This is a genomic window from Sphingomonas sp., assembly GCF_050725575.1.
Classification (GTDB): Bacteria; Pseudomonadota; Alphaproteobacteria; order Sphingomonadales; family Sphingomonadaceae; genus Sphingomonas.
This window is the reverse complement of sequence record NZ_JBOHHW010000007.1, coordinates 1-56709: the sequence shown is the minus strand read 5'-3', so window position 1 is coordinate 56709 and position 56709 is coordinate 1. Positions and strand designations below refer to the sequence as shown.

General features: G+C 65.2%; 51 protein-coding genes and 1 tRNA gene (1 of these 52 only partly in view). 23 read left to right on the top strand and 29 right to left on the bottom strand.

The features are described 5' to 3' along the window. The 4 genes in view from ACRECS_RS07125 to ACRECS_RS07110 are tightly spaced (at most 2 nt apart) and all read right to left on the bottom strand, a layout consistent with a single transcriptional unit that may run on beyond the window. A protein-coding gene (locus ACRECS_RS07125) for a pirin family protein (RefSeq protein WP_431582271.1) crosses the window boundary here: on the bottom strand, positions 1-622 show its 5' portion. It extends 281 nt beyond the left edge of the window; only the first 622 of its 903 coding nucleotides appear in the window; the start codon lies at positions 620-622; its stop codon lies off the left edge, out of view. Next, a complete protein-coding gene (locus ACRECS_RS07120; RefSeq protein ID WP_431582270.1) occupies positions 615-1055 on the bottom strand; it encodes an NUDIX hydrolase in 441 nt (146 codons plus the stop codon). The genes ACRECS_RS07125 and ACRECS_RS07120 overlap by 8 nt, the downstream gene beginning before the upstream one ends. Then, positions 1052-1762 carry a glutathione S-transferase gene (locus tag ACRECS_RS07115; protein ID WP_431582269.1) on the bottom strand — a complete coding sequence of 237 codons (711 nt, stop codon included), beginning with the start codon at positions 1760-1762 and terminating at the stop codon, positions 1052-1054. Before ACRECS_RS07115 ends, ACRECS_RS07120 begins: the two co-directional genes overlap by 4 nt. Before the next feature lie 2 nt (positions 1763-1764). Next, positions 1765-2049: a BolA family protein gene (locus ACRECS_RS07110; protein WP_431582268.1), complete on the bottom strand. Its 285-nt coding sequence runs from the start codon at positions 2047-2049 to the stop codon at positions 1765-1767. Positions 2050-2096: 47 nt separating this feature from the next. Here ACRECS_RS07110 and ACRECS_RS07105 point away from each other — a divergent pair, with 47 nt between their 5' ends. Continuing rightward, the gene (locus tag ACRECS_RS07105) at positions 2097-2714 is read left to right on the top strand and encodes a J domain-containing protein (protein WP_431582267.1); all 618 of its coding nucleotides are present in this window, start codon (positions 2097-2099) and stop codon (positions 2712-2714) included. 36 nt (positions 2715-2750) lie between these two features. On the opposite strand, the gene ACRECS_RS07100 is transcribed toward ACRECS_RS07105, so the two are convergent. The 7 genes from ACRECS_RS07100 to ACRECS_RS07070 form a co-directional block, all read right to left on the bottom strand. After that, positions 2751-3413 (bottom strand): dihydrofolate reductase family protein, encoded by a 663-nt coding sequence (locus ACRECS_RS07100; RefSeq protein WP_431582266.1) that lies wholly within the window; start codon positions 3411-3413, stop codon positions 2751-2753. A gap of 103 nt (positions 3414-3516) precedes the next feature. Then, positions 3517-4005, bottom strand: a complete 489-nt coding sequence (locus tag ACRECS_RS07095; RefSeq protein ID WP_431582265.1) for a VOC family protein — start codon at positions 4003-4005, stop codon at positions 3517-3519. A 26-nt stretch (positions 4006-4031) separates the two neighbouring features. Next, positions 4032-4817: a VOC family protein gene (locus ACRECS_RS07090; protein WP_431582264.1), complete on the bottom strand. Its 786-nt coding sequence runs from the start codon at positions 4815-4817 to the stop codon at positions 4032-4034. 48 nt (positions 4818-4865) lie between these two features. Continuing rightward, positions 4866-5585 (bottom strand): DUF1428 domain-containing protein, encoded by a 720-nt coding sequence (locus ACRECS_RS07085; protein ID WP_431582263.1) that lies wholly within the window; start codon positions 5583-5585, stop codon positions 4866-4868. 35 nt (positions 5586-5620) lie between these two features. Next, positions 5621-6280 (bottom strand): glutathione S-transferase family protein, encoded by a 660-nt coding sequence (locus ACRECS_RS07080; RefSeq protein ID WP_431582262.1) that lies wholly within the window; start codon positions 6278-6280, stop codon positions 5621-5623. A 43-nt stretch (positions 6281-6323) separates the two neighbouring features. Beyond that, positions 6324-6722 carry a DoxX family protein gene (locus ACRECS_RS07075; protein ID WP_431582261.1) on the bottom strand — a complete coding sequence of 133 codons (399 nt, stop codon included), beginning with the start codon at positions 6720-6722 and terminating at the stop codon, positions 6324-6326. Between the two features lie 149 nt (positions 6723-6871). Then, positions 6872-7321, bottom strand: a complete 450-nt coding sequence (locus ACRECS_RS07070) for a VOC family protein (RefSeq protein ID WP_431582260.1) — start codon at positions 7319-7321, stop codon at positions 6872-6874. A gap of 79 nt (positions 7322-7400) precedes the next feature. On the opposite strand from ACRECS_RS07070, the gene ACRECS_RS07065 reads away from it, so the two are divergent. From ACRECS_RS07065 to ACRECS_RS07025, 9 genes are all read left to right on the top strand, one after another. Continuing rightward, positions 7401-8105, top strand: coding sequence for a winged helix-turn-helix transcriptional regulator (locus tag ACRECS_RS07065; RefSeq protein WP_431582259.1), 705 nt, complete (start codon positions 7401-7403; stop codon positions 8103-8105). 5 nt (positions 8106-8110) lie between these two features. Next, positions 8111-8413, top strand: coding sequence for a DUF6958 family protein (locus ACRECS_RS07060; protein WP_431582258.1), 303 nt, complete (start codon positions 8111-8113; stop codon positions 8411-8413). A 346-nt stretch (positions 8414-8759) separates the two neighbouring features. Next, positions 8760-9764, top strand: coding sequence for a cobaltochelatase subunit CobS (cobS, locus tag ACRECS_RS07055; RefSeq protein WP_431582257.1), 1005 nt, complete (start codon positions 8760-8762; stop codon positions 9762-9764). A 34-nt stretch (positions 9765-9798) separates the two neighbouring features. After that, positions 9799-10614 (top strand): hypothetical protein, encoded by an 816-nt coding sequence (locus ACRECS_RS07050; RefSeq protein WP_431582256.1) that lies wholly within the window; start codon positions 9799-9801, stop codon positions 10612-10614. Further along, positions 10611-12440, top strand: a complete 1830-nt coding sequence (gene cobT / locus ACRECS_RS07045) for a cobaltochelatase subunit CobT (RefSeq protein ID WP_431582255.1) — start codon at positions 10611-10613, stop codon at positions 12438-12440. Before ACRECS_RS07050 ends, cobT begins: the two co-directional genes overlap by 4 nt. A 160-nt stretch (positions 12441-12600) precedes the next feature. After that, positions 12601-12858, top strand: coding sequence for a ribbon-helix-helix domain-containing protein (locus ACRECS_RS07040; RefSeq protein ID WP_431582254.1), 258 nt, complete (start codon positions 12601-12603; stop codon positions 12856-12858). A gap of 60 nt (positions 12859-12918) precedes the next feature. Beyond that, positions 12919-15447: a TonB-dependent receptor gene (locus ACRECS_RS07035; protein ID WP_431582253.1), complete on the top strand. Its 2529-nt coding sequence runs from the start codon at positions 12919-12921 to the stop codon at positions 15445-15447. A gap of 62 nt (positions 15448-15509) precedes the next feature. Beyond that, positions 15510-16247: a tetratricopeptide repeat protein gene (locus ACRECS_RS07030; RefSeq protein ID WP_431582252.1), complete on the top strand. Its 738-nt coding sequence runs from the start codon at positions 15510-15512 to the stop codon at positions 16245-16247. Then, the gene (locus ACRECS_RS07025) at positions 16244-16927 is read left to right on the top strand and encodes a Fe2+-dependent dioxygenase (protein WP_431582251.1); all 684 of its coding nucleotides are present in this window, start codon (positions 16244-16246) and stop codon (positions 16925-16927) included. The genes ACRECS_RS07030 and ACRECS_RS07025 overlap by 4 nt, the downstream gene beginning before the upstream one ends. 333 nt (positions 16928-17260) lie before the next feature. Here ACRECS_RS07025 and ACRECS_RS07020 read toward each other — a convergent pair whose 3' ends face one another. From ACRECS_RS07020 to ACRECS_RS06995, 6 genes are all read right to left on the bottom strand, one after another. Beyond that, positions 17261-18250 (bottom strand): FAD:protein FMN transferase, encoded by a 990-nt coding sequence (locus ACRECS_RS07020; protein ID WP_431582250.1) that lies wholly within the window; start codon positions 18248-18250, stop codon positions 17261-17263. Positions 18251-18252: 2 nt separating this feature from the next. Further along, positions 18253-19065, bottom strand: coding sequence for a DUF4198 domain-containing protein (locus tag ACRECS_RS07015; protein ID WP_431582249.1), 813 nt, complete (start codon positions 19063-19065; stop codon positions 18253-18255). A gap of 17 nt (positions 19066-19082) precedes the next feature. Beyond that, positions 19083-19601, bottom strand: a complete 519-nt coding sequence (locus tag ACRECS_RS07010; protein WP_431582248.1) for a DUF2271 domain-containing protein — start codon at positions 19599-19601, stop codon at positions 19083-19085. A gap of 12 nt (positions 19602-19613) precedes the next feature. Beyond that, positions 19614-20249 (bottom strand): PepSY-associated TM helix domain-containing protein, encoded by a 636-nt coding sequence (locus ACRECS_RS07005; RefSeq protein ID WP_431582247.1) that lies wholly within the window; start codon positions 20247-20249, stop codon positions 19614-19616. A 285-nt stretch (positions 20250-20534) separates the two neighbouring features. Continuing rightward, on the bottom strand, positions 20535-25178 hold the full coding sequence (locus tag ACRECS_RS07000) for an NAD-glutamate dehydrogenase (RefSeq protein ID WP_431582246.1): 4644 nt from the start codon (positions 25176-25178) through the stop codon (positions 20535-20537). Positions 25179-25296: 118 nt separating this feature from the next. Further along, positions 25297-26586: a PAS domain-containing protein gene (locus ACRECS_RS06995; protein ID WP_431582245.1), complete on the bottom strand. Its 1290-nt coding sequence runs from the start codon at positions 26584-26586 to the stop codon at positions 25297-25299. A gap of 219 nt (positions 26587-26805) precedes the next feature. Here ACRECS_RS06995 and ACRECS_RS06990 point away from each other — a divergent pair. Both ACRECS_RS06990 and ACRECS_RS06985 read left to right on the top strand, forming a co-directional pair. After that, positions 26806-26881 (top strand) — tRNA-Thr (locus ACRECS_RS06990). Between the two features lie 153 nt (positions 26882-27034). Further along, positions 27035-28252, top strand: coding sequence for a tyrosine-type recombinase/integrase (locus tag ACRECS_RS06985; RefSeq protein ID WP_431582244.1), 1218 nt, complete (start codon positions 27035-27037; stop codon positions 28250-28252). Between the two features lie 392 nt (positions 28253-28644). On the opposite strand, the gene ACRECS_RS06980 is transcribed toward ACRECS_RS06985, so the two are convergent. The 3 genes from ACRECS_RS06980 to ACRECS_RS06970 form a co-directional block, all read right to left on the bottom strand. Continuing rightward, on the bottom strand, positions 28645-32103 hold the full coding sequence (locus ACRECS_RS06980) for an AAA family ATPase (protein WP_431582243.1): 3459 nt from the start codon (positions 32101-32103) through the stop codon (positions 28645-28647). Further along, positions 32104-33351 (bottom strand): metallophosphoesterase family protein, encoded by a 1248-nt coding sequence (locus ACRECS_RS06975; protein ID WP_431582351.1) that lies wholly within the window; start codon positions 33349-33351, stop codon positions 32104-32106. 228 nt (positions 33352-33579) lie between these two features. Then, positions 33580-35877, bottom strand: a complete 2298-nt coding sequence (locus ACRECS_RS06970) for an AAA family ATPase (RefSeq protein ID WP_431582242.1) — start codon at positions 35875-35877, stop codon at positions 33580-33582. A 549-nt stretch (positions 35878-36426) separates the two neighbouring features. Between ACRECS_RS06970 and ACRECS_RS06965 the strand changes: the two genes are divergently transcribed. Beyond that, entirely contained in the window at positions 36427-37038 is a 612-nt protein-coding gene (locus ACRECS_RS06965) for a BRCT domain-containing protein (protein WP_431582241.1), read from the top strand. Positions 37039-37314: 276 nt separating this feature from the next. Then, positions 37315-42081 carry a DUF3320 domain-containing protein gene (locus ACRECS_RS06960; RefSeq protein WP_431582240.1) on the top strand — a complete coding sequence of 1589 codons (4767 nt, stop codon included), beginning with the start codon at positions 37315-37317 and terminating at the stop codon, positions 42079-42081. A 29-nt stretch (positions 42082-42110) separates the two neighbouring features. On the opposite strand, the gene ACRECS_RS06955 is transcribed toward ACRECS_RS06960, so the two are convergent. After that, positions 42111-42320, bottom strand: a complete 210-nt coding sequence (locus tag ACRECS_RS06955) for a helix-turn-helix transcriptional regulator (protein WP_431582239.1) — start codon at positions 42318-42320, stop codon at positions 42111-42113. A gap of 741 nt (positions 42321-43061) precedes the next feature. Here ACRECS_RS06955 and ACRECS_RS06950 point away from each other — a divergent pair. The 3 genes from ACRECS_RS06950 to ACRECS_RS06940 all read left to right on the top strand — a co-directional run bounded on the left by ACRECS_RS06950 (position 43062) and on the right by ACRECS_RS06940 (position 46087). Beyond that, positions 43062-44798: a ParB/RepB/Spo0J family partition protein gene (locus ACRECS_RS06950; protein WP_431582238.1), complete on the top strand. Its 1737-nt coding sequence runs from the start codon at positions 43062-43064 to the stop codon at positions 44796-44798. Between the two features lie 56 nt (positions 44799-44854). Then, the gene (locus tag ACRECS_RS06945; RefSeq protein ID WP_431582237.1) at positions 44855-45091 is read left to right on the top strand and encodes a sigma factor-like helix-turn-helix DNA-binding protein; all 237 of its coding nucleotides are present in this window, start codon (positions 44855-44857) and stop codon (positions 45089-45091) included. 72 nt (positions 45092-45163) lie between these two features. Next, positions 45164-46087, top strand: coding sequence for a HEPN domain-containing protein (locus tag ACRECS_RS06940; RefSeq protein WP_431582236.1), 924 nt, complete (start codon positions 45164-45166; stop codon positions 46085-46087). A gap of 3 nt (positions 46088-46090) precedes the next feature. On the opposite strand, the gene ACRECS_RS06935 is transcribed toward ACRECS_RS06940, so the two are convergent. From ACRECS_RS06935 to ACRECS_RS06925, 3 genes are read right to left on the bottom strand one after another with little or no spacing between them, the layout of a single operon-like run. After that, the gene (locus ACRECS_RS06935; RefSeq protein ID WP_431582235.1) at positions 46091-46252 is read right to left on the bottom strand and encodes a hypothetical protein; all 162 of its coding nucleotides are present in this window, start codon (positions 46250-46252) and stop codon (positions 46091-46093) included. 7 nt (positions 46253-46259) lie between these two features. Continuing rightward, the gene (locus ACRECS_RS06930) at positions 46260-46484 is read right to left on the bottom strand and encodes a conjugal transfer protein TraD (protein ID WP_431582234.1); all 225 of its coding nucleotides are present in this window, start codon (positions 46482-46484) and stop codon (positions 46260-46262) included. 19 nt (positions 46485-46503) lie between these two features. Further along, positions 46504-46824, bottom strand: coding sequence for a conjugal transfer protein TraD (locus ACRECS_RS06925; protein ID WP_431582233.1), 321 nt, complete (start codon positions 46822-46824; stop codon positions 46504-46506). Between the two features lie 171 nt (positions 46825-46995). Here ACRECS_RS06925 and traA point away from each other — a divergent pair, with 171 nt between their 5' ends. Next, the gene (traA, locus tag ACRECS_RS06920) at positions 46996-49902 is read left to right on the top strand and encodes a Ti-type conjugative transfer relaxase TraA (RefSeq protein ID WP_431582232.1); all 2907 of its coding nucleotides are present in this window, start codon (positions 46996-46998) and stop codon (positions 49900-49902) included. Between the two features lie 10 nt (positions 49903-49912). Continuing rightward, on the top strand, positions 49913-50533 hold the full coding sequence (locus ACRECS_RS06915) for a DUF6118 family protein (RefSeq protein WP_431582231.1): 621 nt from the start codon (positions 49913-49915) through the stop codon (positions 50531-50533). A gap of 87 nt (positions 50534-50620) precedes the next feature. Here the strand turns inward: ACRECS_RS06915 and ACRECS_RS06910 are convergent, their stop codons facing one another. From ACRECS_RS06910 to ACRECS_RS06895, 4 genes are all read right to left on the bottom strand, one after another. Next, positions 50621-50830 carry a hypothetical protein gene (locus tag ACRECS_RS06910; protein WP_431582230.1) on the bottom strand — a complete coding sequence of 70 codons (210 nt, stop codon included), beginning with the start codon at positions 50828-50830 and terminating at the stop codon, positions 50621-50623. Between the two features lie 174 nt (positions 50831-51004). Continuing rightward, positions 51005-51178, bottom strand: coding sequence for a hypothetical protein (locus tag ACRECS_RS06905; protein ID WP_431582229.1), 174 nt, complete (start codon positions 51176-51178; stop codon positions 51005-51007). A 70-nt stretch (positions 51179-51248) separates the two neighbouring features. Further along, positions 51249-51701, bottom strand: a complete 453-nt coding sequence (locus ACRECS_RS06900) for an ImmA/IrrE family metallo-endopeptidase (RefSeq protein ID WP_431582228.1) — start codon at positions 51699-51701, stop codon at positions 51249-51251. A gap of 73 nt (positions 51702-51774) precedes the next feature. Further along, on the bottom strand, positions 51775-52104 hold the full coding sequence (locus ACRECS_RS06895) for a helix-turn-helix domain-containing protein (RefSeq protein ID WP_431582227.1): 330 nt from the start codon (positions 52102-52104) through the stop codon (positions 51775-51777). Positions 52105-52391: 287 nt separating this feature from the next. On the opposite strand from ACRECS_RS06895, the gene ACRECS_RS06890 reads away from it, so the two are divergent. From ACRECS_RS06890 to ACRECS_RS06880, 3 genes are read left to right on the top strand one after another with little or no spacing between them, the layout of a single operon-like run. Beyond that, on the top strand, positions 52392-52580 hold the full coding sequence (locus ACRECS_RS06890; protein ID WP_431582226.1) for a hypothetical protein: 189 nt from the start codon (positions 52392-52394) through the stop codon (positions 52578-52580). A 1-nt stretch (position 52581) separates the two neighbouring features. Beyond that, on the top strand, positions 52582-54033 hold the full coding sequence (locus tag ACRECS_RS06885; protein ID WP_431582225.1) for an SIR2 family protein: 1452 nt from the start codon (positions 52582-52584) through the stop codon (positions 54031-54033). Between the two features lie 27 nt (positions 54034-54060). Next, positions 54061-54540 carry a TIR domain-containing protein gene (locus ACRECS_RS06880; protein ID WP_230483949.1) on the top strand — a complete coding sequence of 160 codons (480 nt, stop codon included), beginning with the start codon at positions 54061-54063 and terminating at the stop codon, positions 54538-54540. Between the two features lie 30 nt (positions 54541-54570). Here the strand turns inward: ACRECS_RS06880 and ACRECS_RS06875 are convergent, their stop codons facing one another. Continuing rightward, positions 54571-55953 carry an exonuclease domain-containing protein gene (locus ACRECS_RS06875; protein WP_431582350.1) on the bottom strand — a complete coding sequence of 461 codons (1383 nt, stop codon included), beginning with the start codon at positions 55951-55953 and terminating at the stop codon, positions 54571-54573. 534 nt (positions 55954-56487) lie between these two features. On the opposite strand from ACRECS_RS06875, the gene ACRECS_RS06870 reads away from it, so the two are divergent. Continuing rightward, the coding region (locus tag ACRECS_RS06870; RefSeq protein WP_431582224.1) for an Arm DNA-binding domain-containing protein at positions 56488-56709 on the top strand (222 nt) is incomplete at its 3' end.

Below are 56709 nucleotides of genomic sequence, written 5' to 3'. Positions count from 1 at the left end.
CCTCGCCCAGCGCGACATAGAGTGCGCGTTCGTCGGCCCCGGCGTCGATCGGCACGCTGCCGCCCGCATCGAGCACGATATCGGCATAGATGGTCTCGGCATAGGTTGTGGTCGGCGCCGCTGCGCCCCACAGGTTGCCCATGATGATCCGCGCGCGGGCACCTGACGCCTCGACCACCGGCAAGGCGGCCTTGCCGACATGCTCGAACGCCGGATCCATCTCCTCATCCTTTTCGGGCAGCGCGATCCAGGTCTGGATGCCAGACAGTTCCGGCCCGATCGCGCGCTCGGCGCTGGGCGAGCGTTCGGAATGGACGATGCCGTGGCCCGCGGTCATCAGATTGACCGCGCCGGGCTCGATCGTCGCGACGCTGCCGATCGAATCGCGGTGGTCGATCGCGCCGCCGAACAGATAGGTTACGGTGGCAAGGTTGATATGCGGGTGCGGGCGCACGTCGATGCCCTGGCCGACACTGAGATGCGCCGGGCCCATCTGGTCGAAGAACAGGAACGGTCCGACCATGGTGCGCGGCCGGGAGGGCAAAGTGCGATGAACCTTGAACCCGCCCAGGTCGTGCGTGACCGGGGTAATGATCTGCAGGATCAGATCGTCATTAGTCATCGCTATGCTCCAGGATCGCGCTCAGATCCTCGGGGAAGATCGTTTCGGGCCAACCGGCCAGTTCGTCGCGGGCGAACCAGCGATGCTCCTGCATGACGCGGCGTTCGAGCTCGGTATGGCCGGCGGTGTCGATCGCACAGGCGCCGGCGGAGACGCGGAAATAGCACTCCTCGGCAATCACCGGCACATCCTCCAGCGTGGTGAAAGTGACGGTGCGGCGATGCACTTCCGGTCCGCAGTCAAGGTCAAGACCGGTTTCCTCGCGCAACTCGCGCCGCGCCGCCGCGGCAAAGCTCTCGCCCGGATCGATCGCCCCGCCCGGCGTCGCCCAGAAGGGGGGCCGGTCGCCAGCGTCGAAGCGGAACAGCAGCACGCGGTCCTGGTCATCAGTCAGCAGGATGCGTGCGGCGGGGCGTTTGGCGAGTGCGGTCATTCGCCATCCAGTTCGGGATAATGACGGAAAATGCCTTCCCGGTTGAAGGCGAGGCGCCGGTCGCTTTTCAGATAGGCCTGGATGCCGGGCAGTTGCGCGACCTGGTCGTGGAGGCGGATCAGGCGGAGATAATCGCCTTCGATCGCAGCCATGCGCCGGGGAAACATGTAGCGCAGGCCCTCGACGATCTGGAACAGCGAGGTGTCGGCGCAGGTCCAGCGATCGTCGATCAGCCAGTCGCCCGGATTGGCGGTCAGCGCCTCTTCGAACCAGCCGAGGAATTTGGGCATGCGGCCGTCGCGGAACTGCTTCGCCGCGCGCGCCGCTTCGGGCTTCTGGTCGTGATAATAGGCCCGCATATCGACCGGGTGATGCACATTATGCACTTCCGCGACGAGGTCGGTGACGGTCAGCTGGATTTGATGGATCCAGTAGCGATCGGCAGCGGCGCTCGGCACAAGGTCGTGACGGTCGCCAAGATAGAGCAGGATGTCGGCGACCTGCGCGATGACGAGGCCATCGGTCTCGAGATAGGGCGGTGCGAACGGTGCGCGGCCCTTGCGCGCCTCCATATCCGCGATCAGGCGCTCTTCGCCATCCTCGCCGCGCGCGCAATCCTCATACTCGATCCCGGCGGCCTCGAGCGCGAGACGCACGAATTCGCCGCGTCCCTGGATCGTCGGCCAGTACCAGAGCTTGTACGCCATCATCACTCTCCCGGCGCGCGTGCCTTGATCGCCAGCGCATGGATGCTGGTCTGCAGCAGATCGGACAGCGCGGTGTTGATCAGCCGCTGCCGCTGAACGCGCGACAGGCCGACAAAGGCCGGGCTTTCGACGATCACGGTGAAATGCGATTCGCCGCTGCCGTCATCGCCCATATGGCCGGCATGGTGCGCACTGTCGTTGATCACATCGAGATGCGACGGGGCGAGGTCCGCGGTCAGTCGGGCGGCGATGGCGGCGGCAACAGGGCCGGTGGCAGGGTTGGTCATCGTCACTATATAAGCCGCTTTTGGGTTTCGGGGAGCCGCGTGTCGCTGTGAGTGAGAAGAAGGCGGACGAAAGTGAAAAAAGGGACCGGCCAGGCGCACGCTTTCACGGCCGGGTCGAGGGAACGGGCCGGGAATGCGCCGAGCCGGGCTGCCACGAGCCTGGCGAATTCCGCGCGCCGGCGCTCGACGGGCCGAATGGCGGCGACGGACCGCGCCCGTATCGCTGGTTCTGTCTCGACCACGTCCGCGCGTTCAATGCACGCTACAATTTCTTCAACGGCATGAGTGCCGACGAAATCCACGAGGCGCAGCGTCCCTTTGCCGGCTGGGAACGCGAGACGCGTGCCTTTGCCCATTCCGGTGCCGATCGCCCGCCGACCTGGGCCGATTTCCGCGACCCGCTCGATGCCATCGGCGCGCGGTTCAAGCGCGCGACCGAAGCGCCCCGCGCCGATGGCCGTATGCTGTCGGAGGGCGACCGGCGCGCGTTGAAAGTGCTGGGTCTGGCGACCGATGTCGATCGCCGCGGCCTCAGAACGCGCTATGCCGAGCTGGTGCGGAAATATCATCCCGACCGCAACGGCGGCGACCGCAGTTATGAGAAAGCGCTGCAGGAAGTCATTGCGGCGTACACCCAACTGAAGAGCGCAGCAGCGTTCGCGTGACGTAATCATTCCCCCGCTTCGCGAGGAAGGATATGATCACCCCTCGCGCTTCATCCGTTCCTGCCGCGCGCGCTCGAGTTCATTCGGCTCGGGCATCTGGAACGAGCCGATCGGCACCGGCCCGGCGGGTTCATAGGTCGCGATGATCACGCCGGTGGTCGACACCTTGTGATCGATCAGTTTCAGCGCGCCGGGCGTGACGCCCTCAGCGAACAGGCGCTTGCCGCCGCCCACCACCACCGGAAAGGTCATCACGAACAACCGGTCGATCAGGCCTGCCTTGAGTAGTGCGGGGTAGAGCTTGGTGCTGCCCTGGATCAGCAGGTCGGGCCCGTCGCTCGCCTTGAGCGCGGCGATGCTGGCCGCTGCGTCGCCGTTGATCGCATGCGAATTGTTCCAGCCAAGCGGTTCGGTCGAGGACGTGACGACATATTTGGCGATCCTGTCGAATTTCTCGCCGATCGGGTCGTCGGTCATGAACGGCCAGTGCGCGGCGAAGATCTCATAGGTCTTGCGGCCGAGCAGCAGGTCGTATTCGCCGCCGATCACGCCGCCCATATGTTCGCCCATCACCTCGTCCCAATAGGTGAAGGACCAGCCGCCAAGGGTGAAGCCGCCGGTGGGATCCTCGCTTGGCCCGCCCGGGGCCTGCATGACGCCGTCGAGCGACTGGAAGGCGCCGGCAATGATCTTTCGCATGGGAATACCTTTTCTAAAGGATGTTGAGGGACGCGTCGGCCCTGCCTTCCCCGCGCTTACGGGGGAGGGGGACGGCGCGGCGGGACGCTATCGTCCGATATATTTATGCGACCGCTTCTCCGGCGATTGCGCGTTCGACCGCCGCGATGTCGATCTTCCTCATCGTCATCATCACATCCATCGCGCGCTTGGCGGCGGCCCGGTCCGGACTGCTTATCGCCTCCATCAGCGCGCGCGGCGTGATCTGCCAGGACAGGCCGAACCGATCCCTGCACCATCCACAGGCGCTCTCCTCGCCGCCGCCATCGACGATCGCATTCCAGTAGCGGTCGGTTTCTTCCTGGTTGTCGGTGTGGACCTGGAACGACACGGCCTCGTCGAACTTGAACGCGTCGCCGCCATTCAGGCCGAGGAACTTCATGCCGAGCACGGTGAACTCGACCGTCAGCACGCTGCCCTCCTTGCTGGAAGGGTTATCGCCCGGCGCGAGAGTAATGGCGCCGACGCTCGAATCAGGGAAGGTTGCGGCATAGAATTCCGCCGCCTCTTCGGCATTGTGGTTGAACCACAGACATGGTGCGATCTTGTGCATTGTCTCTCTCCTGACTGATCCCGCTCTTAGTTTCCCGGCCCGACCACGCCGAACATTACGCCGTGTGGGTCGCTCGCCACGATGATGCGGTCACCGCCGGGGACTTCCATCGGGCCCATATGGACGGTGCCGCCATTGTCCTTCACCTTCTGCGCCGCGACTTCAATATCGGGGGCGCGGAAATAGAATTGCCAGGCCGGCGGCGGGCTGTCGGGCTGTCGGTTCATGGTCGCGCCGATGATCTGCTCGCCGACCGCGACGAAGACGTAATCGCCAGAGCCCGGCATCGCCATCTTGTCGGGATAGGTCCAGCCGAACACCGTCGCGTAAAAGACGTTCGCTGCGTCCTGGTCAGTCGTGGCGAGTTCGTTCCAGTTACATTTGCCCATGCCCATCCGGTCATAGGCAGTGCTGTCCTCGCTGCTCGTGCCGCGCATCACATAGAAGGGGATGCCCTGCGGATCGGCGACCATCGCGATGCGGCCGATATCGGGAATGTCCCAGGCGGGCATCAGCACGCTGCCGCCGGCCGCCTTGATCTTCTCGACCGTGGCATCGACATCATTGACGCCGATATAGAAGAGCCAGGTCGGCCTGGCGCCGCCCGCGATCATTTCAGGCGTCAGGCGCAATACGCCGCCGACCTGGCCGCCACCCGAGTCCGGGCTGACGTTGATCATGCAGTAATCCTGGCCGCCCGGCGGCGGGTCGCCCACCGACCAGCCGATCACAGTGTCGTAGAATGCCTTTGACGCATCGGGGTCGGCGGTCATCAGTTCGTACCAGATCGGCGTACCTTCAGGATTGGTCATCGTCTCGCTCCTATGGGTGTTGATGTTCTGGTTGGTTGGTCGGCCGCGTCACTTGTCGAGGATAGGGGCGAAGCCACCATAGACCATGCGCTTGCCGTCGAACGGCATCTCGGAGCTGGCGTCCGGCTTCATGCGCGGGTCCTCCATGACCTTGGCCATGCCGGCGTCGCGTGCATCCTTCGAGGGCCATTCCACCCAGGAGAAGACGACATGCTCGTCGCCCGACGCCTGCACCGCGCGCTTGTAATCGGTGACTGTGCCGTCGGGCACGTCGTCGCCCCACGCCTCGACCACGCGCGTCGCGCCATGATCGCGGAACACGGTCGATGCCTTGCTCGCCAGGCCGCGATAGGCATCCTTGTTGTCGCCCTGGACCGGCACGAGATAGCCGTCGACATAGCCGACCGATCCACCCGGGCCGTCGTCGAGCAGCGGCTCGAACCCGCCATAGATCATGCGCTGGCCGTCGAACGGACACTCGCCCATCTCGGCCATGCGCGGATCTTCCATCATTCGCGCGATGCCGTCCTGATAGACCTGCCGGGATGGCCATTCGAGCCAGCTGAACAGGACGGTTTCATCGTCCTTCGCCTGCACCGCGCGCTTGAAATCGGTGACCGTCCCGTCGGGGACTTCGTCGCCCCAATTCTCGACCATGCGGGTCATGCCATAATCGCGGAACAGCGCGATCGATTTGCTCGCATGGTCGATATAGGCCTGCTTGTTCGCCGCGGGCACCGCGAGCACGAAACCTTGAATATAGCTCATCATCGCTCTCCTTGTTTTATAAATGCTCGAATGGCTCAGGCCGCTTCGCGGTCGTCGAAATCGGCCAATTGCTCGGCCAGCGCCTGCTGGAACGCGGGCCGCGCCTCGCACCGTGCGAGATAAGCGGTGAGATTGGCATGTTCGGCGACCAGGTCGGTGTGGCGCAGATTGCGCAACACCGTGGCCATGATCAGGTCACCCGCGGTGAAGCGACCCTGGAGATATTCCTGCTCGCCGAGCCAGTCCGACAGACGCGACAGACGCTCGCGCACCTTCTGCTCCGCCTCGGGCCGGCGCAGCGCCGCCCATTGCTCGCCGGCATTGAAGATATCGATATTGACCAGCTCGAAGATCATCGGCTCGATGCTGTTGAGCGCCGCGATCAGCCAGCAGGTGGCGCGTGCCCGCTCCCCCGCGTCGGTGGGGAGCAGTGCTTCGCTGCGCGCGCCGACATGCAGCACGATCGCGCCGCTTTCGAACAGGCCGAGATCGCCTTCGACGAACACCGGCACCTGGCCGAAGGGCTGTTCGTGAAAATAATCCGCCGGACGCTGCGTGGTCGCATCGAGGAGGCGGACCCGATAGGGCAGGCCGGCCTCGGCCAGCGCCCAGCGCACCCGGATGTCGCGCACCAGGCCGCGGGCAAAGTCCGGTACCCAGCGAAAAGCGGTGATTTCGATTGAAGGGGAGGTCATCGTCCTGCTCCTTGGCTCTCGGTTTTCCGACTTCTTAATTGTCTTATTGCGCGATCGGCAGCAGCGCCCGGACGCGCAGGTCGCGCAGCCACAGCCCGGCCCAGGCGACCAGCCCGATATAGATGCCGAACAGCGTGTTGCTGAATAACGGCATATCGGCGCGAAGGTTCACCGCGACGGCCCCACCGAGAAAGGCGGTGATCAGCAGCGCACCGAGAAAGGCGGTGCGTGGCCAGGCATAAAGGGCGACGCTGATCAGCAGGATCGCACCGATCGTGCGATATAGGCCGGGGGCGGGCGCCAGGCCCAAAGGCGGGCTGTTGTCGATCATCAACTGCGGCGTGGCGAGCTTGAACACGGCGTCCGCGCCGAGCGCGAGGATCGCCAACCCACTCAGCACGCGGCCGATCCATAGAGTCTTGGTGTTGATTGGGGAGGACATCGGGGTTCCTTTGCGAGTCAGGCGAACAGGGGCGCGCCGGTCATCACGCCGTGCACGAGGATGGCGACCACGGTGACGGCGAAGCCGCCGGCACCGGAGATGAAGGGGACGAATTTACGCATGACACTGTCCTTTGCAGGCGCGCGCCGTCAGGCGGCGGGGGCTTCGGCGAAGGCTTCGGGGCCGGCAGTGACTGCGGCGGGATCCATCCACATCACTTCCCAGATGTGACCATCGGGGTCGGCGAAGCTGCGGCTGAACATGAAGCCGAAATCCTGCGACGGCGTGGCATCGGCGCTGCCGCCCGCAGTCGCGGCCTTGTCGACCACCGCGTTGACCGCGTCCTTGCTCGGCTGCGCGATGCAGATCAGCATGCCAACCGCGCTCTTCGCGTCCGCAATGGCCCGGCCGGGGATGAACGAAGCGAACTTCTCATGGCTCAGCAGCATTGCGTGGATCTGGTCTGAAAAGACGATGCACGACGCGGTCTCGTCACTGAACATCGGGTTCTTCGTCGCGCCGATCGATTCATAGAATGCGGTCGCCTTGGCCACGTCGCTGACGGGCAGGTTCACGAAGATCATGTTGGTCAGGCTCATGGTGGTTCTCCTTTTTGGAAACACTGGGTTGCGAATCACTGTTTGACCCTGATGCCCCTTTCGGTTATTAAAAGCAACCATGAAGTTAGAAAAAGTAACCGATTCGACGAAAACGGCGGAAAAGCGTTGGTATGACGACGCTTGCGGCACGGCTTTGGCGATGGAGCTGGTCGGCGAGCGCTGGTCCTTGCTGATTGTGCGCGAGCTTATGTTCGGCCCGCGACGCTTTGGTGAACTGCGCGCCGGCCTGCCCGGAATCAGCGCCAATGTGCTCACCCAGCGGCTCGAGGGCATGGAACTGGCCGGCATTGTCGAGCGGCAGAAACTGCCGCCGCCGGCCTCGGTGCAGGTCTACGGCCTGACCGTCTGGGGCTATCAGAGCGAGATCGCGATCCAGGAACTGGGGCGCTGGGCAGTCCGCTCGCCCGCGCATGATCCGACGCTGCCGCTCAGCGCGGCGTCGATCATGATGTCGTTCCGCACCATGTATGCGCGCGAACGCGCTGCGGGTCTCGACGCAACGATCGGCTTCCGCTTCGGCGCTGAGACGTTCGTGGCGGAGCTGAGCCCGGACGGCATCCCGATCCGGCGCGCTGATCCATCGGACGCAGACCTGATTCTCTCGACCACGCCGATGATGATGGCGGCGACCGTCTATGGCGGATTGCCGGTCGCCGATGCCGAGGCGGCGGGCGCGATGAGCGTGCAGGGCGACCGGGCGTTGCTTGACCGGTTCCTGACATTGTTCCCGCTGCCACCGAAAAATTCCCCACCAGCGGAGTGAAGCCGATGGCCGCAGCAAAGCCGAACCGCATCGCGATCGAGAATGTCATTCAGCCGGGCAAGACCTACACTGTCGATGCCGAAAAATTCGCCGCGATGCGCGACGCCGTGCTCGCCAGCCTGCCCAGCAGTCCGCCGGGAATGACCGTGCCCGAATTGAAGGCGGCGGTGCTGCCGCGCCTGCCCGACTCGCTGTTTCCGGGCGGCGAGAAGGCCGGCTGGTGGCTCAAGGCGGCCCAGCTCGACCAGGAGGCGAAACAGGTAATTGCACGCGCGACCGGGTCTCCAGTACGATTATACAGGATTTAAAGAATAGAAGTTGTTCAGGAACTGTTGAGTCGGAAGCCGCCATTGGCTGAGGGTCCAAACCCGTTCATCGCAATGGTTGAGATCGCCCGGAGCAAGCCGCTGGCAAGGAGCGCAGCGCAGACGCGTAGCTTGAGCTACGCGCAAGCAAGCGACGTAGCCAGCGGCTTGCTCCGGGCGACCGCTGCGCGGCGGGCGGCTTTAGGCGCACAGCGGCGTCGCGCGTCGGTCACGATGGATAGCCATCGCTCCCTCCTTGCTCCTGGCCGTGCGCCTAAATCCGCTCCGTCTCGACCGTTGCGATGAACGGGTTTGGACCCTAAGGCGTTAGGCCAGACGTGAGGCAATAATGACCGACATCCCCAATACTCAGCCCGACAGCCGCGAAACGACGATCATGGAAGCGCCCGACAAGATGCTCAGCGTCCGTGAGGCGTTCGGTATCGATTCGGACATGCAGGTCCCCGCTTTCAGCGAAGCGGACGAGCGCGTGCCCGATCTCGACCCGGCTTATGTGTTCGACGCCGATACCACGCTCGCGATCTGCGCCGGCTTCGCGCACAATCGCCGCGTGATGGTGCAGGGCTATCACGGCACCGGCAAATCGACTCATATCGAACAGGTCGCGGCGCGCCTGAAATGGCCGTGCATCCGCATCAACCTTGATGCGCATATCAGCCGTATCGACCTGGTCGGCCGCGATGCGATCGTGCTCAAGGACGGCAAGCAAGTCACTGAATTCCGCGAAGGCCTGCTGCCCTGGGCACTGCAGACGCCGACCGCCCTGGTGTTCGACGAATATGACGCCGGTCGTCCCGACGTGATGTTCGTGATCCAGCGCGTGCTGGAGACCGAGGGCAAGCTGACGTTGCTCGACCAGAACCGCGTGATCCGGCCGAACCCGTGGTTCCGTCTGTTCTCCACCGCCAACACGGTCGGCCTCGGCGATACCAGCGGCCTGTATCATGGGACGCAGCAGATCAACCAGGGCCAGATGGACCGCTGGAACATCGTCGTCACGCTCAACTATCTGCCCGCCGCTGTCGAGGCGCAGATCGTGCTCGCCAAGTCGGGTGAGTATGACAAGCCGGAGGGCAAGAAGGCGGTCGAGGACATGGTCCGCGTCGCCGACCTGACCCGGCGCGGCTTCATCAATGGCGACATCTCGACCGTGATGAGCCCGCGCACCGTGATCACCTGGGCGCAGAACGCGCTGATCTTCGGTGACATCGGCTTCGCGTTCCGCCTGTCGTTCCTCAACAAGTGCGACGAATCGGAACGCGCGCTGGTCGCGGAATATTATCAGCGCGTGTTCGGCAAGGATTTGCCCGAGAGCGTTGTCGGCAAGAGCTGACGGCCGGGTCTCTCCGGCGGTGGAGTAACGATCGATGACTGACCATGGGCGCCGTTGGCGGTCGATCGTGATGCTCGCCGCCGTGCCGCTGCTGCTCGCTGCCGCGCCCGCAGACTATAAGATCGGCGCGCCGCCGCTGCGTTTGCTGCCCTCGACCACCCCGGCGGGCGAGCAGAAGGTGCTGCCCGGCACGATCGTCGCGATCAGTACGCTAGGCCGGCCAGACTCGGCGATCATCGTCACGCCGGTCGCACTGGACCAGTCGGGCGAGAAGCGCGCGTTCGAGCGCGGTACGGTGATCGCGGCGGCGAGCGTGCCCGGCCTGCCCGGCGATCCGCAACGGGTGTTCTGCGAGGAAGGCAAGGAAGGGTCGATCGGCAAGCAGATGACCGGGCAGATGCTGTTCGGGATGGTCGGCGTGCTGCGGTCGACCAAGCTCGACACGCGCTATTGCCTGATCGATGCCGATGGCGATTCCTTCTTCGACCATGCCTTTCTGGTCGGCGCCAAGGGCAAGAGCAAATTGCCCTATGCTATTCCAAAGGCGGAATATGGCCTGATCGAAGGACTGCCGATCGGTGGCGAGAGCGTAATCCGGTTGCGCTATGCCGGCAGCGGCGGCGAAAAGGGCAGCGTCTTCTTCGACCTTGAGGCATCGGGCTTCGGCCGCATGCGTGCACTGCCCGGTGCACGGCACACGCTGTCGACCGTAAAACTGCCGGCGCATGACATCATCGCCGGCGCGGTGATCACCCTGCTTGCCTATGATGCGAAATCGGGCGAAGCGACGGTGATCATGAACCGTGATTTCGCCCCCGGGCATATTGTGCTGCCAGAGCTGAGCCAATGACCACTGAAACGCCCCTCGACCAGTTCAAGGCCGTACTCGGCGGCACATCGCGCGCGCTCGCTGACGAGCCGGAGGTCGAACTCGCCTTCACCGCCGACGCGCCGACTCAGTCGGGCAAGCATATCAAGGTGCCGATGCCGGCGCGCACCCTGCCGGCCGACCAGGTCGCCGAAGCGCGTGGTTTTGCGGATGGCTTCGCGCTCCGGCTCAAGCATCACGACGCGGCGCTGCACGCGAAGACAGCACCGGGGGACGCGGTGGCGCGTTCGGTGTTCGATGCGGTGGAGGGCGCGCGGGTCGAGGCGCTTGGCTCGCGCGGCTATGCCGGGATCGCCGCCAATCTGGCGACCGCGCTCGACATGAAGCTGCGCGCCGACCCGATCACCCGTGCGCGCAGCCGCGAGGAAGTACCGCTGTCGACCGCGCTCGGCCTGATGGTGCGCGAACGGCTGACCGGGCAGGAGGCACCCGCCACCACCGCAATGGGCATGGCGCTGATCCGCGATTGGATCGAGGACAAGGCCGGCCACGACCTCGACGCGCTGGCGCTGGCGATCGACGATCAGCGCGCGTTCGCGACGCTGGCGACGCGGCTGCTCGAGGATCTCGAACTGGTCGAGGGGGATATGATCCCGGACGACAGCGAGGAAGGCGGCAGCGATGACGAGGGCACCGAGGACCAGCAGTCTGACGAGGGCGAGGACGGCGAGAACGAGGGTGACGAGGGCCAAAGCGAGATCGAGGCGCGGGGCCAGGACCGCGATGCCGAATCGCAGGATGGCGAGTCGAGCGAGCAGGGCGACGACCAGTATGACGATATGGACGGCGAGCCCGGCGACGAGGGCGAAGAGGGCATGCTCCCGGTCCGCCCCAACCGGCCGCTGCAGGATTTCGGCGCGCAATTCGACTACAAGGCCTGGACCACCGCCTATGACGAGGTGATCGCCGCGACCGAGCTGTGCGACGCTGACGAACTGGCGCGGCTGCGTTCCTATCTCGACCAGCAGCTGGTGCATCTGCAGGGTGTGGTGACCAAGCTCGCCAACCGGCTGCAGCGCCGCCTGATGGCGCAGCAGAACCGCAGCTGGGATTTCGACCAGGAGGAAGGGATTCTCGACGCCGCGCGGCTGGCGCGGATCGTGGTCAACCCGATGCTGTCGCTGAGCTACAAGGTCGAGCGCGAGACCGATTTCCGCGACACGGTCGTGACGCTGCTGATCGACAATAGCGGTTCGATGCGCGGCCGCCCGATCTCGATCGCCGCGATCAGCGCCGACATTCTTGCGCGCACGCTGGAACGTTGCGGGGTCAAGACCGAGATTCTCGGCTTCACCACCCGCGCCTGGAAGGGCGGGCAGGCACGCGAGACCTGGCTTGCCGCGGGGCGCCCGCCCCAGCCGGGCCGGCTCAACGACGTGCGACACATCGTCTACAAAAAGGCCGATGAACCGTGGCGCCGTGCGAAAACGTCGCTCGGGCTGATGATGCGCGAAGGGCTGCTGAAAGAGAATATCGACGGCGAAGCGTTGCTCTGGGCGCATGGCCGGCTGATCGGGCGACCGGAGGAGCGCAAGATCCTGATGGTCATCTCGGACGGTGCGCCGGTCGACGATTCCACCCTCAGCGTCAATTCGGGCAGCTATCTCGAACGTCATCTGCGCCAGGTGATCGGCTGGATCGAGACCAAGTCGCCGGTCGAGCTGGTCGCGATCGGTATCGGCCATGACGTGACGCGCTATTACCAGCGCGCGGTGACGATCATGGATGCCGATCAGCTCGGCGGCACGATCATCGAACAGCTCGCCGCGCTGTTCGATTCGGAGTGATGGGATGGGGCGGTCATTTAATTCCTCCCCGGCACGGGGAGGGGGACCGCGCGCTTCTTCAGCGCGTGGTGGAGGCGGCGTGCCAAGCAGCGTAACGTTGCCGGCCTACCCCCTCCACCGGCTGCGCTGGTCCCCCTCCCCGTGCCGGGGAGGAATTTAAATGATCACCGCACCCCCAACCGGCTTCCACGGCCCGATCAAACGCTCCGTCACCATTGCCGGCCACCAGACCTCGATCAGCCTGGAGCCCGTTTTTTGGGCTGGGCTTGAAGCGGCGGCGGCCAAACACGCCCTACCGCTCAATGCGCTGATCGCCGAGATCGACGCGATCCGCATTCGCGCCGATGCCCCGCCCAATCTCGCCAGTGCTCTGCGCAGTTGGCTTTTCTCCAACATGGATGAGAATTACTCTCAGTAGCGTTGACAATGAGAGTGACTCGCAATAGCCGCCCCTTCACCATCTAAGGGGATTACCGTCATGCGCCGTCCGGGCACCGTTTCACGCAGCGCCGCTGTGCCTGCTTTCCTTGCCTTGTCGTGCGTCGGCGCGTTCGCGACTGCCCCGGCCATGGCCAAGGACGGTACCGATACGGCGTCCGCCGATGCCGCCGATGCCGCGCAACGCCGCGACGACGACATCCTCGTCACTGACCGCCGCGATCTGCCCAATGCGTCGCCCAAGGATGTCGCGGCACCCGTCGATACGCCGCGCTCGGTCGTGATCCTGCCGCGTGACGTGATCGATCAGACCGGCTCGGCCAGCCTCGCCGATGCCTTGCGCACCGTTCCGGGCATCACCTTTGGCGCGGCCGAGGGCGGCAACCCGATCGGCGACCGCCCCTTTATCCGCGGCTTCGACAGCCAGGGCAGCACCTATGTCGATGGCGTGCGCGACTTCGCGGCGCAGACGCGCGAGATATTCGCGGTCGATTCGATCCAGATCGTACGCGGGTCGGATTCGACACTCGGCGGCCGCGGCAGTGCGGGCGGATCGATCAACATCCTGTCGAAACTGCCGCGCGCAGCCGATTTCGTGAACGCGGCGATCAGCTACGGCACCGCCGATTATAAGCGCGCGACGATCGATGTGAACCACAAGATCAGCGACACGGTGGCCGTCCGCCTCGAGGGCATGTGGCATGACCAGGACGTCGCCGGCCGCGATGCGATCTGGCAGAAGCGCTGGGGCTTTGCCCCGTCGGTGACGATCGGCCTCGGCACGCCGACCCGGCTGACCGCATCCTATTATTATCTCGAAAGCCATGAGCTGCCCGACAGTGGCATTCCGTTTCTCTACACCATCGCCAATGCGCCGCTCGGCAACAGCTACTCGGAGCCAGCGCTCGGCAGGATTACCACCGCCGGTGGCCGCACCGGCACGGTCGATCGCTCGACCTTCTACGGCCTCAAGAACCGTGATTTCCGCGATGCGACGACGCAGCAGGCGACGATCCGGGTCGAACATGACTTTGGCGGCGTCACGCTGCGCAACACGTCGCGCTACACGCATAATGATCAGGCCTATATTTTCCTGCTGCCCGACGACAGCCAGGGCAATGTGTTCGGCACCCGCGCGACCAATCCTGGCAACGGCGATGTGCTGACCGGCGGCTATGTGTGGACACGCGCCAACACGCGCTATGGCTATACCAAGAGCATCGTCAACCAGACCGACCTGTACGGTGAATTCGACACCGGCGGGATCAAGCACAGCTTCTCGGTCGGCGCGGAATTCTCCTGGGAAAAGGCGCGGCGCGGCGCGTTCGTGACGCGCGGCTTCGTCAACGCCTCCAACACCGAATTGCTCTCGACCGGGTCGACGATCTCGCCACGCTGTAATGCCGCGTCGATCGCGCGCTTCTATTGCGTCGATCTGTTCAATCCCAACCCCGACGCAAACTGGGTCAATTACGCCAATGACACGTCGACCGTCGCCGCGCCGATCGTGCGCAATCTGCCGATCGCCGAGACTCAGAATGATGCCAGCACGCAGAGCGTCTATGGTTTCGATTCGATCACGCTCGCCGAGCCGCTGATCCTCAATATCGGGCTGCGCTATGACCGCTTCACCACCAGGTTGCGTCCGGGACAGCCGATCACCGCGACCAGCGTGGTCGAGTTCGAACGCACCGACGAGATCTTCAATTACCAGGCCGGCCTGGTCTTCAAGCCGACCAAGAACACCAGCCTCTATGCCAGCTACGCCACCTCGGCGACGCCGCCCAACTCGCTGCTCGGCGAAGGCCAGGAGCAGAACGCGCTCCCGACAAGCGTGGCCGGCGCGGTCACCACGCCGCTTGATGCGCTGAAGGTCGAAAAGACCAAGTCCGCGGAAGTCGGCGCCAAGGCCGACCTGTTCGACGGTAAGCTCAATCTGAGCCTCGCTGTGTTCCAGACCAAGACCGAAAATGCCCGTGTCACCGGCCCGAACAACAATATCGAATATATCGGCAAGCGCCGCATTCGCGGTGTCGAATTCGGCGTCAACGGCACGATCCTGCCTGGCTGGACGGTGTTCGGCGGCTATACCTATCTTGACCCCAAGATCACCGATGGCGGCTTCACCGCGTTGACGGTCGCAGCGGTTGGTGCAGCCAAGGCCACGACGGTGCAGGTGGTGTCGGTCAATACCGGCAAGCAGGCGCCACAGACCGCCAAGCACAGCGCCACGTTGTGGAGCAATCTGGACGTCGGCAAATTCTCCTTCGGCGGTGGCGCCTTCTACACCAGCCGCGTGTTCGGCGGCTATCAGGACAACCGGTCCGCGGCGCAGACCTCCGCTGGCGTGATCACAATCACTTCGGCAACCCGGGTCATCTCGCGCACCGTGCCCGGATATGTGCGCTTCGATGCGCGGGTCGCCTATAAATTCACCGACAAGGTGCAGTTGGCGGTCAATGTGCAGAACCTGACCGACAAGACCTATTTCAGCCAGGTCTATACCTCGCATTATGCTGCGATCGCTCCCGGCCGCTCGGCCTTCGCGACGCTGAGCTTCGGCTTTTAAGACTGGCTCCCGTCCCGGCCGTGTTGCTCGACACGACCGGGACGAGGTGGTTAGCTAGCGTCATGGATCGCGCAACTCTCGACACGCTGACGCCCGACGACATCGCTGCACGCCTTTCCGCATCGCCGGAGGAGCGGGCGGCGTTCGTGCTTCAGGCGGCCGAAGCTGGGGTTGCCGAGGCGCAGGCGGTGTACGGCCAGATGCTGCTCGACGGCACCGGCGTCGCACCCGATCCGCGCGCTGCGCTCGGCTGGTTCACCAAGGCGGCGGCGCAGCATCATGTCATGGGGCTCAACATGGTCGGGCGCTGCTACGACCTTGGCTGGGGCACTGCACCGGACAAGACCCGAGCGGCGGAATGCTACCGTATCGCCGCCGAACAGGGCCTGGACTGGGCGATGTACAATTATGCGACTCTGCTCGCGCTTGGCGACGGCGTGGTCGAGGACAAGGCGGCGGCGCTTGGCTGGCTGCAAAAGGCAGCGGCGATGGGCAATGCCAAGGCGATCAATTTCGTCGGCAGCTTTCATGAGGATGGCTGGGTGGTTGAACGCGACATGGGCGTCGCTGCCAATTGCTACGCAAAGGCGGCCGAGGGCGGCGATTTTCGCGGCCAGTTCAACCATGCTCGACTGCTCGGTGATGCGGGCCGGATTGACGAGGCGCTGGGCTGGCTTGGCCGGGTCGGCGAGACGGCGACTCCGGCGTTCATCGACAAGGCGGCGGCATGGCTCGCTGCCTCGCCTGTACCGGATTTCCCCACCCGCGGCGTCGCGGCATTGCGGAGCGGTGTGAGATGATGATCGCCATTCCCGATGTATTGGACCCGGGCCAGGTCGCCGAGATCCGCGCGCTGATCGATGCGGCGCACTGGATCGACGGCAATGCCACCTCGGGCGCGCAATCGGCGCTGGCCAAGCGCAACGAGCAATTGCCCGAGGAGTCGGATGCGGCGAAGCGCGCCGGCAATCTGGTGCTCGATGCGCTCGCCGCGTCACCGCTGTTCGTCGCCGCCGCTTTGCCGCTCAAGGTCTTTCCGCCTCTGTTCAACCGCTATGCAGGGGGACAGGCATTCGGCCTGCACGTCGACAATGCGATCCGCATCCGCCGCGGCAGCGATTTCCGCATCCGCAGCGACTTGTCGGCGACGCTCTTCCTTGAAGAGCCCGAGGAATATGACGGCGGCGAGCTGGTGGTCGAGGACCAGTTCGGCCGCCAGTCGGTCAAGCTGCCCGCTGGCCATATGCTGCTTTATCCCGCCTCGAGCCTGCACAAGGTCGAGCCCGTGACGCGCGGCACGCGTACCGCGTCCTTCTTCTGGATCCAGTCGATGGTGCGCGACGACGGCGCGCGGCGCATCCTGTTCGAACTCGACCAGGGCGTACAGTCGGTCGCTGCGGCGCAGGGGCAGGACGATGCGGCGGTGATCCGGTTGACCGGGGTGTATCACAACCTCCTGCGCCGCTGGGCCGAGGCCTGAGGATAGTCCCTCCCCGCTGCACGAGGGAGGAATTAGGCAGAATGATTCAAGTCAGGCGTCCGCAATGACAGAGTGGAGCTGGACAGGATGCCTCCCGGCATCCGTCCGCGCTCTTTCTCATGACGATAAAAACCACACGGACAGTCCAGGCTGTTCCGGCAAAAGCGCATGCTGTTATATGCTGCTATCTGCTGTTTTCATGCTGTTATTGAATAACAGCATCGGAGGTACCCATCTTGCTGAAAAGAAAGCGGAAATTTCCTCTGAAAATCCAACTTAACAGCATCGGAAAAATTTGGCGCAAATAACAGCATGAAACAGCACCGCGGCTCCCTAATCGAGCATTGCCTGCAACGGGCTCGACAGCAGTTCGCGATGCTCGGCCCCGTCGCGCAGCACGATCCGCGCCGCCAGTCCTTCGCGCTCGGCCAGCGCCATGCCGTCCTCCGCGCCGAGCACCATCAGTGCCGTGGCCCAGGCATCGGCCATCATGCACTCAGCATGGATCACGCTCGCCGATGCCACGTCATTGACCAGCGGTGCGCGCGTGCGCGGGTCGATCACATGGGCGTAGCGTGTGCCGTCGGCATCGAAGAAGCGGCGATAATCGCCCGAGGTCGCGACCGAGACACCGTGCAGCGCAAGCCGGATCGGGGTCAGGCGCGCGCCGGGCGGCGGTTCGAGATCGACCCACCAGGGCTGGGCGTCGGGCTTCGTCCCCTCGCCGCGCAGCTCGCCGCCGATCTCGACCAGGAAATCGCGTATGCCGAGCGCAAGCAGCGCGCGGGCCAGCGCATCGACCGCAAAGCCCTTGGCGATGCCCGACAGGTCGATCCGCACATCGGCGGTGCGGCGGACGCGGTTGCCCTGCCGCTCGATCGCGGCTCGGCCCGAGGCTGTCGCGGCGATCTCTTCGTCACTCGGTCGCCCGGTGCGCGCACCGGCCGGGCCGAAGCCCCACAGGTCGACCAGCGTCCCGGCGGCGGGATCAAACGCGACACCGCTCGCGTCCGCCACGGCGAGGCCGGCATCGAGGACATAAGCGAGATCGGCGCGCAGGCTGTGCCACTCGCCGACCGGCGCGGCATTCACCCGCGAGAGAAGCGAGCCCGCTTCCCAATGGCTCATCTCATCGATGACATCGTCCAGCGCGCGTTCGATGGCTCCGTTCAGCTCGGCCGCCGGGCGTGGCGAAACGATCCGGGCGCTCCAGGTCGTGCCCATCGTCGCACCGCCCAGCGCGATCACGCCTGCGCCGGGGTCGCGCCGCCGGAATGCGTCGGCGGATACCGCCGGCGGAATGGCAATGCGAGGCTGGTACATGTTCAGGGCTGATGCACCTCGAGCACGGCGGTGTAGCTCATGCGCTTGCTCGCATTGGGGATGGCAGTGCTCGGCGCGGTGGCGGTGGCGTTGATCCAGTACATGCCCGCTGCCGGCCAACTGATCGCGACCTGTCCTGCCGCATCGGTGGTGAAGGTCTTCTCATCGACTGACTTGCGATAGCGGCTGCCGCCGGGAATGACGGTGACGGTCAGCTGCGCGGCGGGCTTGCCGTCGGCGGTGAAGCGGAACGTCGCCGGCTCGCCGGTGACGAGATCGTTCGGATGGGTCACCGGGACCAGCTCAAGGCCGACACCGGTCGGTTTCAGCACCGTTTCGGTCGGCGCGCCGGCCGTTACGAACACTTCGTTGCGGTTGACGGATTCGGTCAGCTTCACATCGGTCGCGCCGGCCGGGATCGCGGTGGCGAGCTGGTCCGGCCTGGTGCCGCGCGGCAGGCGTTGCTCGACGCCGCCAACCTTGAAGCTGCCCATCACGCCGCCATTCTGCACCACCAGCTTGTACGTGCCCTTCTGCACCATGTGCAGGTCGAAGGTCGCGCGGTACTGGCCGATATTGACATGCTCGACCTTCCCCGGCGTGCCGTCGGGCTGGATCACGGCTGGTTCGGCACGAAGCGGCTGATGATCGGGGAAGAACAGGTCGTTCGATGCGGCGGCATCGAAGGTGATCCAGTCGTCGTCACCCGACACGATCGTGGTCGAGGGCAGCAGCCACAGGCGGTGCGCCTGCAGCGGGGCGGCGATTGCGACGGTGCCGAGAGCGGCGAGGAGCGTTGCACGGAGCTTGGTCATGGAAGCGATCCTCTTGGTTACGGCTTGAAGGTGGCGGAAACGGCGCCGAGCTCGGTCGTGCCCGCGGCCTGGATCGTCTGGCCCGGCTTGAGCGGCCAGGAGAAGGGCAGGCGGATCACCTCGCGCCCGCCGACTTCGCGCGCGGCCTCGACCACCAGCGTGTACTGGCCGGGCTTGAGCCCGCCGAGCCGCGCGGCGTTGATGCTGATCTTCTGCACGCCCGGCGCGCGTGTCGCGCCCGAGCTGCCGTCGGCGATATAGCTGCCCGACCGGCCCGAAGCGCGCCACCAGCCGCGCACTTCATTGAGCCATTTGCGGCCTTCGTCCTTTGCCTTGGCGACATCGTACCAGATCGACAGCGTCTTGGCGGGCGCGCCGGTCGCCTCGAGATACACCGCGACATAGGGCTTGTGATACTCGGCGACCGACAGCCGCGGGACGGTGATCGACACGTCGACCGACTGTGCTGCGGCAGGGCCGGTGGCGATCAGCCCGGCGGCGGTTCCGGTCAGGATGAGATGGTGGCGAAGCTGCATCGATAGGCTCCCTTAATGGATGAAGATGACGGCGATGATTGCCGGAATGGCGAAACCCAGCGCGACCAGCGGCCAGGTGACCGGGCGCTTGGCGGCGTGCAGCCAGAGCAGCACCAGCCCGGTCAGCGCGAAGATCAGGCAGGCAAAGGCGAAGATGTCGATGAACCAGCTCCACGCCTTGCCCGCGTTGCGGCCCTTGTGGAGATCGTTGAGATAGCTGATCCAGCCGCGATCGGTGAATTCGGACGTCACCGCGCCGGTCGCCCGCTCGATCGTTACCCAGCCATCGCCGCCGGGGCGCGGTAGCGGCAGATAGACCTCATCGGCCGACCATTCCGCCTCGCCGCCCGCGCCGACCGAGAAGGTCTGTTCGACCCAGCGCGCGACCGGCACGGGCAGTGGTTTCTTGGTGTCGGGCGCATCATTGGGAGCAATCTGCGGCAACAGGGCCTTGGGGAGCTGGGCGGCGTGCTCCGCGACCACCGGTTTCGCCTCGATATCGGCGGCATGGTTGAGCGTGAAGCCGGTGACCGCGAACAGCAACAGCCCGATCAGGCTGACCGCCGAACTGATCCAGTGCCAGGTGTGGAGCTGTTTGAGCCAGAAGGTCTTGCGCCGTGGCTTTTGCCGCGCGGCCGGGCTGTTCATGGGTGGAGGCGCATCCCGACTCATATTGAGAATGACTCGCGATAACGCGAACGATTCTCAATTGCAAAGGGTATCCTCCCCGGCTCGGGGAGGGGGACCATTTGCTCTTCAGCAAATGGTGGAGGGGGCGTGTCAAGCAGCGTATCGCTTATGGAGAGCCCCCTCCACCACCCGCTTGAAGTAAGCGGGCGGTTCCCAGCGTCGGGTCGATCATGCTCCTAGCATGATCTTGGACTGCCGGGGGGCAGTCCAACCCGACACTTCGTGCCGGGGAGGATCAGGAAGTCACCGCCCCAGCAGCACCCGCGCCTGGCCGGCGATCTGCGCCAGCATCGCCGCGTTCGGCGCCGGCGCGTTGCGGGCACGGTCGACCACCGCCTTGAACTGCGCCACGCGCTGGGCATTGGCGGTCAGCCAGCTCTCGACCAGCGCCTGCGGATCGCGCTCGCTGCGGCCGAGGAAATCGAGCCGCAATTGCTGGAAGTCGCGCGCCAGACCGGCGATCAGCAGCCGCTCCCACGGATCGCTCGGGCTGATCCGCGCGGCATTGGTCTGCGCCCAGTCGAGACCGAGCGCCTGGCCGAGCCGGGTAAAGGCATGAGTCAGCACTGTCTCGTCGAGCTTCAGCCGGTTGCCGAGATCGGCAAGGCCGACCGCGCCGTCGAGCTCGAACAGCCGCACGACCTTCTGCACCAGCTTCTTCGGCGCCCCGGCCTCTTCGAGCCGGCCCGCGATCCGCGCGCTCTGTGCATTGGCTTCGTCGCGCAGCAGCGCCTTGTGCTGCTTGTCGAGCTCGCCAATGCCTTTGGCGATCCGCGCCAGCACCTCGCCGGGGCCGGTGCCGGGATGGGTAATGCGCAGCAGGTCGGCGATCTGCGCCCGGGTCGCCACCGCGACCTCATCGAACAATGCGATGCGTGCCACTTCGGGCATCGCCGCAGTCTCGATCTCCTTCCATAGGGCAGGCAGGTCGAAAAGCCGCTCGGCCACGACGAACATCGCCGCGATGTCGCTCATCGCCGCGCCTTCCTCCTCGGCGAGCTCGAACGGATAGAGCACGCCCATGCGGTTGATGATGCGGTTGGCGAGCTTGGTCGCCACGATCTCACCACGCAGCCGGTGGCTGTCGATCGCCGCGCCGAACTTCTTGCGCATCGCCGGCGGGAAGGCGGCATGGAGATCGGGCGCAAGCGCCGGATCGGCACCGAGCTCGCCATGCTCGATCGAATCCTGCAGCGCGAGCTTCGCGGTCGCCAGCAGCACGGCGAGCTCAGGCCGGGTCAGGCCGCGATTCTCTTGCACGCGGCGCAGCAGGTCATCGTTCGACGCCAGTCCCTCGACCAGGCGGTCGAGCCGGCCGCCATCCTCGAAGATCTCGATCACGCGGACATAGCTGGGCACCGCTTGCGGCCCGTCATGCTCCATCACTGACAGGGCAAGCGTTTGCAGCCGGTTATCCTCAAGCACGAGATGCGCGACATCGTCGGTCATGCTGGCGAGCAGCACGTTGCGCTTCTCATAGGCGAGGCGGCCCTCGATCATCTCGCGGTTGAGCGCGATCTTGATGTTGACCTCATTATCCGAGCAATCGACACCGGCCGAATTGTCGATGAAGTCGGTGTTGATCCGCCCGCCGCGCGCGGCAAAGGCAATGCGCCCGGCCTGAGTGACGCCGAGATTGGCGCCCTCGCCGATCGCGGTCGCGCGCAGCTCCTCGGCATTGACGCGCAGCCGGTCATTGGCAGGATCGCCGACCTGGATGTTGTTCTCCGCCGCTGCCTTCACATAAGTGCCGATGCCGCCGAACCAGATCAGGTCGACCCGACTTTTCAGAATCGCGGAGATCAGCGCGGTCGGCTCCATCTCGGCCGCGTCGAGGCCGAGCGCGGCGCGGATTTGTTTCGACAGCTTGATCGTCTTGTCGGTGCGCGGGAACACGCCGCCGCCCTTGGAGATCAGCTTGGCGTCGTAATCCGCCCAGCTCGACCGCGGCAGCGCGAACATGCGGTTGCGCTCCTCCCAGCTCGCTGCGGGATCGGGATCGGGATCGAGGAAGATGTGGCGATGGTCAAACGCGGCGAGGATCTTCAGCGTCTTCGACAACAGCATGCCGTTGCCGAACACGTCGCCCGACATGTCGCCGCAGCCGACCACGGTGATCGGATCGGTCTGCACATCGACGCCGCGCTCGGCGAAGTGGCGCTGTACCGAGAGCCAGGCGCCCTTGGCGGTGATGCCCATCGCCTTATGGTCATAGCCGACCGAGCCGCCGCTGGCGAAGGCATCGCCGAGCCAGAAATTATGCTCGAGCGCGATCGCATTGGCGACGTCGCTGAAGGTCGCGGTGCCCTTGTCGGCGGCGACCACGAAATAGGGGTCCTCGCCGTCATGAACCACGACCGAGCGGGGATGGACGACCTTGTTCTCGACGATATTGTCGGTGATCGATAGCAGCGAGCGAATGAACACGCGGTAGCTTTCCGTCCCCTCGGCCAGCCAGGCGTCGCGGTTCGACGATGCCGGTAGCTGCTTGGGATAGAAGCCGCCCTTGGCGCCGGTCGGCACGATCACCGCGTTCTTGACGCGCTGCGCCTTCATCAGGCCGAGGATCTCGGTGCGGAAGTCGTCGCGCCGGTCGGACCAGCGCAGGCCACCGCGTGCGACCGGACCGGCGCGCAGATGGATGCCCTCGACGCGCGGGGAATAGACCCAGATCTCACGCCACGGCACCGGCGCGGGCAGGCCGGGGACGAGATGGCTGTCGAGCTTGAAGGCGAGGGCGACCTGGCCGGCCGGCGCAAAGGCGTTGGTGCGCAGCGTCGCGGCGATCACGCTGTACAGCGCGCGCAGGATGCGGTCGTCGTCGATCGCCGACACGGCGTCGAGCCCGCGCTCGATCGCGCCGTCAGCGGTTTCGATCGCGGCGGCCGCCTTGGCGGTGCGGGCCGGATCATGCGCTGCGTTGAACCGGTCGATCAGCGAGGCGGCGACCTTCGGCGCGCGGCGCAGCGCGTCGACCACCGTGACCAGGCCGTAGGTCATCCCGGCCTGGCGCAGATAGCGGAACCAGGCGCGGAACAGCACGACCGCGCCCGGCGCCATGCCGGCATCGACGATCAGCCGGTTGAACGCGTCATTCTCCGCCTTGTTCTCAAGCACTGCGGCGATCGCATTCTCGAGGATCGCGGGGTCGCCGCCGAACGCGTCGCGCGCTGCCCCGAGTCCGATCTCGATCAGGAATTCATGGACAAAGGCCTGGGCGTCGTCGGCCAGCGCAGTCGGGATTTCCTCGATCACGCGGAAGCCGAAATTCTCCAGCACCGGCACCGCATCGGACAAAGCGAGCGCCCCGCCGAGGCGGTAGATCTTGAGCCGCGCCTGCCCGGCGCCGTCGCGGTACAGCCGCACCGAACGGTCGTCGGGTGTCTCCAGCCGCGACAGCCGCACGATATCGCGCGCGGCCTCTTCGGGCGGGTTGGCGGTGCGATAACCCTGCGGGAAGCAATTGGCGTAGCGTAGCGCCATGCGCGCGGCACGCGCGGGCTCGACGCTGTCGGGCCGTGTCGTGTCGGTCAGGGCCGCCTCGATCGCCGGGACCCAGCCGCGCACCATGCGGCCGAGCCGGGCATCGAGCGGGGCGGCATCGGGCATATGGCCGTCGCCACGCAGGTCGAGGGTGAAGCGCATCATCGCCACGACGCCGTCCTCAAGCGCGATCGACCAGTTGAGCAGGCTGGCATTGGCCGCCTCGGCAAGCATTTCGCCGATCGCGACGCGCCGCGCGGTGGTCAAATCGTCGCGCGGCAACCACACGAACGCGAACAGATGCCGGCCGAGCGTGGAGCGCACCAGCACCAGCTTGGGCCGCGGCCGGTCGGCCAGCGACATGGCGGTCAGCGCAAGCTCTTCGAGCTGTTCGGTGTCGAACGCGGTGACCAGATCGTGCGGGAGCGCGGCGAGCGCATGAGTCAGCGCCTTGCCGGTATGGCCCTTGGGATCGAAACCGAACTTCGCCTCCAGCGCGGTCAGCCGTGCGCGCAGCACCGGCACTTCCTGCGGCGGCGCGCCAAGTGCGGCACTGGTCCACAATCCGGCATGGATCGACAGGCCGGTGACTTTCTTGCCGGCCATGACCGGAACCAGCACCAGGTCGAGCGGCACATGGCGGTGCACGCCCGAAATCTGGTTGGACTTGAGCAGCAGCGGCGCTTCACCGCCCTTTTCGAACCATTTGATCGCCAGCAGGCGCGACGCATCGGCGAGCACCGGCACGTCATGCTGGTGACGGCTGATGCCGAGCTGCGCATCGCACTTGCCGTCGACATGCCATTTCTCATGGCCGAGCAGGGTCATGTTGCCGTCGAGGAGCCATTGCAGCAGCGCCGCGCCCTCATTCTGGCCGAGCCGGGCGATATCCTCACCCAGCGCGCCCTGCAGCGCGGGCCAGTCGGCCACTGCCGAGCGCACGTCACGCAGGTTGCGTTCCAATGCGGTGAGCAGGTCGCGGCGTTCGCGCGCATCGGCGCGCTCCATCTCGATATAGATCATCGATTCGGGCGCCCCGCCGGCGCTGTCATCGACCTTGCTCAGCACGCCGTCCGCGCCGCGCGTCACCCGGACGACGGGATGGATGATCCGGTCGATGACGACGTTGTGCGCACCGATCGTCGCGGCGATCGAATCGACCAGGAAGGGCATGTCGTCATTGACGATGGCGAGTCGCATGCGGCGGCGCGGGTCGGTGCCGGCCATCGCCTCAAGCGAGAGGGTGGGGACGCCGGGGGCCCGGGTTTCCGCGGTCGCCGCCATGAACATGGCGGCCTCCGCCCGTTCGGCCTTGCCGAACCCCTGCAACTCGCCCGGAAGCGCGCCTTTGGTCAGCCGGACGGCAAGCGCATCCGACAGCGATTTGAGCATAGTCTTGGCCATGCGGCGACCTATGCGCCGGTCGCGTTTCGACCTCAACCCTTATGGCAATGCACAATCGCAAAGAGGGTGGGGATGCCGCGAAAATCCTTCCCCGGTCTCCGGGGGAGGGATCGGAGGGTCAGCTCGCCGCGCGCATCGCGCGGTGCGTCAGGACGCTGTCGTCGTCGATTGCGGCCACGATATCGAGCGTGTCGCCGGAACCCGCACGGGCCAGCAGCACGACATAATCGCCGGTCGCGACATGCGTATCGATCGACACGCTCGCCAGAGTCGGCCGGCTGCGCAGCGCGTCCGCCGGATCGGCCTGCGCCTTGGATGCTGGCTGGCGCAGCGCGCGTTCGGCCTTGACCACGCCCTTGATGCCGCCCTCGAACCCGTCGAGGAACACGCCCAGCCCACCGGTCGCGACACCTGCGCGGCGTGCGTGCGACAGGACAGTGGCGAATTCGGTCAGGCGCGTCTTGTCGTAATCGGCACCGAACACGAGCTTGACGATCGGAGTCATCGGCGCGCGCAGCTGCACGGCAATCCCGGCATCGTCGAGCAACGCCTGGTACCCGGCCGGATCGGCATCGGCACAGGCGGCAAAGTCATGCGCGCGGCCCAGCGCGCGGTACAGCGTCGCGCGGCTGCGCGTGTCGTGCGCGCGGACCGCGGCGGCGGTCTGCTGCGCCAGCATCAGCTGGTCGGACAGGCTGGCGCCGAGCATCGGTGAACCGTCATCGACCGTCATACCCGTATCGCTGATCTCCGGCTCGGGGGCGGCACCGTCGAATCCCCCGCTGGGACCATCGGCCCAGACCGGCGCGTTGGCCGGCGTGCGCGGCGCGGCGCGGACCGATTCGGCGACCTCGGCATCGAGCTTCGCCTGTGTCTCGGCATCGACGAGCTCTTTCCAGTTGATCACGCCATAGATGAAATCGATCGTATCCTCGTCGGACGAGAAGGGCATCAATATGCCGCGGTACATGGTGTTGTGGCCGCGCGTGGCGATGAACTCGGCCTCGAAGCCGATTGGCGCGCGATTCGCGATGATCTGCAGATAATGGTCGGTCAGGCGCGACAGCAGCGATCGGCTCGGCACCTGGGAAATCTGCGTGACCGACGAATCGAGCCCGCATTCCTCGCGCAGCGCGCTGCCCAGAAAGGCGATGATCGGGTCCTCGATCCCGCGCGAGAAATCGAGCAGCACGCTGTGCGGGCCGAAATCGGCGATGCTGGCGGGGTCGAGATCCTCGATCGAGGGATAGGCGCGGCCCTGCAGCAGCGACACCCAGTGATTATAGGCGCGGACATGCATCCGGCGCTCATCGCTGCCGATGTCGAGCACGGGTTCGGTGCCGCCGGCATAGGCGGCCTCGTCATCCGTACCGGTCCGATCCTCGTCGAAGCCGCGAACATTATCCATTACGCAAAAGACCCTCACCGAACGAATAACCGCCCATCACCCGGCCGTTGTGCACCGGATGTGGTAAACGTTGCGTAAAGGCATTGTGCGCCCAACTGCTTCCGGCGGGCGCTCCGGTTGGACGGTCGGCGCAGGCGGTGCGCGCGGCGCTTGTCAGGCCCGGGAGGACCTGCTAACCGCCGCGACCTTGCCGGGGCTCGTTGCGGGCCCCGCCGGTATGCCGCTTTAGCTCAGTTGGTAGAGCATCGCATTCGTAATGCGGGGGTCACAGGTTCGAGTCCTGTAAGCGGCACCAGACCATACCGAGAACAAGGCTAGAAAACCGCAGAAATCTGCGATATATTGGCTCTCGTCGGTCCCACGAAATCTCATTATGTTCCGTCGTGGTCCACTCAAAATGGACCACGAATCGGTGGACCACGAACGAGCCAAGGAGGCGTGGTCCACCATGCTTACGAATGTGCAGATTCGCGCGTTGAAACCCCAAGCGCGGCCCTACAAGGTGCCTGACGCCGACGGGCTGTTTCTATTGGTCCAGCCAACCGGTGCCCTCCTGTGGAGATTTCGCTTCAAGGTCTTCGGTACCGAGCGAAAGCTTTCGCTCGGTACCTTTCCCTCCGTGACGGTCCAGCAAGCGCGCAAGAAGCGCGACGAGGCGCGCGCGCAGCTCATCGACGGCATCGATCCCGTTCAGGAAAAGCAGGAGAAGCGGCTCGAGGCTGAACTCGCCGCCAAAACCACCTTCAAGCTGGTGGCAGAGGAATTCATCGAGAAGATGGAGCGGGAGGGAAAATCTCCTGCCACCATCAAGAAGGCGCGCTGGTTTCTCGAGTTGTTGGGCGGCATCGCCGGCCGGCCCATCGCTTCGATAACTCCACATGAACTGCTCGACGTATTGAAGCGGGTCGAGCGTCGCGGGCACCACGAGACCGCGCTGAGACTTCGAGCGTTTGCCGGCCGCGTTTTTCGATATGGCTTCGCCACGCTGCGCGCCGACCGCAATCCGGCGGACATTTTGCGCGGGGCCCTTACGGTACCCAAGGTCAAGCATCACGCCGCGATCGTTGAGCCGAAAAAGGTCGGCGATCTGTTGCGAGCGATCGAGGATTATAAGGGGCGTCCGGAGACGCTGTTTGCATTGCGGATAGCACCGCACGTGTTCCTGCGCCCCGGCGAATTGCGACAGGCGAAGTGGAGCGAAATCGATTTTGCGGACAAGGTCTGGCGTGTGCCAGCTGAGCGCATGAAAATGAAGCAGCCACATGCCGTGCCGTTGTCACGTCAGACGGTCTATCTGCTCCAGGAATTGCGGTCGCTCGCGAGACCGAGCGAGTTTCTGTTCCCAGCTCTGCATACGACCAAGCGCTCGATCTGTGAGAATACGTTGAACACCGCACTCCGGCGGCTGGGCTTTGACCATGATGAGATGACCAGTCACGGCTTTCGAGCGATGGCGAGCACCTTGCTCAACGAATCCGGTCTTTGGCATCCTGACGCAATCGAGCGGGCACTAGCGCACGGCGAGAGAGATCGGGTTCGAGCAGCGTATAACCGAGGGGCGCACTGGGCTGAGCGCGTCCGCATGGCGCAGTGGTGGTCGGATTATCTCGATCAGCTTCGCGTCGGAGGCAAAGTGATCAAGGGAAAATTCCGGAAGCGAGCCTAGGCGGCTATTGGGCCGATTGCGGAATGGCAGCTTGAAGCGCCAGTATAGCAGGAAATGGACATCTCTGTGCCATCGCGGCTTTCTTCTCCACGCTGACGATTGCCGCTGCGTGGGCTTTTCACGGCGGGATCCCGTCGTCTTGGCGATTTCTGCCACGACGCGGACAGTTTGTAATGTCGCGCGCTCCCTGGTGTGCAGAACATGCCGCACCTAGCGAGTCTTCCGTCGAAGCCGACTAACGTCACGCTGTGGATCGCCGATCGCAGCAGGTCGAAGATGAAGCCGCGGGAAAAGAGCATGAGCGCTGTGGCGCCGCAGTGCAGTCGTTCGGTGAGAGCACTCGTGGCGAATTATACGGCCTGAACACTAGAGACGCGCAGGCGGCGCGGGTCTCACCCTAGCGCGCACTCCGAGTGGATGTCGGCCCCAACCACGGAGCGGGCGATCGAGGCGAGGTGGGGATGGTGGGTGAAGAAGAGGACCTGCGTCGACCTGGCGAGCTCCGCCAGCACGCGGAAGCCCGCTTCGGACCGGTCGTCGTCGAAGTTGACGAAGAGGTCGTCGGCGAGGAACGGCAGGCGCACGCCCGCGGCGACGGACTGCTCGACGGCGGCCAGGCGCAATGCGAGGAACAGCTGGTCGGTGGTACCCTCGCTCATGGCGCCGACCTCGACGACGGTCCTGCCGTCGTCACGGAGTCCGAGGAGGCGCGGCGAAGCGGCGTCGCTGTCGATCCGCAGCGCGGCGTATCGCCCGATCGTCAGGGCCGAGAAGAGCTCCGAGGCGCGAAGCAGCATCGGATCCTGGTGTTGCTCGCGATATCTCTCGATCGCCCAACGCAGCGTCACCGCCTGCGCCCGCTTCAGGATGTATTGCTCCGAAAGGACCGCCAGCTCCGCGCGAGCCTGCCCCGCGTCCGTGGCAGCGTCGATGGCGCTGTCTCCCTCCTGCTCGAGATTAGCGAATGCCCTCCGTGCATCCCCGAGCACCCCGGCTGCGGCATCCACCTCGGCGTTGAGGTCCGCCAGTTGGGACGCGAGCGTCTGCGTCCTGGCCGCCAGGCCGTCCGGATCGACGCCGTCGAGGGATCCGAGGAGTTCCACGAGACCCTTGCCATCGCCGGCCGATGTGATCGCCGTCTCGGCATCCGCGACCGCTTCTCGGAGTGCCCTGACCGCGCGGGAGCGCGCGATGGCGACGGCGAGCTCGTCGACGCCCTCCGAGCCCGTCTCCGCCATCAGGCTCCTGAGGGAATCCATGGCCGCCCTCAACCTGGCCTCCTCGGCCGCCACCTCTTCGTTGCGGGCCTTCATGGTGGCCTTCAGGGCGTCCATGACCTTGGCCGTGGCGCGCGCGGAGGTCAGGCGGCTGCGGAGCGCCGTCAGCCGCTCCTCCGGGTCCCCCGACGAGGGGACGCCGAGGGCGGCGGCGGCCGCGTGGACCCGGGCGCCGTGATCCGCCGCGTCCCTTTCCATCCCGTCGAGCCGTCCCTGCAGGTCCGACAGCGCCTCGATCTCGACGCGCAGCTCCTCGAGTATGTCGAGCGCGGCGGGCGCGTTCCCGAGCTCGAGGTCGAGCCCGGTCTGGTCGAGCTGCTCGCGCCACTGAGCTTCGCGGACGGCCACCGCGTCTTCGAGCCGCTTCCTACGCCGTCCGAGGGTGTCGGCGTCCTGTTCGATGCGGGCTGCGGCGGCTTCGTCGAGCCGTCTCTGCTGCTCGGCCGCCTCGAGGTCGGCCCGCAGTCGCTCGGCGATCGCCAGGATGGTCGCAATCTCGGCGGCGTCCAGCGGCGCGGCGCCCTCGGGGAGGCATGATGCGAGTGCCTGGCGCACCTTTGCCCGGCGGACGTTGGCCGCCTCGACTTCTGCCATCGCCGCGACGGATGCGGCGTGCGCCGCTTCGGCGACGTCCCTTGCGGCGTTCCAGGCGACGAGGCGCGTCGGCTCCATGTCGACATGGCCCGCCGCTTCCAGCCTCTCCCGCCAGGCGCCGCGTTCGGTGTTGACGCGCTGCTCGGCGCCCTTCGCGCGGAGCTCCGCCTGCTCCGCGTCGAGCGTGAGCTTTGCGATCCGGTCCTGCATGTCGGCGAGACGGCTCGACTCGTCGGCCGCCGCGAACCGCAGGTCGCTGAGCTGGTCCGCCTCCGCCAGCGTGGCTTCGAAGACAGTGACGGCTTCGCTCGGCGCGGCGACCGGCGCGGCGGCCAGGATGTGGTCGCGGAGTGGGCGCCAGTGTTCGTTGCGGGCGGTGCGCGCGCTCTGGATGTCCTCCGCGGCAACCGCGCTCCCGGAGGCGAGCTGCTCCATCTGGAGGGAGAGGGCCGCGGCCTCCTCCCGGGCACGGCCGGCGGCGGCGGCCTCCCGCTCGGCTTCGGCCGAGAGGTTCGCCATGGCCGTGCGCGCCTCGTCGATCTCCGCCTGTCCGATCCGGGGAAGCTCCAGGAGCGCCACGTCGTCGCCGCGCCACGGCGCCAGCCGCGAAAGCGACCGCGCCAAGGTCGTCGAGGCTGCGTCGGCCGCGCTCCGCAGCGACTGGCAGCGGGCGTCGATGTCGGCACCGAGCGCTCGCGCGGCGTCGACGGCGGCGATGACCGAACCCAAGTCGATCTTCGGGTTGTCGTCGGCCTTGCGCGGGAGACCGGACGCTGCCTTCCGCCGTTCGTCGAGCTCCTCCTCGCTCTGCGCGATCTGGGCGATCGCCGACCTGTCCTCGACGTGCGCGAGCGCGAGTTCGCGCAGCCTCGCGCTGACAATGCGTGATGGTGGATCGGCGGCCAGCGCGCCGGCCTCCTCTCGCAGGCGTTCGATCCGGCCGGTCCGGGTGGCGTGCTCGGTCCTGAGCCGCACCATGTCGCTGCTCGCCTTCGCGACCGCTCCCGAGGCGGTCACGAGCGCGTCGACAAGGTCCGCCTGGGCCAGTATCGCCTCGTCCGCCACGAGCGCATTCACGCGCTCGCCCGCTTCCTCGGCCAGGTTCGCCGCGGCGGCCTTCGCGCGGCCGGCGGACGCGGCCTCGGCCATCGCGGTTTCCGCCGCCTCCTCGCGCTGGGCAGCCAGCTCGATGGTCGCGCCGTGTGCCTTGAGTGCGGCCAGATGTTCCGCCCGCAGGCGCGCCGACGGCGCTATCCGGCGGATCCGTTCCGCGCGGCTCATCTCGGCGAGCAGCTCGTCGCGCCGGCGTTGGGCGTCGTCCAACGCGGCCTGCGCGGTCGCCACCGCCGCCCTCGCGTCGGTCCAGATCCTCGGTCGGAGCGACCGGTCGCGGATGGAGCGCAGACCCGCCTCCAGTTCGCGCTGCGCGACGGTGAAGGAGCGTTTGTTGGACGCGCGTGGACCCCAGATGGCGTCCGCCTCCTCCTCCAGCCGCGCCAGCTCGTCCGAGACTCCGGTCAGGCCGGAGCCTGCCGCGAACAGCGCCCGGCCGAGATCGTTGCGGGCCTCGACCATCGCCTTGCCGCCGGCCCGTAGGCCCTCCTGGTCCAGGCTGAACGAGAGGCCGAAGGTCTCCCTCGTCTGTCCCCTGAGCATTGTGAGGAGCGGTCCCTCGTCGATCGGCCGGTCGTCCGGACCCAGTAGCGACGCGTTCGGAGCCTTCTTGCGGCGGCAGGCCAGCGTCGCGCCCTCGTCCTCGAGCACGGCGCCGACCCGCAGGAGCGCATAGTCGTACATGAAGTTGTATGGCGATCGGACGGGGAAGCCGAACAGGAGGTCCGACACTGCGGCGAGCGACGTGGTCTTGCCGGCCTCGTTCGCGCCGTAGATGACGTGCAGGTCCGGTTGGCCGCTGCGGAACGAGAGCGTGCAGTCCTCGAAGTGCCCGTACCGCTCGAGCGACAGGTTGACGAAGCGCACCTACGCCTCCCCGGTCAGGCGAGATCGCAGCGCGAGCGTTGCCGTCTGAAGCACCGCCGTCCAGTCGCCATCGCCCGCGGATCGCCACAGGCCCTCGTCGTCGGCGTCGTCCGGCGACTGGCCGAACGCGGCCTGCGTGGCGAGCAGGAACGGGGCCAGGTCCTCGGCGAGGAGGGCTGCGAGTTTCGGGTCGGTAGCCGCCTGTTCGATCAGGGACGATAGGTCGTCCCCGATCCGGATCTGCTTCGGTTGCGCGAGTGGCTCGACCAGCACCTTCACCCTTTCGATGAACAGGTCCGGCGATATCGACGCGGCGACCGCGCGCGCGTCGTCGCGGATCGACGAGACGCCGTCGTGCAGTGCGCCGGCGTCCGCCGTCTCGCCCGTGAGCGATACCCGCGCGACGAGGGGTAGGCCCGCCGCATAGGCCTGCCAGGTGGAGAGGAGCGATTCGCGCATGAGCGAGGCCACCGTGTCCGCCGCCGCCCCGGTGCAGTCGACCCCAACGTGCGCCCAGCGCAGCACGTCCAGCTCGATATGCTCGATGGAGACGACTTGGGCGTCTTCCACCGTCACCATCACCGCGCCCTTGGGCCCGGTCTCGCGGATCGTGCGTCCCTGCGTGTTGCCCGGGAAGATGACGTATGGGTCCTCGGAGACGATCTCGTGCTCGTGGACGTGGCCAAGCGCCCAGTAGTCATAATGCTTGGATCTGAGGTCCTCCAGGCTGCACGGAGCGTACGCGGCATGGCCCTGGCGGCCGGCCAGCGCGGTGTGGAGCACGCCGATGTTGAAGTGGTGCTCGACGGCGTCGGGATAGGCGAGGACGAGGTTGTCGGTCACGGCCGGCGTCGCGAAGCTCTGGCCGTGCACGGCGACGGCGAGTTCGGGCAGGACATGGGTTTCCGGGCGCCTCGTCCCGAACAGCTTCACGTTGGCGGGCCAGGGGATGCTGCGCGTAAGCACCGACTCCGCATCGTGGTTGCCGGACAGCAGGAAGACGGGGACGTCGGCCTGGGCGAGCCGCCCCATCGCGCGTGCGAAGTAGAGGCCGGTCCCCATGTCCTTCCAGTCGCCGTCGAACAGGTCGCCGGCGATCACCACGAAGTCGACCTCCTCGTCGAGGGCCCGCTGGACGAGGTTGTCGAATGCCGCCCGGGTTGCACCGCGGATGTCTTCCTCCGGTAGTCCCTCGTATCTCGACAGGCCGCGCAGCGGGCTGTCGAGGTGGATGTCGGCGGCATGCAGGAAACGGAAGTCTGTAATGGCTCACCCCCCACGCGCGGCCGCGCATTCTTCATCATCACATCGCGCGCGCCAACATGTAGCACAGTTTTGATGCCGACAACTCGGTGGGGTTGCACGCGCCCCTATGAGCAAACGTTGTCGATAGCCGCTCAGATCTTCGGTCTGTGTTCCCATCATTCCTCGGCGCCCTACGGCGGAATGCCGCAGGCTTTCGACGGCCGGAAGGCATCAGGTGCAGAGGCCCTTCAGCCGTTTCAGGTGGTTCCCGTCGACGTGTTCCATCATGGCGAAGAGCGCAGCGGCCGCTCCGCGCGTCTCCTCAAGGGTCATCGTCGAGAAGGACAGCAGGTCGTCGAGGTTGTCAGAGTGGGATTCGACCTGGGTGAGCCGTTCGAGCGACGCCAACCTCTCCCTGTCGAGATCCGGATAGTCGGCGCACAGTTTGTCGAGTTGACCGGGCAGGCCTCCGCCACCCGGACTCTTGAAGGCGAGGAACACGTCGAGCACGCGGCGGATCACGTTGGGCATCATGTAGCCATGGTCGTCGTATGCGTCGGGCTGCTCGACGAAGCGCAGCACGTGGCTGAAGAGGAAGTGGTACTCCGAGTCGTACTCGCGGAGCAGCTTCGACATCTCGATGATCCTGGAGCAGCGGCGGTGCTCTCCCTCGGGGATCGTGACGTCGATATAGAGGAACGTGGCGGTCGGATCCTTGCCGGCCGGAGGCCGGGCCTTGCCCTTCCAGGCCTTCCTGAACTCGTTCATACACTGGAGGTTGTGCGTGAGGATGAAGACCTGCGCGGCCTTTTCGAGCCGCGTCCTCACGAGGGAGCAGGCGAAGTTCAGCGCCTTGGTGTCTAGGCTCGAGACCGGATCGTCCACCACCACGATGACGTCCTTCAGCTTTCGGTTGTCCGCCTCGATCGAGGAGAGGAAGTAGGAGATCGCGATGGCTGTCTTCTCGCCCTCGCTCGGTACGCCGCTAATCGGCGTGCCGTGGCGGTGCAGTTCGTAGCCTTCGTCGACGGGGTTGATGGTCAGCTCGCCGTGGCCCAGGTAGGCTGCGATCAGCTTGTTGATGACGGCGGCCGCCGGCCCGTGCGTTCGGATGCGCTGGCGCAGCTCGCGTGCCTCCTCCCGCAGGGCGGCCAGTGCATCGGTCTCGACCTTCAGCCTGGCGGTGGCGTCGCCGAGGTCCTTCGCCGTCTTGGCGTATTCCTCGCGGCAGTCGACGATGAAGTGGCGGCGGATGGACGCCTCCGCATCCTCCTTTCGCTTCGCGAAGTCGGCGATGCCCTGGTTGTGTGCCGCGATCGTCTCGTTGACGCTCGCGACGCTCGCCGCGAGGCGCTCCGCGGTGGCGAGCACATCCGCCTCGGCGGCGACGTCCTTTATGTCAGCGGGAGAGGCGGGCCGCTCCAGCTTTACGGACAGCACGCCCTGCAGTGTTCGCAACTGGTCGGCGAGGTCGCGCGTGTGCTTCGAGGCTTCCTGCCTCAGGTCCCTGAAGCCGGGCCGCAGTTCGCTGGCCAGGTCGTCCACCGCGGGCAGCTGAGCGGCCAGTTGGCCGATCGACCCGAGGAGGCCCTCGAGCCGTTCGGCGGTTCTCTTCAGGCGGGCGACGAACTGGTCGACCCTGTCGTCGAGCGCCGCCGCCAGCAAGGCGCGGCGTTCCGCTGGGATCGCGTTCCCGCACAGAAGGCAGTCGGCCAGCCCGTGGGCGTCGTGGTATTCGTTGCCTTGCTTCAGCCAGAGGAGCATGTCCGGGTGCCGCTGCACCTCCTCGAGCGCGACGGTCGCGAGCGACTGGCCGCAGACCTCGGCGATGAACCGGTAGGCCGTCTCGATGGTGCCCTTTTCGAACGACAGCGGGTCGAGGCGGGGCATCGGCTCGTCCAGCCTGCGGGTATCCTCGGCGGCCTTCAGCTCGTCATCCGTCAGCCTGGGTCCGTCATGGTCCTTCCAGGTGTCGAAGTCCCTGGCGAGCGCCGGCGCCTCGTACTTGCGGCTGCCGAGATGGAGGCGCGACGCGACCGACTTGGCGCGCTCGCGCTTGTAGCTGGCGAAGGTCTTGTCCGCGGCTCTCTCGGTCGCGGCCGCCGCCTCGCTCTTCGCTTCCGCCTTGACGATGTCGCCTTCGATCCTCGTCAGCTCCGCGGCGGCTCCCGCCTGGTCCGCGCCGATGTAGAACACCGGTCTCGCGCGCCCGGCGGCCCATTGGAGGTTCTGCTCGATGTAGTCCGAGTTGAACACGAGCATCCGTTGCTCGAACCCTTTGGGATTGATTGGGCACCCGAACGCCGTCCCGTCGTCCAGTGTCACCTCGAACGTGCCGCCCTCCGGGAGCTTCGGGTGCGGTTCACCCGACTCGAGGCTCGCGAACAGTCGCGACAGCGTGCTCTTCCCCGAACCGTTGAACCCGTAGATCAGGTTGTGGCGTCGGAAGTTCAGGGACGGCGATCGCGCGCCGCGGTCGGCGTAAATCCCCATCCCCTGCAGCGACTTTATGTTGGTGAGGATCCCCATCGCAGGAGTTCATGCCTCGCCGCGATCGTTGTCAATCTCGGAGCGACTTCGAAATCAATCGCATTTGAAAGTGGCGCTACGCTCGAACGTGGCGACAACCTGTTTGATGTGATCGCGATACTCGCCGTTGAACATGATCCGCCACCCATTGCGACTGAGTACGCGCTGGGCTTGGCCATGTCGGGAAAACTGGTCGCGCGGAACGGTTGAGGCAGCTTCTCTGTCTTACTCGCCCCGATTGATGCCGCGTAACGCCATTGGCCTAACCCCGCAGATCGACAGTTTTTGGGGTCGCCGACGAGTCAAGTGAACGACCGAAATTGGGGCGCATTTCCAACCGACGGCTCATGTTGAAACCAGTCCCGTAGTTTTTTGAGCCGAAGCAGGAAGCAGACTGTCAGATTTCAGATCGGCGCCAAGCCAAGCTGACATGTTGGTCGACCAACCGATCAACCGCAATTGGACCGGGACTGACTGGTAACTATTAGCGGCGCGAGTTACTCACTGCTAGCCTATATAGGCTGGTAGACGGGCAATTGGGGAAGATTGATGGGGGAAAGCGCACACATCCTGAATCGAATGAATGGCGAACGATTGGCTTCGCGCCAGATCGATGAGCTCATTGGGCTTGCGCATGGACTTGCCGCCGACGGATCGATCAACCAGACTGAGGTTGAATTTCTACAGAAGTGGCTCGCCGCGAATGCCGACATTAGTGATCAACCGGTGATCCGAACGCTCTACGACCATGTCAACGGCATCATGAGAGATGGAATTGCGGACGCCGATGAGTGCGCCGATTTGCTGTCCACTTTGACTGCACTCTCTGCCGGGGATTTCGAATTGGGCGAGGTACTGAAGCCCTCGACGCTTCCGCTTTGCATACCCGAGCCGACATTGACGTTTGCGGGCCAGACCTACTGCTTCACCGGCACCTTCAGCTACGGACGCCGGCAAGATTGCGAGGCGGCCATTCAGGAGCGCGGAGGTGAGGCCGCAAGCCTCACGAAAAAGACCCACGTGCTAGTCATTGGCGCTTACGCGACGGACTCGTGGAAGCATTCCACCTTTGGCAACAAAATCCTGAAGGCTGTAGACATGCGAGATAGCGGTATCCCGATCTCGATTGTCGCCGAGAAGCACTGGGCGCGCTTTCTCTGAACTCCCTGGTAACTGTCGACCAAGCGGCAGATAACCCATGCGTTGCTCAACCATGCCCCGACCGCTGCCTTCTGTCCGGCGGCGATCTATTCACCTCCTCAATGCGGTGTTGGAGCCTTCCATTTCCACTTTCTCGTCGAAAACGTTCGTTCGCAGTAAGCGACTGCTGCCCCTTACGGAGCCTGTGGAAGCTGCTTGGAGGCTTTTCCAACGACCGGTTATTCCGACTCGCTTCAATAGCATAGGTGCGCCAGAACGAGGACGGGGGACGTTCCAATGAGTGACGGTGAAACAACGACATCCGTGCGCGATCGGCTGCTGAGGGACCGCCGCTCGCTGCTAGATTTAAGCACTCGAAACCGGCTACTCAATGTGCCGATGCGGACGCGCAACGTGCGCACTGTGGAGCTCGTCGACGAGCGGTCTTCCGAAGTCTACCGTCTCCTTCAAGAGGGCAAGGGACTTAGCTTCCTTCCCGGGCGCAACCTGACGGACGACGAGCGCGCAGAACTCGCCGAGGATGACGTCGAGACGGGCGGAATACCGCAACCCGAGGACGACACCTCCGACGACCGCGGAATCGCCAAGCGTCACTCCGATTTGAAACTGCAAACCCGCCTAACCAGCGAGGGGCTGCAGAAGCGGCTGTTCGACATATGGTACGACGCGCGCACGCTTGAGGAGGAACAGGGTGTCAACATTCTGTTCCTGGGTCTCGGCTTGCTCCGCTGGTATGACGCGGACACCTCCGAGGTGGCGCGGCACGCGCCACTTATTCTTCTGCCCGTGCAGCTAGACCGCACTAGCGCTGCGGAACGGTTTAAGTTGAAAGGTCGGGGGGAGCCCGCGTCGCCCAACCTGTCACTGCAGGCCAAGATGAAGGCCGAGTTCGGTCTCGTCATCGAGGATTTCGCCGACGAGGACGAGCTGGACGTGGCGGGCTACTGCTCCAAAGTATCGGAGACCGTATCAGCGATGCCGCGCTGGGAAGTGCTTCCCGACGCGATGGTGCTCGGCTTTTTCAGCTTCGCCAAGTTCCTAATGTATCGCGACCTCGATCCGGACAATTGGCCAACCGAGACGCCGATTGACCAGCACGGGATGATCACGGCGCTTCTGCGCGACGGATTCCCGCAGGTTGAACCGATCGTCCCCGACGAGCGCTCGCCGATTGATCCCGTGATACCGCCGGCCTCACTCAACCATGTCGTCGATGCGGACAGCAGCCAGGCGCTCGTCGTCGAGGAAGCGGCTCGCGGCCGGACGATCGTCGTGAAGGGGCCGCCCGGCACTGGCAAGAGCCAGACGATTACCAACATCATCGCCGCCGTCGCGGCACAGGGGAAGCGCGTTCTGTTTGTCGCCGAGAAGATGGCGGCCCTAGAGGTCGTGCACCGCCGGCTGCAGACGGTCGGCCTCGGTCCGCTGACTCTTGAGCTCCACTCGAGCAAGGCCAACAAGCGCGCTGTCCTCGATGAGCTGAAGCGCACCAAGGAGATGGTGCTGGCACCGCGTCGCACCGATCCTGCGGTTGTCGAGGCGCTGGGCGCGACGCGGGACCTGCTGAATGCGCACGCCGACATCCTGCACGTCGCGCAGCAGCCATACGGTCTGACCGCTTTCCAGATTCTGGGGCAGGTGATGCGGACGGGCGGCGGCACTGCCGATTTCGAACTCGACACGGCCGCCAGCTGGACGCCCGCCGAGCGCGCCGAACGTCTCGATCTGGCGGCTGAGATCTCCGATCGCTTGGCGGCGATCGGCGACCCGTCGGCGCATCCGTGGCGCGGGGTCCGCTGTCGCCCGCTCGATCCGGCAGAGCAGCGCGCCCTCGAGACGCGCGTCGCGACGCTGGCGACCCACCTGCGCGGGGCGATCGACGCGGCGACTCTCGCGCAAGGGCTTGGCGTTCCTTCTGCGGTGACGATTGCCGACCTCGATCCATCGGCGCTGGCGCTGGCCACGGCCGCCGCGCTTCCGGAGGCGGACCGCGCCGCCCTCGCGGCGCAGGGCTGGCGCGATGCGCCCGACAAGGTGCTGTCGCTGCCAGATGCCGGGCGTCGGCACGTGGCCGCCTCTGCGTTGGCGGAAGCGGCCTTCCTGCCCGCGGCCAAGGACGCGGACCTGTCCGGAATCCGGATCGCGATCGCGACGAAGGGCCGCAAGCTGTTCCGCTTCCTAGACGGCGGATACCGGGCGCAGATCGCGCTGCTTAGGTCGTATCTGAGGGACAAGCCGCCGTCCGATCCCAATGAGCGGATCGCGCTCATCGACGTGATGATCGATGCCCAAGACGCGAGGGCCGCCTTCGAGCGTTCGTCGGAGGCGGCGCCTGCCTACGGATCGTCCTGGCGCGGCGAGACGTCGGACTGGTCTTCAATGGCGGCGCTCGCGGACTGGCGTCGCGGCCAGACGGTGTCGCAGCTGCCACCCAACTTCCTCTCATGTGTGGCCGGGCTCGGCGGCTTGGCCGAGGTGCGCGAGGCGAGCTCTGTCCTGTCGCGCGAGCTGCCCGCGCTGCGTCAGGCGCTTGCCAACATTGTGGACGTTCTCGACCTAGACCTCGAGAGTGCGTTCGGCGTGGCGAAAACCGACAACGTCCCGCTGGCTGAGCTTGGCGAGCGACTGGAGGGGTGGGCTGGAGCCATCGAGGCTATCACGCGGTGGATCGCCTTCGCCGGCCGCATCGGCCATGCCCAGTCGTGCGGACTGGCTCCGCTCGCCGCGGGCGTCCTCTCCGGTCGGATCGGCGCGCCTGCCATCGTCCCATCCTTTGAACGCGCCTACTACGAGGCCGTCCGCCGCGACGTCTTCGCGCGAATACCCGAGTTGAAGTCCTTTGACGGCGAGCTGCAGGATCGGACAGTCGCCCGGTTCCGGGATCTCGACCTCGCCCGGATCGAACTCGCGCGCGAAGACATCGCGCACCGCCACTGGCAGGCCATGCCGCGCGGCGGCAGCGGCATCGGGCCCCTCGGCGTCGTCAACGGGGAGCTCGCCAAGCGGCGCAACCTGCTGCCTATACGTCAGCTCGTCGAGAAGGGTGGCCCGGCTATACAGGCTCTCAAGCCGATCTTCATGATGAGCCCGATGTCGGTGGCCCAGTTCCTCAAGCCGGGCGCGATCTCGTTCGACGTGCTTGTCATGGACGAGGCGTCGCAGATCGAGCCGGTCGATGCGCTCGGGGCAATCGCACGCGCCGCGCAGATCGTCATTGTCGGCGACGAGCGCCAGCTGCCGCCGACTCGGTTCTTCGCGAAGCTGACGGGCGATGACACCGAGGAAGACGAGGAGTCGGAGGAGTATCTGCTACGTGCGAGTTCGGTCGAGAGCGTGCTAGACCTATGCTTGGCGAAAGGCATGCCCGACCGGATGCTCAACTGGCACTACCGCTCGAAGCACCAGTCCTTGATCGCCGTATCGAACCGCGAGTTCTACGACAACAGGCTGTTCATCGTGCCGAGTCCCTACGACGCCGTCGCGGGGATGGGGCTGAAATTTCACCACCTGCCTGACGCCCATTACGACCGCGGCAACACTCGGACGAACACGATCGAGGCGAAGGCAGTCGCCGATGCCGTCGTCGCCCACGCCCGCGAGCATCCCGAGCAGTCGATCGGTGTCGCGACCTTCTCGACCGCGCAACGCCAGGCGGTCCAAAAGGAACTCGAGCTGCTGCGCCGCGCCGACCCGTCGCTTGAGGAGTTCTTTGGCCGTGGTGGTCCCGAACCGTTCTTCGTCAAGAACCTCGAGAACATTCAGGGCGACGAGCGGGATGTGATTCTGATCTCCGTTGGATACGGACGGACGTCGACTGGCTACCTCGCGATGAGCTTCGGGCCGCTCAACGGCGAGGGCGGAGAACGTAGGCTGAACGTCCTCATCTCCCGTGCCAAATTGAGGTGCGAGGTCTATTCGAACATCACCGGCGACGATATCGACCTCGAGCGTGCGAGGTCGCGCGGCGTCGCTGCGCTGAAGATGTTCCTAACCTTCGCCCAGACCGGCCGGCTCGGTTTTGCCGAGGAGACTGGGCGCGGCCCGGACTCCATTTTCGAGGAGCAGGTCGCCGACCGGCTGCGTGGCCTAGGCTACGACGTCCGCACCCAGATCGGCACCGCCGGTTTCTTCGTCGACCTCGCCGTCGCCGATCCCGCGAAGCCGGGCCGCTTCGTCATCGGCATCGAGTGCGACGGCGCGCAATACCACTCCTCGCGTTCGGCACGAGATCGCGACCGGCTTCGCCAGCAAGTGCTGGAAAGCCATGGCTGGATCATCCACCGAATTTGGGGGACCGACTGGTATCTCCGACCCGACGAGGAGCTGGCGAAGACGCGTGCCGCGATCGACGCCGCGATCCTCGAGTGGCGCGAGCGCGACGAAGGCGCTGCGGTTGCGGCCAAGCCGGTTCCGATCAGGTTCACCGCGCACGCCCAGGATCAGGACCTCGACGTCGTCGTCGCCCATATCGGCGACGCGCAGACCGCGTCGGAGCCGGTCTCGACTCCTTATCGAGAGGCTGCTGGGATTGCGGTGCCGATAGGTGTCGAGCCCCATCTCGCATCCGCTCGCGACATGATGCGGGTCGTGACCGAGATCGTGTCCATTGAAGGCCCGGTCCACATCGACGAGGTCGTCGCGCGAATCCGCATCCTCTGGGGACTGGGTCGCGCCGGTTCACGCATTCGCGCGGCGGTTGCGTCGGCCGTCAGGCTAGCGGGCGGGTCGGGGGACATAGTAGCGGCCGGCGATTTCTGGTCCCCCCGGGCTGGCACGCTTGAGGTCAGGGACCGCGCCCAGGTTGGCTCGGCCAGCCTCCGCCGCCCCGAGGCCCTGCCGCCAGCCGAGATCGACGCGGCGCTAAAAGTCATCGTCGAGCGCAACTACGGCGCGACGAGGGACCAGCTGGTAATGGCCGCGTCGCGCGCGTTCGGATTCGCGTCGACGAGTGTCCAGCTGAGGGGCGTGCTTAGCGCCGGGATCGACAGGATGCTGGCCAGCGGGGCGCTTGTCGAGAGGTCGGGGTTGCTAATGACGACATGATTCGCTCACGGTCTAGTTTGATGTCGTCATCACTCTTCGGCGTCGACGCTGTAGAACATCGGGTTCTTCATCCATTCGGCGATCGCGGACTCGCGCCAGCCGGCGCAGCGCTCGCTGATCTTGATGCTCTTGGGGAAGGTGCCCTTGTCCATCTTGCGGTACATGGTCGCGCGGCTGAGGCCGGTGCGGGCAAGCACGGTCTTGATACGGAGGATTCGGTCGGGGGTGTCGGTCTGCATTGGTATCACCTTGCGTGGAATGATGTTTGGTGGTGCTCCCTGGGCAAGGTTGAGCAGGATTTTCCGGGAGAAAAGGGCCTCTCGGGGGTCCCTGGGGGACTTTGCGGCAATCGGCGGCATAAACGCATCCTGGCGTAGGCGACCTGAAATGAGGTGGTCGTGTCAGGGCGTCTCACGCTGCGCGTGAGCGCGCTCTACGCCGCGAATCGCGTCGCCGAGTCGCTCTCGCGTCTCGGCCCGTTCGAGTGACGATCGCATGACGCGAGCCGGGCGATGCCCGGCAGCGGAACGCGACGGCTGATGGGCGTGCTCTGGCGGACTTCTGCGAAGCCGCCAGGGTCCGCAGTGTCTTTGCTCTCCGCGTGGCACACTCGATCCGACCGGAAGGCGCGGCGGCGGCTGTCGCACGGTTGCGCGCGCACGCCGCCACGACGGCCGACCGGATTCGAGAGTGCTGCCTTGTGCAGCTCCGCGGGAGCTGGGGCAGCGCTGCGCGCTGGTTGCTGCGGTCGCCGCGCGTTGCGCGCGGCGGCGTTTGGCCTCCGGCACTCGATCTGGCGGGGGTGGGCGTCGCTACCCTCTAGTCCCGCCGCGGCATGCCGCAAGCTGGCTTTGCCAGCTCCTCCTCTTCGTTGCGGCCCTTCGGGTGCGGCCCGCCTCTGCCGGCGGGACTGCCGGTCCGCTCCTGCCGCCCACCCCCGCCATTCCGGCGCCGGTTGCGGTGGTTTTGGAGTGAGGAAGATGGAACTCAAGCATATCCACATCACCAATCTCTCCGTTTCGGCTGCCAACATGCGCGCCAAGGGAGCTAGGCCGGACATCGCCAACATCCTGCCGTCGATCCGGGCGCGGGGCGTGCTGGTCCCGCTGATCGTGCGGGCGAACGGAAGCCCCGACACCTATGAGATCGTGGCGGGCAGGCGGCGCTATCATGCGGCGCTCGCGGTGGCGGAGGAGAGCGGCGGTATCGACGAACTGCCGTGCGCGGTCATGGAAGCCGGTGACGATGCGGCGGCGCTGGAGGCGTCGCTGATCGAGAACGTAGCGCGGCTGGACCCCGATGAAGTGACCCGCTGGGAAAGCTTCACGCGGCTGGTGAGGGAGGGGCGATCTCCCGAGGATATCGCGCTCACTTTCGGTCTGACCGAATTGCAGGTGAAGCGCACGCTGGCGCTGGGCAACTTGTTGCCCCGCATCCGCAGCCTCTATCGCAAGGGTGAGATCGACGCTTCGACCGTGCGGCACCTGACCCTGGCATCCAAGGCACGACAGCGCGAATGGCTGGGCTTACTCGACGACCCCGAGACATATTGCCCGACGGGCCATCTGCTCAAGGCGTGGCTGTTCGGCGGCGCATCGATCCCGGTGAGTGCAGCGCTGTTCGACTTGGCGGACTATCCCGGCGAGGTGGTGTCGGACCTGTTCGGGGATGAGCGCTACTTTGCCGACATCGCTTCCTTCTGGACAGCGCAGACCGTCGCCATCGAGGCCAAGGCCGAGAGCTACCGCGAAGCCGGATGGCGCGAGGTCGTCGTGCTGCCCACCGGCGAGGCGTTCCATAGCTGGGAACATGAGCGTTGCCCCAAGCGGAAGGGGGGCAAGGTGTTAATCGTCGTGGGTTCGCGCGGCGATGTGGCGGTCCACGAAGGGTACGTGTCGCTCAGGGAGGCGCGGAAGCGTGAGCAGGGCGAGCCGGTCGAGAAGCCGGTGCGGCCCGAGGTCAGCGCCCCGATCCAGAACTATGTTGATCTGCACCGGCATGCGGCGGTGCGCGCCGACCTTGCCAGCCAGCCTTCGGTCGCGCTGCGCTTGATGGTGGCCCACGTCATTGTCGGTTCGTCCCTCTGGAATGTCAGGGTGGAGGCGCAGCGGGCGCACAGCGATGCGATTGCCGAGAGCGTCGAGGGATGTGCGGCGGAAGCCCGGTTCGACGAGAAACGGCGGGCGGTGCTGGCGCTGCTCGGTTTCGATCCCGAGACGCCAACCGTCTACGGCGGCTATGACGGCGAGCATGGGCTGGCCGGTCTGTTCGTCCGTCTGCTCCAGCTTCCCGATCCGGCGGTTTTCGACGTGGCGGCAATCGTCATGGGCGAGACTCTGGAATCCGGAAGCGCCCTCATCGAAGTGCTGGGGCCGCTGCTCAAGACCGAAATGGCAAAGGTCTGGTACGCCGACGAGGCGCTGCTCGACCTGATCCGTGACCGCGAGGTGATCGGTTGCGTCCTGACCGATGTCGCAGGCGAGGCGGTTGCCAGCGCCAACGAGGCCGCGACCGGCAAGGTCAAGCGCAGGATCGTGCGCGATTGCCTCACCGGCGAGAATGGCCGCGCCAAGGTCGAAGGCTGGGTGCCCAAGTGGATGGCGTTTCCACCCGCTGCCTACACCGAGCGGGGAGGGGTTCCGACCGTCGCCCGCGCTGGGGAGGTGGCGAGCCTGGCCGTCACGCCCGAGCCGCTGCCGCTGCGTCAGGCGGCGTGACCCCGATGCTGGCGGCCGCAAGGCCGCCAGCTTCCCGCATTTGTGGGAGACTTCCCATGACCGATCATCCCGACCCCAAGCAGTTGAAGCGGCTCGAACGTGCGATCCGCAAGCTGCCCCGCCGCCAGCGCGAAATCTTCTGCGCGATCCGCTTCGATGACCTGAGCTATGAGGAGATTGCCGCACGTACCGGCCTCACCGTGGCGGAAGTGGAGCGCCTGTTCGCAGAGGCGCTGCTGAACTTCATGCGTCGCCTCGATTGGAAGCCGAAGCGGTGGTGGCGCTTCTGGTGAACGGCCAAGCCTCGCGGGGCTTGCCCCGCGAGGCTTCGCTTTGTCGACCCGCTCGGATAGGATCACTGCATAATGCGCACCGACCTCGATCATCTGCCCCCGGCCAAGCAGCGCGAGCTGGAGCGCGTCGTCGAGATTCTTTTCGAGGAATTCGACGACGCGAAGGCGATCGCGACATCGGACTGGAAGAAGCAGGCGCGTATCCTCAAGGTGATCCTCTACGGCAGCTACGCGCGCGGCGGCTGGGTGGACGAGCCGCACACCGCCAAGGGATACCAGTCGGATTTCGATCTGCTCGTCATCGTCAACAACGACAAGCTAACCGACCGCATCGAGTTCTGGGCGACGGCCGAGGAGCGCCTAAACCGCGAACTCGCGGTGACAAAGACGCTGCGGACACCGGTAAACTTCATCGTGCACACGCTCGCCGAGGTGAATGACGGACTGGCGCACGGGCGCTATTTCTTCATGGACATAGCTCGCGACGGGATCGCGCTTTATCAAAGCGAAGATACCGAGTTTCACCAGCCAAAGCCGAAGACGCCCGAGCAGGCGCTCGGGATGGCGCGCGAGTATTTCGAGGAGTGGTTTCCGAGCGCCAGCAAGCGGTTTGATGGCGCGAAGTTCCATTTAGGTCAGGGCAACCTCAAAGACGCGGCCTTTGACCTTCACCAAACAGCAGAGCGCCTCTACCACTGCGTGTTGCTGGTCTGCACGTTCTACACGCCGCACGTTCACAATCTCGGGTTTCTGCGGACACAAGCGGAGCGGATCGATCCACGCTTGATTGACGCATGGCCGCGCGACAATCGCACCGACCGGAGGCGCTTCGAGAAGCTGAAGGAGGCCTATGTGAAGGCGCGCTACTCCAAGCACTATCGGATCAGCGAAGAAGAACTGGCTTGGCTTAGTGACCGCGTCGAGGCGCTCGGCCAAGCGGTTCAGGTAGTCTGTGAAGAGCGCATCGCCGCGCTTGAGCGCAGCGCCGCCGCCTGATCGTCAGGAACGTCCGGCGTCCTTCAGTGCACCGGCAATCATCGCGCCGAGCGCCTCCTCGGCACGGGCGCGGGTGCTCTTCTCCTTCGACAGCAGTTCCTGCCGAATCCAGTCGGGCGCCCGCGCGATGATGGCGGTGATGGTCGCCTGCAGATCCTCAGTCATTGCGGCGCTATGGCTCCCCTTCGGTGTCCGCGGCAAGCGCGAAGGCGCGTTTGCCCCGACGGCGCCATAGCGCGAGCGCTTCCTCGCGCCGTTGGCTCCGCAATGTGGCTGCGCCTTCGGCCATCAGGCCAAAGATTACGGCGCGGTCATCGTCGGCAAGCTCGATCAGCCCCGCCTTGGCAACGAGACCGCCAAGCTCGATCAGTTGGCGCGTTCGCTCGCGGCGTTTCACCACCCATTCCCGCTTGTCATCACGCGCGATCCTGGCCTGTAGCCGGTGCCGGGCCACTGTCGCTCGCCTGAGCGCCGCGCGCGTTCGGGCGAGCGCCGCCGCCAGTGTGACGTGAGCCTTGAAAGAACGCCGCGCCTCGCTTGCGCCAAGCCTCCTTCTCGGCGGGATCCTTGTTGTCGACCGCGCTCAGCAAGGTGCCGGCAAGCTGCTCGATCGGCAGCGCATCGGCGCCGGTCGCGGTGACCAGCTCCCCGAACTGCTGCACCTTGCGTTCCTTGAGCTGCCTCGCCTTATGGCCGAGTGCCTTTAGCTCCGAATCATAGTCGCGGGGTTTACGCATCGCGCCGTCCTCAGTTACATGTGGAGAATGCCTCAGTTAGTAACTGCGTCGATCAGCGTAAATACAGTGAAACATCATGGGACGGACGCGTCCCGAGATAGATGAATTCTTTCGAGGGCGCGCTTATACGTCGTGCCGACGTAGCTTGCGTAGTGTAAGTGGATTGCCGTCATGGCCATCTACCACTTCTCCGCCAAAGTCATCTCGCGCGCAGCTGGTTCCTCGGCGCTGGCGTCCGCTGCATACCGCTCTGCTTCGCGGCTGCACGACCAGCGTCTCGATCGCCACCACGACTTCTCGAACAAGGCGGGCGTCATCCATTCCGAAGTGATGCTGCCGGACGGTGCGCCGGGGCATCTCGGTGAGCGCGAAAGACTGTGGAACGAGGTCGAAGCGGTCGAGAAGCGGTTCGATGCCCAGCTTGCCCGCGAAATCGAGTTCGCGATCCCGCGCGAGCTGACCAATGAGCAGGGGATCGAGCTTGCCCGCGACTTCGTGCGGGCCGAGTTCGTCGAGCGCGGCATGATCGCCGATCTCAATGTCCATTGGGATATCGGCCCAGATGACATGCCCAAGCCGCACGCGCACGTAATGCTGACGATGCGCCAGGTTGGCGAGGATGGGTTCGCCAAGAAGAACCGAGACTGGAACCGCACCGAGCTTTTGGAGAAATGGCGCGAGCGCTGGGCTGAGCACGCCAACCAACGGCTCGCGGAACTCGATATCGACGCGCGCATCGATCACCGCTCCTTGCAAGCGCAGGGGATCGAGCTGGAGCCGCAGCACAAGATCGGCCCCGCGGCATTGCGCATGGCCGCAGAGGGTCTCCAGCTGGAGCGCGTCGACGAGCATCGCGAGATCGCGCGCTCGAACGGCGCGAAGATCATCGCTGAGCCGCGCATTGCGCTTGATGCGATCACGCGGACACAAGCGACCTTCACGAGGCGGGACCTGGCGATGTTTGTGCACCGACATAGCGACGGCAAGGATCAGTTCGATCAGGCGATGGCTGCGGTGCGCGGCTCGCCGGAGCTTGTCGCGCTCGGCAAGGATGGTCGCAGCGAGGACCGGTTCACGAGCCGCGACATGATCGAAACCGAGCAAAGACTTGCGCGCCAAACGCAGGCCCTGTCGGACCGCGAGCAGCATCGCGTCGCCGAGCACTATCGCGATCGCGCTATCACCGCTGCCGAGCGGCGCGGCCTCCTGCTTTCGGCCGAGCAGCGCTCGGCCTTCGAGCACGTCACCGATGCCAAGGATATTGGTGTCGTCGTCGGCTATGCCGGGACCGGCAAGTCCGCCATGCTCGGCGTCGCGCGTGAGGCTTGGGAGAGCGCCGGCTATCAGGTGCAGGGGCTTGCGCTGTCCGGCATTGCCGCCGAGAATCTGGAGAGCGGCTCGGGCATCGCCTCGCGAACGATCGCGAGCCTCGAGCATCAATGGTCGCAGGGCCGGGAGCTGCTGACACCCGACCACGTGCTGGTGATCGACGAGGCGGGGATGATCGGCTCGCGGCAGATGGAGCGGGTGATCGCCGAAACTGAGAAGCGCGGTGCGAAGGTGGTACTGGTCGGCGATCCCGAGCAGCTCCAGGCGATCGAGGCAGGCGCCGCGTTCCGCTCGGTCGCCGAGCGACACTGCAGCGTCGAGATCACCGACATTCGCCGCCAGCGCGCAGACTGGCAACGCGATGCGACCCGCGAGCTCGCCACCGGCCGAACCGGTGAGGCATTCCACGCCTATGAAGAGCGGGGGCATGTCCACGCCGCCGAGACTCGCGGAGAAGCCCGCGCCGAATTGATCGATGGCTGGGATCGCGACCGTTCCGCCGCGCCGCAGGCATCGCGCATCATCCTTACCCACACCAATGATGAAGTGCAGGTACTGAACGAGGCGGCACGTGAGCGGCTTCGCATCGCGGAACAACTCGGCGAAGATGTGAGGACCGGCACGGAACGAGGGCAACGGCTGTTTGCCACCGGCGACCGGATCATGTTCCTCAAGAACGAGCGCAGCATGGGCGTGAAGAACGGCTCCCTCGGGATCGTGCAGAGCGTCACCAGCGCACGGATGGCCGTGTTGCTCGATGATGGTCGCGCCGTGACGTTCGACCTCAAGGATTACGCTCAGATCGATCACGGCTACGCCGCGACGATCCACAAGGCGCAAGGTGTGACGGTAGATCGGGTGCATGTGCTGGCAACGCCGGGACTGGATCGTCACGCCGCCTATGTCGCGCTCTCGCGCCATCGCGACCACGTCGATGTCCATTATGGCCGCGACGATTTTGCCGATCAGTCGAAACTGGTACGCACGCTGTCGCGTGAGCGAGCCAAGGACATGGCGTCGGATTATGCTCGCGACTTCGCCAATCAGCGGCAGATACGTCTGCCCGAACCTGTGGCGGAGAAAGCGACGCGCACCCCGGCACGCGATCCCTTCGCCGGCCTCGACTTGCGGCCAGTGGCGCCGCCGCCCGCACGTGGCATGTTCGACGGACTGGCACTCAGGCCACCGCAACCGACGCGACCGGCGGCACCGATGGATTTGGGCTCCGCCGTGCAACGGTTCGCGCGCGCGACCGCCGACATCATGCGAATGCGCAAGGATGGCTATACCGAGCTGCCGCATCAGCGCATCGCCTATGACAAGGCGGGCCAGTCGTTGGACGCCATGCGTCCTGATGCTGCCCGCGATCTTCGTGCAGTATTCTCCCGCGATATTGGCCTGATCGAGGAAGCCGCCAAAGGACGGACCAACACCGCCATCCGTGCGATGGCGTTGGAGGCGGAACTGCGTGCCAGCCCGGAACGGCGCGCCGATCGGTTCGTGGAAGACTGGCAGAAGCTCGCCAAGGCCCACCGTTCGCTTCGCCATGCCGGGCAGGAAGCTGGCGCTCGCGCCATCGGGCAGCAGATGAGCGCGCTCGGCAAGAGCGTGGAGCGCGATGCGCAGGCCGAGTCGCTGATCAGAAAGCGGCTCCCCGAGCTTGGGATCGGAATGCGAGAGGGCGCGTCGATATCCCACAGCATCCAGGAATGGCTCGGCCCCTCGCGTGGGCGCGGGCTTGGACGGTAGATACTGCGAAATGGATCAGGACAGCACCCCCGGCGTGGACACCAGCCTCGCAGCCCACGCCTTCGACGAGTTGCGTGCCGAGATCAGTTTGCTTCGCCGCGCGGTCGAGCGGCTGACGGACGAGCGGACCTCACTGCCCGATTACGCCCCGAGCCTGGAGGCTATCGCAAAGCGGCTGGAGGACGTGTGCGCCTGGGCGCGGCGGGTTTCGGAGAAGCCGGCGATGCGGCTCACGCCCGAAAGCCTCAGCCGGGAGATCGCCGCGGCGGCGGCAGTCAGCCGCGCCCAGGATCATCAGCATCTGGAGCGAGCCGCCAGCGCGATGGAAGCGGCAGGGAACCGCATCGACGCGATGATCGCCCGTTCCCGAACGGTGGCCGAACAGGATCGCGAGTTGCTCCGGAATCGCATCGCGTTTGCAGTAGCCGGGATGGTGTCGTTCGCAATTCTCCCAGGCGCGATCGCCCGCTCTCTGCCGGTCAGTTGGGCCGTACCGGAGCGGATGGCGGCTCGAATGCTCGGGACTGACATGTGGAATGCCGGCCAGAACATGATGGCAAAAGTCGATCCGGAGCGATGGAGCAAGATAGTCGCCCTTGAACGCGATCGGGTGGCTCGGGCTCGGAACTAGCGGCAGCTACGCGCCCCCAATCGTCGAGGGCGATATTCTCGACGATCCCGTCATAGGCGACCGTGGCGCCCTCATGCTCGAGAGTCGTCACCACATAAGCGATAGTGAAGCTGTTGGCGCTGCGGCGACATCGACCCAGCGCTTGAGCCAGCCAAAGGTTGTGGTCTCGCGCATGTCACGTACCCAGTTCCAGCCGCTCGCCCAATAAGCGAGGTCGCCGACGAAGATCGCCGGTAGCAGCAGCGCCACTCCAAGCGTGTGACACCATGCCGCGTGCAGTAGGAATTGCGCCGACATTAGAACATGTCCGATGAGCGCACCGAACACGATTACCAGCAGGCTGAAGGTCGATCCCGGTTTCTCGGGTGCTTGGGAAATCAGCTCCGAGCGCCCGCTCGCCCGCAGGCCCGCCCAGACGCTCAGTCACGGCGCAAGCAGCAGCGGCAGAAACAGAGTATATCTGCAGCTCACTCAGGCCTTGGCGCCCGGCTCCGCAGCAGAATGCAGGATTTGGCCATTGGCGCTGCTGCGAACCACAAACTTGCCGTCCTTGAAGTCAGACCACGCCTTGGCTGCCTTCCAGCTGCCGAACCGGCTATGGACCGAATTTGCGGTCCTGATCGAACTGGCGGTGTTCCAGCGCATGCAGGCCTCCTGGAGGACAGATAGTCGCACGCGTGCGTCACAACCGGCGCTCGTGCGGCACGCTTCGCCTTCATTCGTCGAGCGCCGACAATCTGAACTGTAGCGCCGCGACACTGACCTTGATCTGCTTGGCGCATCTGGCGAGCTGGTCCTCGTCGTCGAGGTCGAGGGTGCCGGCTAGCGCGACGATCTGATCGCGCGGCATCAGCAGTTCCGAACCGAAGACATTGGCCTGGATCTCGAAATCGTCGGTGCCGGTGGCGGACAGCACGTCACGGCGCATGACCATCTTGTCGACATGAATCCCCTCCCGCAGCTTCTCGGCATGCAGGACATGGTGGCCGATCTCATGTGCGATCGTAAAGCGCTGGCGGTTGGCATGGTGGAAGGAATTGACCGCGACGACCTTGGCATCGCCTTTGACGAACGCCATGCCGGAGAGATCGCCCTCGAGCGGCTCGTAGCGCACGCTGATCCCCATCTTCTTCGCCAGCTTGTCGACAGGCACTGGCAGCGTCAGCATACCGTGTTCCTTCAATATGTCCCGTGCCCGGGACCTGATGATCCGCTTGTCCAGATATGCCACGTCCACCCCCTTAGCTGACCGCCCGGTATATCTCGCCGATCTGATCCAGCTGCTTGTCGCTCACCCCTCCCGACGGGCCGAACACCCTGATCTCGTTATCGACCATCGCGTCGGTCAAACCGCTCGACGGCAGCAGCGCCGCCAGGCCATCGAGCTTGAGCACCCGCGCGAAGGTCAGCGCGACGTGCAGCGGCAAACGCTGTCCGCCGCGTTCGATGCTCGCCAGCCGCGGCCGCGACATGCCCATCGTCGCAGCGAGCGCTTCCTGCGTCAGGCCGGTGCTTTTGCGCCGCGCCGCGATGCGCCGGCCCACCTCTGCATAGAACTGATCCGGGTTCATGGCGCCGTAGTGACAATCCCGAGCGGCGCTGTCAAGAATCCTGACATGTCAAAAAAACAATCAAAAAAGATCACAAACTTGCCATTTAGGATATTTCACCGCATATGAGGGTTAGGCGAGTCGTTCGCCGACGTTGATGAGGTGATGCATGTATCCCAACCGACCCGACCGCCCCGGCTTTCCGATGCCGCCGCGTCCGAGCGAATTTCCCCGGCCTGCACCGGGCGACTTTCCGCCGCAGCGCCCGAACCGCTTCGACCCGCTCCACCATCGCTAAGGACAAGAGAATGGCTACCAACACCGGGAATGGTTTCCGCCGCGGCGCCGTAACGGGCCGCACCCAGTTCCAGCGCCCCGACGGCAACTGGCAGAAGCGCGATGAGCGCAACGGCCAGCTGATGGGCGTCAAGGACGACGGCAATCCCTTCAAGGGTGTCGCGCGCGAGCCCGATGGCCGCGACACGCCGAACGCCTGACATGACCGCCGTCACCGACAAGCCGGTCGCGCGCTTCATCGAGCGCTATCTCGCGGAGATTGAGGCGGGCAACGCCGCAATCTTCGCGGGGGCCGGCTTGTCGGCCCCCGCCGGGTTCGTCGACTGGCGCGAATTGCTGCGCGATATCGCCGACGAACTCGACTTGCGCATCGACTGGGAGCATGACCTGATCGCGGTCGCCCAGTTTCACCTGAACAAGACCAAGAACCGCCACCGGCTCAACCAGGCGATCATCGATGCCCTGTCATCGACGCCGGCGCCGACTGCCAATCATCGCCGTCTGGCCCGTCTGCCGATCCGGACCTGGTGGACGACCAATTATGATGGGCTGATCGAACGCGCGCTGGAAGATGCGGGCAAGATCGTCGATGTGAAGTCAGCAGTGTCGCAGCTGGCCAATACCCGGCGGGGCCGCGATGCCGTCCTCTACAAGATGCATGGCGATGTGTCGCGGCCCGACGAAGCTGTCGTCACGCGCAACGACTATGAGCGCTACGCGCTCGATCGCGGTCCGTTCGTCAGCGCGTTGACTGGCGATCTCTTGTCCAAGACCTTCCTGTTCGTCGGGTTCAGCTTCACCGACCCCAATCTCGAACAGGTGCTGGCCCGGCTGCGGCTCCATGTCGGAGTCAATCAGCGCGAGCATTTCGCGTTCCTGCGCCGGCGTACCCGCTTGGCCAATGAGAGCGACGACGAGTTCGCTCACAATCTCGCCCGCCACCGGTTGATGGTCGACGATCTCCAGCGCTTCAACGTCCAGGTCATCCTCGTCGATGAATATGCCGATGTCGAACTGATCCTAGCCGAGATCGAACGGCGTCACCGCCGCCAGACTGCCTTTGTCTCCGCCAGCGCCGATGATTTCGAACCATGGGGCCGGCCGGCAGTAGAGAATTTCATGCGCCGCCTCGGTCACGCGATCGTGGCAAAGGACGCGCGGCTGCTGACCGGCCTTGGCCTCGGCGTCGGCAACGCCTTGTTCACCGGCGCCGTCGAACGCGTGCTGGAAGGCGGGCGCGGCCGGATCGAGGACACGCTGATCCTTCGCCCCTTTCCGCAGCATATCGACGACCAAGCCCGGCGCGAACGCGTGTGGGAAGACTATCGCCAGCGCATCATCCCCGATGCCGGGGTCGCGCTTTTCCTGTTCGGCAACAAACGTGCCGGTGACGAGATCGTGCTGGCAAACGGCATGGTCCGGGAATGGGAAATCGCGTTGCAGCATGGCCTGACCCTGGTTCCCATCGGGGCGACGGGATCGATCGCGCGGGACCTTGCGGCGCAAGCGCTGGCGGATCCCGACCGGCTGCTGGCCGGCCTTGACCAGGGTCAGCGCGACATCGTGGCGCGGTTGGCCGAGCCCGTCGCCGACCTGGCAGAACTTATCGAACCGATCGCACGCCTCATCGCCGACCTGCGCGGCGGCCGTTGAGCCCAATTGATATCAGGAGATTGCACGATGGCGCATAAATGTTTTCTCAGCTTCCACTACAAGCCCGACAATTGGCGGGTCCAGAAGGTCAAGCAGATGGGCGCGATCGAGGGCCAGGCGCTGCTCGACTCGAATGGCTGGGAATCGGTCAAGCGCGGCGGCGATGCGGCGATCCAGAAGTGGATCGACGACAATATGAAGGGCCGCGATTGCCTCGTCGTGCTGGTCGGGGAGAAGACCGCCGGCCGCCGCTGGGTAAATTATGAGATCAAGAAGGCATGGGGCAAGGGCATGGGCGTCCTCGCCATCCATATTCATAATCTCGAGGATCGCGACGGCAATCAGGCCAAGAAGGGCGGCGACCCGTTCACCGGCCTGACCGTCGATGGCAAGGCGGTGACCGGCAAGGTCTATGATCCGCCCTATTCGATCAGCAAGAATGTCTACAACCACATCTCCGAGAATATCGAAGACTGGGTGAAGGCGGCGGTCAAGGCGCGTGGCTGAAGCTGCCGCCCGGGTTAGTCGATGCCCGGGTCAGCCGCCGGCGGCAATCCGCGCCTGGAGATAGGTCTGATATGCGTCGAGCATCGCCATTTGCTCCTCGTCGCAGCCGACCCGCGTCTCGCCAATCGCCGCCAGCGCGGCGAACAGCGTATTCCATTTCGCCCTGCCGGTCATGTCCATCAGGCGGCCGCCATCATGGGTGCGGTAGAAGTCGCGCAGCTCAGCGGTCAGATATTCGGGGTGGCGCTCGTGGATCAGGCGGTAGCCATGATAGCGAAGCCGGTCATCCTCGAACGCATCGACGATCGCGACCCGGTTCTCCCACGGCAGGAGATGGAACATGTCCATCCGCGCCCGGTCGCCGTCCGGGATGAAACCGGCATATATTTGTTCCTCGACATGCGGCGAAGGCTCTATCTCGTCGCGGCTGGCGACCACCGCTGCGATCAGGCGCTCGCGCAGTGCCGCGTCCTGCTCCACCCTGTCCACCGCCGCAGCGATCGCCGCTTCGTCCAGCGCGCCAAGAAAGGCCTGGGGGACCTCGTCGACCGGGGCAATCGACGGCGCGGCGTTGGTGCGAACCTTGCGCACCGGCTTCGGGCTCTTGCCGACCCAGACTGCCAGTTGCGCATCGCTCATCGCCGCAACCCAGTCGAGATCGTGCCGCAGATCTAGGCAGAGCAGCGCTGCGGGGTTATCCGGGTCGGCGCCGAGCGGAGCGATGACGAAGTGATAGGGGCGGTTGAAATAGAATTCGGTCAGCACGAAAGCGCTCTCGCTCTCGACGAACGCATTAACTCCGGCCTTTGAGGAGAAGCGGACGAACCGGCTCCAGCATTCCGGCTCGCGCTCGCGGATGCACTGCGCCATATGGATGGTCGCCTCGACGTCGGCGAGTGCGTCATGCGCATGGTCATGGGCAAACCCGTTGGCCGGGGCGAGCTGGTCGAGCTTGAAGACGGCATTGCCCTTAGGACCGGTTGGCACGACCAGGCAATCGGGCGCGAACTGCGACGCTGCCTGGACCAGCGTCATCGCATCGGCTCGGCAATTGCCGTTGGTGTTGGTCAGATACGGGGCATGCAGCGTCCGGAACAGCGCCTGGCGCAGAAGATGCTCGTCGAAGTTCAGCGAATTATAGCCGACGAATATCGCCGGCGACCATTCCGCCATCTTGGCTTGGATCGCCCGGAGCATTTCGTAATGACAGGGCAGGCTCGGATCGGTCACGCGGGCGATGGTCATGCCGGTAACCTTGAGCGCCGCCGGATGTGGGATGACGTGCGGTAGCAGCCGGCACCGCACCTCGAACCGCCCGATCTCGTTAAGATCGGCATCGGTCCGGATCGCTGCGAATTGCAGGATCTGGTCAAAGTCGGTCGATATGCCTGTCGTTTCGGTATCGTAGAACACGAACGCCAATTGCCATCCCCCCGTTTAAAAGCCCGCGGATATTTCCGGATCGGGCTACCAATCATTCGAGCCGTCGCGTGAAATTGTCCGGGCTCCGAGTAGGATTCGAATCTACGGCCCGTTCAATTAACAGTCGAGCGCTCGATTTGTGAACGACGGCTTTTGCCGATCTCGTGCCCAAAGCTGACACACTGCAGCCTGCCCAACTTCAGCCACTAAGCCCCTCGGTTCAATACTTGGAGGATCGCCGCAAAGCGGCAGCCAGAGCGGCGCTTGTTCAAGCGAATGGGATTGTAGCGAATCGGCTCAGGAAATGCCTTTGTGTCGCGGGTTCGAGTCCGAGCGACGGACCAATTTTTGGGGTGGACCACGAGTGGACCACGAAATTCAACTGGCCCAGAAACTGACGCTTTTCTGCGCCTTACGCGAACGAGTGTGAGTCCTGTAAGCGCACCAGTACATAGAGAGAGCGCCTCTATAAAGCCGCAGAAATCTGCGGTAAACTGCCTCTCGGCGGTCCCATGAAATCTCATTATGTTCCGCCGTGGCCCACTCAAAAGGGGCCACGGAACGTGGGGCCACGAGCAGTTCAGGAGGCGTGGCCCCATGCTTACGGTTACACGGATTCGGGCGCTTAAACCCGCCCAGCGTCCCTTCAAGGTTTTTGATTCCGACGGGCTCTTTCTGCTGGTCCAGCCATCCGGGGCCCTGTTCTGGCGTTTCCGCTACAGAAAGTTCGGCGTGGAGCGCAACCTA

What these genes read in the sequence shown, in the direction of transcription:
- ACRECS_RS07120 (WP_431582270.1), bottom strand. Translation starts at nt 1,055, where the DNA reads ATGACCGCACTCGCCAAACGCCCCGCCGCACGCATCCTGCTGACTGAT.
- ACRECS_RS07115 (WP_431582269.1), bottom strand. Translation starts at nt 1,762, where the DNA reads ATGGCGTACAAGCTCTGGTACTGGCCGACGATCCAGGGACGCGGCGAA.
- ACRECS_RS07110 (WP_431582268.1), bottom strand. Translation starts at nt 2,049, where the DNA reads ATGACCAACCCTGCCACCGGCCCTGTTGCCGCCGCCATCGCCGCCCGA.
- ACRECS_RS07100 (WP_431582266.1), bottom strand. Translation starts at nt 3,413, where the DNA reads ATGCGAAAGATCATTGCCGGCGCCTTCCAGTCGCTCGACGGCGTCATG.
- ACRECS_RS07095 (WP_431582265.1), bottom strand. Translation starts at nt 4,005, where the DNA reads ATGCACAAGATCGCACCATGTCTGTGGTTCAACCACAATGCCGAAGAG.
- ACRECS_RS07090 (WP_431582264.1), bottom strand. Translation starts at nt 4,817, where the DNA reads ATGACCAATCCTGAAGGTACGCCGATCTGGTACGAACTGATGACCGCC.
- ACRECS_RS07085 (WP_431582263.1), bottom strand. Translation starts at nt 5,585, where the DNA reads ATGAGCTATATTCAAGGTTTCGTGCTCGCGGTGCCCGCGGCGAACAAG.
- ACRECS_RS07080 (WP_431582262.1), bottom strand. Translation starts at nt 6,280, where the DNA reads ATGACCTCCCCTTCAATCGAAATCACCGCTTTTCGCTGGGTACCGGAC.
- ACRECS_RS07075 (WP_431582261.1), bottom strand. Translation starts at nt 6,722, where the DNA reads ATGTCCTCCCCAATCAACACCAAGACTCTATGGATCGGCCGCGTGCTG.
- ACRECS_RS07070 (WP_431582260.1), bottom strand. Translation starts at nt 7,321, where the DNA reads ATGAGCCTGACCAACATGATCTTCGTGAACCTGCCCGTCAGCGACGTG.
- ACRECS_RS07065 (WP_431582259.1), top strand. Translation starts at nt 7,401, where the DNA reads ATGAAGTTAGAAAAAGTAACCGATTCGACGAAAACGGCGGAAAAGCGT.
- ACRECS_RS07060 (WP_431582258.1), top strand. Translation starts at nt 8,111, where the DNA reads ATGGCCGCAGCAAAGCCGAACCGCATCGCGATCGAGAATGTCATTCAG.
- cobS (WP_431582257.1), top strand. Translation starts at nt 8,760, where the DNA reads ATGACCGACATCCCCAATACTCAGCCCGACAGCCGCGAAACGACGATC.
- ACRECS_RS07050 (WP_431582256.1), top strand. Translation starts at nt 9,799, where the DNA reads ATGACTGACCATGGGCGCCGTTGGCGGTCGATCGTGATGCTCGCCGCC.
- cobT (WP_431582255.1), top strand. Translation starts at nt 10,611, where the DNA reads ATGACCACTGAAACGCCCCTCGACCAGTTCAAGGCCGTACTCGGCGGC.
- ACRECS_RS07040 (WP_431582254.1), top strand. Translation starts at nt 12,601, where the DNA reads ATGATCACCGCACCCCCAACCGGCTTCCACGGCCCGATCAAACGCTCC.
- ACRECS_RS07035 (WP_431582253.1), top strand. Translation starts at nt 12,919, where the DNA reads ATGCGCCGTCCGGGCACCGTTTCACGCAGCGCCGCTGTGCCTGCTTTC.
- ACRECS_RS07030 (WP_431582252.1), top strand. Translation starts at nt 15,510, where the DNA reads ATGGATCGCGCAACTCTCGACACGCTGACGCCCGACGACATCGCTGCA.
- ACRECS_RS07025 (WP_431582251.1), top strand. Translation starts at nt 16,244, where the DNA reads ATGATGATCGCCATTCCCGATGTATTGGACCCGGGCCAGGTCGCCGAG.
- ACRECS_RS07020 (WP_431582250.1), bottom strand. Translation starts at nt 18,250, where the DNA reads ATGTACCAGCCTCGCATTGCCATTCCGCCGGCGGTATCCGCCGACGCA.
- ACRECS_RS07015 (WP_431582249.1), bottom strand. Translation starts at nt 19,065, where the DNA reads ATGACCAAGCTCCGTGCAACGCTCCTCGCCGCTCTCGGCACCGTCGCA.
- ACRECS_RS07010 (WP_431582248.1), bottom strand. Translation starts at nt 19,601, where the DNA reads ATGCAGCTTCGCCACCATCTCATCCTGACCGGAACCGCCGCCGGGCTG.
- ACRECS_RS07005 (WP_431582247.1), bottom strand. Translation starts at nt 20,249, where the DNA reads ATGAACAGCCCGGCCGCGCGGCAAAAGCCACGGCGCAAGACCTTCTGG.
- ACRECS_RS07000 (WP_431582246.1), bottom strand. Translation starts at nt 25,178, where the DNA reads ATGGCCAAGACTATGCTCAAATCGCTGTCGGATGCGCTTGCCGTCCGG.
- ACRECS_RS06995 (WP_431582245.1), bottom strand. Translation starts at nt 26,586, where the DNA reads ATGGATAATGTTCGCGGCTTCGACGAGGATCGGACCGGTACGGATGAC.
- ACRECS_RS06985 (WP_431582244.1), top strand. Translation starts at nt 27,035, where the DNA reads ATGCTTACGAATGTGCAGATTCGCGCGTTGAAACCCCAAGCGCGGCCC.
- ACRECS_RS06970 (WP_431582242.1), bottom strand. Translation starts at nt 35,877, where the DNA reads ATGGGGATCCTCACCAACATAAAGTCGCTGCAGGGGATGGGGATTTAC.
- ACRECS_RS06965 (WP_431582241.1), top strand. Translation starts at nt 36,427, where the DNA reads ATGGGGGAAAGCGCACACATCCTGAATCGAATGAATGGCGAACGATTG.
- ACRECS_RS06960 (WP_431582240.1), top strand. Translation starts at nt 37,315, where the DNA reads ATGAGTGACGGTGAAACAACGACATCCGTGCGCGATCGGCTGCTGAGG.
- ACRECS_RS06955 (WP_431582239.1), bottom strand. Translation starts at nt 42,320, where the DNA reads ATGCAGACCGACACCCCCGACCGAATCCTCCGTATCAAGACCGTGCTT.
- ACRECS_RS06950 (WP_431582238.1), top strand. Translation starts at nt 43,062, where the DNA reads ATGGAACTCAAGCATATCCACATCACCAATCTCTCCGTTTCGGCTGCC.
- ACRECS_RS06945 (WP_431582237.1), top strand. Translation starts at nt 44,855, where the DNA reads ATGACCGATCATCCCGACCCCAAGCAGTTGAAGCGGCTCGAACGTGCG.
- ACRECS_RS06940 (WP_431582236.1), top strand. Translation starts at nt 45,164, where the DNA reads ATGCGCACCGACCTCGATCATCTGCCCCCGGCCAAGCAGCGCGAGCTG.
- ACRECS_RS06935 (WP_431582235.1), bottom strand. Translation starts at nt 46,252, where the DNA reads ATGACTGAGGATCTGCAGGCGACCATCACCGCCATCATCGCGCGGGCG.
- ACRECS_RS06925 (WP_431582233.1), bottom strand. Translation starts at nt 46,824, where the DNA reads ATGCGTAAACCCCGCGACTATGATTCGGAGCTAAAGGCACTCGGCCAT.
- traA (WP_431582232.1), top strand. Translation starts at nt 46,996, where the DNA reads ATGGCCATCTACCACTTCTCCGCCAAAGTCATCTCGCGCGCAGCTGGT.
- ACRECS_RS06915 (WP_431582231.1), top strand. Translation starts at nt 49,913, where the DNA reads ATGGATCAGGACAGCACCCCCGGCGTGGACACCAGCCTCGCAGCCCAC.
- ACRECS_RS06910 (WP_431582230.1), bottom strand. Translation starts at nt 50,830, where the DNA reads ATGTCGGCGCAATTCCTACTGCACGCGGCATGGTGTCACACGCTTGGA.
- ACRECS_RS06905 (WP_431582229.1), bottom strand. Translation starts at nt 51,178, where the DNA reads ATGCGCTGGAACACCGCCAGTTCGATCAGGACCGCAAATTCGGTCCAT.
- ACRECS_RS06900 (WP_431582228.1), bottom strand. Translation starts at nt 51,701, where the DNA reads ATGCTGACGCTGCCAGTGCCTGTCGACAAGCTGGCGAAGAAGATGGGG.
- ACRECS_RS06895 (WP_431582227.1), bottom strand. Translation starts at nt 52,104, where the DNA reads ATGAACCCGGATCAGTTCTATGCAGAGGTGGGCCGGCGCATCGCGGCG.
- ACRECS_RS06890 (WP_431582226.1), top strand. Translation starts at nt 52,392, where the DNA reads ATGGCTACCAACACCGGGAATGGTTTCCGCCGCGGCGCCGTAACGGGC.
- ACRECS_RS06885 (WP_431582225.1), top strand. Translation starts at nt 52,582, where the DNA reads ATGACCGCCGTCACCGACAAGCCGGTCGCGCGCTTCATCGAGCGCTAT.
- ACRECS_RS06880 (WP_230483949.1), top strand. Translation starts at nt 54,061, where the DNA reads ATGGCGCATAAATGTTTTCTCAGCTTCCACTACAAGCCCGACAATTGG.